The 52888-nt window shown below is 32.9% G+C and carries 48 protein-coding genes, 3 tRNA genes and 2 pseudogenes; 30 read left to right on the forward strand and 23 right to left on the reverse strand.

Translation table 11 applies throughout. From position 1 onward, the window contains the following. Positions 1-523 precede the first annotated feature (523 nt). The 4 genes from IR213_RS10890 (at position 524) to IR213_RS10905 (ending at position 5438) form a co-directional block, all read left to right on the forward strand. The gene (locus IR213_RS10890) at positions 524-1705 is read left to right on the forward strand and encodes an MFS transporter (RefSeq protein ID WP_194312349.1); all 1182 of its coding nucleotides are present in this window, start codon (positions 524-526) and stop codon (positions 1703-1705) included. 839 nt (positions 1706-2544) lie between these two features. Beyond that, entirely contained in the window at positions 2545-3306 is a 762-nt protein-coding gene (locus tag IR213_RS10895; protein WP_228479170.1) for a hypothetical protein, read from the forward strand. Positions 3307-3507: 201 nt separating this feature from the next. Beyond that, positions 3508-4395: a carbon-nitrogen hydrolase gene (locus tag IR213_RS10900; RefSeq protein ID WP_194312351.1), complete on the forward strand. Its 888-nt coding sequence runs from the start codon at positions 3508-3510 to the stop codon at positions 4393-4395. A gap of 2 nt (positions 4396-4397) precedes the next feature. Continuing rightward, a complete protein-coding gene (locus IR213_RS10905) occupies positions 4398-5438 on the forward strand; it encodes an agmatine deiminase family protein (protein ID WP_194312352.1) in 1041 nt (346 codons plus the stop codon). A gap of 76 nt (positions 5439-5514) precedes the next feature. Here IR213_RS10905 and IR213_RS10910 read toward each other — a convergent pair whose 3' ends face one another. Then, positions 5515-7779: a M1 family metallopeptidase gene (locus IR213_RS10910; RefSeq protein WP_194312353.1), complete on the reverse strand. Its 2265-nt coding sequence runs from the start codon at positions 7777-7779 to the stop codon at positions 5515-5517. A gap of 173 nt (positions 7780-7952) precedes the next feature. On the opposite strand from IR213_RS10910, the gene IR213_RS10915 reads away from it, so the two are divergent. The 3 genes from IR213_RS10915 to IR213_RS10925 all read left to right on the forward strand — a co-directional run bounded on the left by IR213_RS10915 (position 7953) and on the right by IR213_RS10925 (position 10000). Then, on the forward strand, positions 7953-8804 hold the full coding sequence (locus IR213_RS10915) for an aldose 1-epimerase family protein (RefSeq protein ID WP_194312354.1): 852 nt from the start codon (positions 7953-7955) through the stop codon (positions 8802-8804). 2 nt (positions 8805-8806) lie between these two features. Next, positions 8807-9358 (forward strand): GNAT family N-acetyltransferase, encoded by a 552-nt coding sequence (locus IR213_RS10920; protein ID WP_194312355.1) that lies wholly within the window; start codon positions 8807-8809, stop codon positions 9356-9358. A gap of 87 nt (positions 9359-9445) precedes the next feature. After that, a complete protein-coding gene (locus tag IR213_RS10925) occupies positions 9446-10000 on the forward strand; it encodes a DUF3575 domain-containing protein (RefSeq protein WP_194312356.1) in 555 nt (184 codons plus the stop codon). Here IR213_RS10925 and IR213_RS10930 read toward each other — a convergent pair. Further along, positions 9997-10233, reverse strand: coding sequence for a VF530 family protein (locus IR213_RS10930; RefSeq protein ID WP_194312357.1), 237 nt, complete (start codon positions 10231-10233; stop codon positions 9997-9999). The genes IR213_RS10925 and IR213_RS10930 overlap by 4 nt on opposite strands. Positions 10234-10303: 70 nt before the next feature. Here IR213_RS10930 and smpB point away from each other — a divergent pair, with 70 nt between their 5' ends. Next, positions 10304-10756: an SsrA-binding protein SmpB gene (gene smpB / locus IR213_RS10935; protein ID WP_194312358.1), complete on the forward strand. Its 453-nt coding sequence runs from the start codon at positions 10304-10306 to the stop codon at positions 10754-10756. A gap of 133 nt (positions 10757-10889) precedes the next feature. Here smpB and IR213_RS10940 read toward each other — a convergent pair whose 3' ends face one another. After that, complete coding sequence (locus IR213_RS10940) at positions 10890-11531, reverse strand: protein-L-isoaspartate(D-aspartate) O-methyltransferase (RefSeq protein ID WP_194312359.1); 642 nt, start codon at positions 11529-11531, stop codon at positions 10890-10892. Between the two features lie 130 nt (positions 11532-11661). On the opposite strand from IR213_RS10940, the gene IR213_RS10945 reads away from it, so the two are divergent. From IR213_RS10945 to IR213_RS10970, 6 genes are read left to right on the forward strand one after another with little or no spacing between them, the layout of a single operon-like run. Next, complete coding sequence (locus IR213_RS10945) at positions 11662-12627, forward strand: Gfo/Idh/MocA family protein (protein WP_194312360.1); 966 nt, start codon at positions 11662-11664, stop codon at positions 12625-12627. A 58-nt stretch (positions 12628-12685) separates the two neighbouring features. After that, complete coding sequence (locus IR213_RS10950; RefSeq protein WP_194312361.1) at positions 12686-13573, forward strand: 3-hydroxyacyl-CoA dehydrogenase family protein; 888 nt, start codon at positions 12686-12688, stop codon at positions 13571-13573. A gap of 1 nt (position 13574) precedes the next feature. After that, complete coding sequence (locus IR213_RS10955) at positions 13575-14240, forward strand: YggS family pyridoxal phosphate-dependent enzyme (protein WP_194312362.1); 666 nt, start codon at positions 13575-13577, stop codon at positions 14238-14240. Positions 14241-14288: 48 nt separating this feature from the next. Continuing rightward, a complete protein-coding gene (locus tag IR213_RS10960) occupies positions 14289-15650 on the forward strand; it encodes an exonuclease domain-containing protein (RefSeq protein ID WP_194312363.1) in 1362 nt (453 codons plus the stop codon). 2 nt (positions 15651-15652) lie between these two features. Next, on the forward strand, positions 15653-16564 hold the full coding sequence (miaA, locus tag IR213_RS10965; protein WP_194312364.1) for a tRNA (adenosine(37)-N6)-dimethylallyltransferase MiaA: 912 nt from the start codon (positions 15653-15655) through the stop codon (positions 16562-16564). An 8-nt stretch (positions 16565-16572) separates the two neighbouring features. Continuing rightward, positions 16573-17313, forward strand: coding sequence for an acyl-[acyl-carrier-protein] thioesterase (locus tag IR213_RS10970; RefSeq protein WP_194312365.1), 741 nt, complete (start codon positions 16573-16575; stop codon positions 17311-17313). A 63-nt stretch (positions 17314-17376) separates the two neighbouring features. Here IR213_RS10970 and IR213_RS10975 read toward each other — a convergent pair whose 3' ends face one another. The 12 genes from IR213_RS10975 to IR213_RS11030 form a co-directional block, all read right to left on the reverse strand. After that, the gene (locus IR213_RS10975; RefSeq protein ID WP_194312366.1) at positions 17377-18081 is read right to left on the reverse strand and encodes a response regulator transcription factor; all 705 of its coding nucleotides are present in this window, start codon (positions 18079-18081) and stop codon (positions 17377-17379) included. A gap of 3 nt (positions 18082-18084) precedes the next feature. Continuing rightward, positions 18085-19668, reverse strand: a complete 1584-nt coding sequence (locus tag IR213_RS10980; protein WP_194312367.1) for a sensor histidine kinase — start codon at positions 19666-19668, stop codon at positions 18085-18087. Between the two features lie 74 nt (positions 19669-19742). Continuing rightward, positions 19743-20324, reverse strand: a complete 582-nt coding sequence (gene coaE, locus IR213_RS10985) for a dephospho-CoA kinase (RefSeq protein ID WP_194312368.1) — start codon at positions 20322-20324, stop codon at positions 19743-19745. Position 20325: 1 nt separating this feature from the next. After that, a complete protein-coding gene (locus IR213_RS10990; RefSeq protein ID WP_194312369.1) occupies positions 20326-21324 on the reverse strand; it encodes a glycosyltransferase in 999 nt (332 codons plus the stop codon). A gap of 127 nt (positions 21325-21451) precedes the next feature. Next, entirely contained in the window at positions 21452-22642 is a 1191-nt protein-coding gene (fabV, locus tag IR213_RS10995) for an enoyl-ACP reductase FabV (RefSeq protein ID WP_194312370.1), read from the reverse strand. Positions 22643-22701: 59 nt separating this feature from the next. Continuing rightward, complete coding sequence (recN, locus tag IR213_RS11000; protein ID WP_194312371.1) at positions 22702-24354, reverse strand: DNA repair protein RecN; 1653 nt, start codon at positions 24352-24354, stop codon at positions 22702-22704. A gap of 51 nt (positions 24355-24405) precedes the next feature. Continuing rightward, positions 24406-25290 carry a type IX secretion system protein PorD gene (gene porD / locus IR213_RS11005; RefSeq protein ID WP_194312372.1) on the reverse strand — a complete coding sequence of 295 codons (885 nt, stop codon included), beginning with the start codon at positions 25288-25290 and terminating at the stop codon, positions 24406-24408. Beyond that, complete coding sequence (gene coaBC / locus IR213_RS11010; protein WP_194312373.1) at positions 25287-26495, reverse strand: bifunctional phosphopantothenoylcysteine decarboxylase/phosphopantothenate--cysteine ligase CoaBC; 1209 nt, start codon at positions 26493-26495, stop codon at positions 25287-25289. The genes porD and coaBC overlap by 4 nt, the downstream gene beginning before the upstream one ends. A 9-nt stretch (positions 26496-26504) precedes the next feature. Continuing rightward, positions 26505-26822, reverse strand: coding sequence for a DNA-directed RNA polymerase subunit omega (locus tag IR213_RS11015; protein WP_194312374.1), 318 nt, complete (start codon positions 26820-26822; stop codon positions 26505-26507). 8 nt (positions 26823-26830) lie between these two features. After that, positions 26831-27625 (reverse strand): outer membrane protein assembly factor BamD, encoded by a 795-nt coding sequence (locus tag IR213_RS11020; protein WP_194312375.1) that lies wholly within the window; start codon positions 27623-27625, stop codon positions 26831-26833. A 134-nt stretch (positions 27626-27759) separates the two neighbouring features. Beyond that, entirely contained in the window at positions 27760-28647 is an 888-nt protein-coding gene (gene dapA, locus IR213_RS11025) for a 4-hydroxy-tetrahydrodipicolinate synthase (RefSeq protein ID WP_194312376.1), read from the reverse strand. A 9-nt stretch (positions 28648-28656) separates the two neighbouring features. Next, the gene (locus IR213_RS11030) at positions 28657-29175 is read right to left on the reverse strand and encodes a DUF6913 domain-containing protein (RefSeq protein WP_194312377.1); all 519 of its coding nucleotides are present in this window, start codon (positions 29173-29175) and stop codon (positions 28657-28659) included. 329 nt (positions 29176-29504) lie between these two features. Here IR213_RS11030 and IR213_RS11035 point away from each other — a divergent pair, with 329 nt between their 5' ends. The 11 genes and pseudogenes from IR213_RS11035 (at position 29505) to IR213_RS11085 (ending at position 36775) form a co-directional block, all read left to right on the forward strand. Beyond that, positions 29505-29651 (forward strand): hypothetical protein, encoded by a 147-nt coding sequence (locus IR213_RS11035; protein WP_194312378.1) that lies wholly within the window; start codon positions 29505-29507, stop codon positions 29649-29651. A gap of 27 nt (positions 29652-29678) precedes the next feature. Continuing rightward, positions 29679-30227 carry a hypothetical protein gene (locus IR213_RS11040; RefSeq protein ID WP_194312379.1) on the forward strand — a complete coding sequence of 183 codons (549 nt, stop codon included), beginning with the start codon at positions 29679-29681 and terminating at the stop codon, positions 30225-30227. Between the two features lie 2 nt (positions 30228-30229). After that, positions 30230-30607 carry a hypothetical protein gene (locus IR213_RS11045; protein WP_194312380.1) on the forward strand — a complete coding sequence of 126 codons (378 nt, stop codon included), beginning with the start codon at positions 30230-30232 and terminating at the stop codon, positions 30605-30607. A gap of 139 nt (positions 30608-30746) precedes the next feature. Continuing rightward, a pseudogene (locus IR213_RS11050) lies at positions 30747-31400 on the forward strand (IS256 family transposase); the annotation flags it as partial. A 379-nt stretch (positions 31401-31779) separates the two neighbouring features. Next, positions 31780-32166, forward strand: coding sequence for a DUF6010 family protein (locus IR213_RS11055; protein ID WP_194312381.1), 387 nt, complete (start codon positions 31780-31782; stop codon positions 32164-32166). Positions 32167-32199: 33 nt separating this feature from the next. Then, a complete protein-coding gene (locus IR213_RS11060) occupies positions 32200-32775 on the forward strand; it encodes a helix-turn-helix domain-containing protein (protein WP_194312382.1) in 576 nt (191 codons plus the stop codon). Positions 32776-33586: 811 nt separating this feature from the next. Then, the gene (locus IR213_RS11065; protein WP_194312383.1) at positions 33587-33952 is read left to right on the forward strand and encodes a helix-turn-helix domain-containing protein; all 366 of its coding nucleotides are present in this window, start codon (positions 33587-33589) and stop codon (positions 33950-33952) included. 382 nt (positions 33953-34334) lie between these two features. Further along, positions 34335-35159 (forward strand): alpha/beta hydrolase, encoded by an 825-nt coding sequence (locus IR213_RS11070; RefSeq protein ID WP_194312384.1) that lies wholly within the window; start codon positions 34335-34337, stop codon positions 35157-35159. 47 nt (positions 35160-35206) lie between these two features. Next, the gene (locus IR213_RS11075; RefSeq protein WP_194312385.1) at positions 35207-35821 is read left to right on the forward strand and encodes a hypothetical protein; all 615 of its coding nucleotides are present in this window, start codon (positions 35207-35209) and stop codon (positions 35819-35821) included. A gap of 223 nt (positions 35822-36044) precedes the next feature. Beyond that, on the forward strand, positions 36045-36446 hold the full coding sequence (locus tag IR213_RS11080) for a response regulator (protein ID WP_194312386.1): 402 nt from the start codon (positions 36045-36047) through the stop codon (positions 36444-36446). Between the two features lie 116 nt (positions 36447-36562). After that, the gene (locus tag IR213_RS11085) at positions 36563-36775 is read left to right on the forward strand and encodes a hypothetical protein (RefSeq protein WP_194312387.1); all 213 of its coding nucleotides are present in this window, start codon (positions 36563-36565) and stop codon (positions 36773-36775) included. A gap of 68 nt (positions 36776-36843) precedes the next feature. Here IR213_RS11085 and IR213_RS11090 read toward each other — a convergent pair. The 3 genes from IR213_RS11090 to IR213_RS11100 form a co-directional block, all read right to left on the reverse strand. Then, positions 36844-36917 (reverse strand) — tRNA-Arg (locus tag IR213_RS11090). A gap of 44 nt (positions 36918-36961) precedes the next feature. Then, positions 36962-37036: transfer RNA gene (locus IR213_RS11095), tRNA-Pro, on the reverse strand. Between the two features lie 14 nt (positions 37037-37050). Next, positions 37051-37137: transfer RNA gene (locus IR213_RS11100), tRNA-Ser, on the reverse strand. 304 nt (positions 37138-37441) lie between these two features. On the opposite strand from IR213_RS11100, the gene IR213_RS11105 reads away from it, so the two are divergent. Next, the gene (locus tag IR213_RS11105) at positions 37442-38620 is read left to right on the forward strand and encodes an acetyl-CoA C-acyltransferase (RefSeq protein WP_194312388.1); all 1179 of its coding nucleotides are present in this window, start codon (positions 37442-37444) and stop codon (positions 38618-38620) included. A 31-nt stretch (positions 38621-38651) separates the two neighbouring features. Then, positions 38652-39413 carry a C40 family peptidase gene (locus tag IR213_RS11110; RefSeq protein WP_194312389.1) on the forward strand — a complete coding sequence of 254 codons (762 nt, stop codon included), beginning with the start codon at positions 38652-38654 and terminating at the stop codon, positions 39411-39413. A 52-nt stretch (positions 39414-39465) separates the two neighbouring features. Here the strand turns inward: IR213_RS11110 and IR213_RS11115 are convergent, their stop codons facing one another. Together IR213_RS11115 and gyrA are read right to left on the reverse strand one after the other, a co-directional pair. Next, positions 39466-40752 carry a tetratricopeptide repeat protein gene (locus tag IR213_RS11115; RefSeq protein ID WP_194312390.1) on the reverse strand — a complete coding sequence of 429 codons (1287 nt, stop codon included), beginning with the start codon at positions 40750-40752 and terminating at the stop codon, positions 39466-39468. Positions 40753-40807: 55 nt separating this feature from the next. Beyond that, positions 40808-43456, reverse strand: coding sequence for a DNA gyrase subunit A (gyrA, locus tag IR213_RS11120; protein WP_194312391.1), 2649 nt, complete (start codon positions 43454-43456; stop codon positions 40808-40810). A gap of 261 nt (positions 43457-43717) precedes the next feature. Between gyrA and IR213_RS11125 the strand changes: the two genes are divergently transcribed. From IR213_RS11125 to IR213_RS11135, 3 genes are all read left to right on the forward strand, one after another. Further along, positions 43718-46261 carry an ATP-dependent Clp protease ATP-binding subunit gene (locus IR213_RS11125; RefSeq protein ID WP_194312392.1) on the forward strand — a complete coding sequence of 848 codons (2544 nt, stop codon included), beginning with the start codon at positions 43718-43720 and terminating at the stop codon, positions 46259-46261. Positions 46262-46372: 111 nt separating this feature from the next. Continuing rightward, the gene (gene rimK / locus IR213_RS11130; protein WP_194312393.1) at positions 46373-47743 is read left to right on the forward strand and encodes a 30S ribosomal protein S6--L-glutamate ligase; all 1371 of its coding nucleotides are present in this window, start codon (positions 46373-46375) and stop codon (positions 47741-47743) included. Positions 47744-47812: 69 nt separating this feature from the next. Then, on the forward strand, positions 47813-48322 hold the full coding sequence (locus IR213_RS11135) for a DUF421 domain-containing protein (protein WP_194312394.1): 510 nt from the start codon (positions 47813-47815) through the stop codon (positions 48320-48322). Positions 48323-48403: 81 nt separating this feature from the next. On the opposite strand, the gene IR213_RS11140 is transcribed toward IR213_RS11135, so the two are convergent. The 3 genes and pseudogenes from IR213_RS11140 to IR213_RS16350 all read right to left on the reverse strand — a co-directional run. Then, entirely contained in the window at positions 48404-49546 is a 1143-nt protein-coding gene (locus tag IR213_RS11140; protein ID WP_194312395.1) for a T9SS type A sorting domain-containing protein, read from the reverse strand. Positions 49547-50008: 462 nt separating this feature from the next. Continuing rightward, entirely contained in the window at positions 50009-52513 is a 2505-nt protein-coding gene (locus IR213_RS11145; protein WP_194312396.1) for a heavy metal translocating P-type ATPase, read from the reverse strand. Positions 52514-52779: 266 nt separating this feature from the next. Beyond that, a pseudogene (locus tag IR213_RS16350) lies at positions 52780-52888 on the reverse strand (IS5 family transposase); the annotation flags it as partial.

Raw genomic sequence — 52888 nt, forward strand, 5'->3', positions numbered from 1 at the left:
TAAGCGATAAATACTTGCTTAAAGATAAAGAAAACTAAGGAGTTATCCAAATATTTTGAACGATTTTTAATACAAAAGAATAAACATTGGAAAGGAAGGTTTTTAGACAGTTTGACGCCTTGTAATGAAAATTATTTCTAAAAAAGAGAGGGGCGCAACTGATACTTCACAGGATTATGAATACACAAACTGGGATGAAGTGATAAAATTCATTAAGGACTTTGTAAATGAATTACCTCAAAAACCATGATTAAAATGAGTCAAACAAAAACCCACATCAAATGTCCGAAAAGAAGAGTTTTAGTTCCAGAGATACGATTTACTTTGTCTATTAGCTAGCTCTTGGGATTCATTCATCGAAATAACAAAACAACCACAAATGCAAAACATAAGTTTCTATCCATTTTAAAATTCATTGGAATTGTTATTTTTAATGGTATTTTTGTCCAGCTGAGAATACACGTTTTCAAAACTAGCCAGTAGTTATAAATCTAAGAATGTTATGCATAATAAAAAAAACTATATGAGATTTGTATTACCAGTTATTGTTGTTTCTCAATTTTTTTGTACTTCGCTTTGGTTCGCAGGGAACTCAATAATAGCTGACATAGCGAAAGATCTTAACCTCGATCAACATTTTTTGGCTCACCTTACAAGTGTTATACAATTTGGATTTATTTTAGGGACTTTGGTATTCGCTGTTTTTACTATTTCAGACCGTTTTTCGCCTTCATTGGTGTTTTGTAGTAGTGCAATTTTAGCTGGTTTCTTTAATCTTGGAATTAGCATTAATAGCATTGGCTCAACCGAAATACTTTTGTTTAGATTTTTAACCGGTTTTTTTCTCGCAGGAATTTATCCTGTTGGTATGAAAATAGCTTCCGATTATTATCAAAAAGGTTTAGGAAAATCATTGGGCTTTTTAATTGGTGCTTTAGTTATTGGGACGGCATTCCCTCATTTATTGAAAAACATAATTATAGGCTATCCATGGGAATACATTGTATATATCACTACCGTTTTGTCAATTATTGGCGGACTTGCCATTCTACTTTTCGTACCTGATGGACCCTATCGCAAGCCAGTCCAAAAAATAAAACTTACCCAATTTATGAAAGGATTCAAGAATCATAATTTCCGGTCTGTTTCTATTGGATATTTCGGACATATGTGGGAACTTTATACCTTTTGGGCGTTTGTTCCAGTAATGGTGTCATCGTACAATACTCGTTACCCTGAAATAAATCTTAATGTTTCATTACTATCATTTTTTATAATTGCATCCGGAGCAATCGCTTGCGTTTTTAGTGGAATCCTTTCACAATATTTTGGCGAAAAAAAAATAGCCTCATTATCCCTGTTTCTATCTTGCTTGTGCTGCATTGTTTCCCCCTTTTTTTTGTTTTCTAGTTCAATTGCTCAATTCATTATTTTCCTATTCATATGGAGTCTAGTTGTTATTGCTGACTCTCCTTTGTTCTCAACTCTAGTTGTTCAAAATGCTCCAGAAGAATCAAAAGGAACTTCCCTAGTAATTGTAAATTGTATTGGTTTTGCAATTACAATTATTAGTATTCAATTTATTAATTTGTTTTCAGACAAAATAAACGAACAATATATTTATATGTTACTTGCCATTGGTCCCATACTTGGGCTTATTGCATTATTGCAAAATAAAACAATCCCAATTGCTCGAGTATCTTAGCCGTGCTGATGCCTATAGAAATGGCAGGCACAATTGCATTTAGTGCCTAAAAGCGGAAATAAAAAAATGAATATATAAAACATGTGACAAGTTTTAAAATGATAATTGGAACGAATTTGGATAAAAACAAAGCGAATTAATCCTTGCCTAAAACAACTTAGAAGGAAAAATCTTAATTATGATTGATACTAATATAATTTTGTATGGTAAAGTGTGATATTAAAGATTGTTATTACTAGCAATTTAGAGACTGAAAAAATAAAAGAGTAAACTTTTTTATTCCATATTTTGGCAATGACTAGTAAATGTTTGGGACAAAATGTTGAACCTATAAACCCTAACAGATACTAATACTAAACAATAAAAACGAAAGTTACAAAATATCTTGCTTAGAAAAAGTCAATTAAAATTACTGATAAAGATCCAAAATGGAACAAAAGCGACATTCATTTTAAAACATCTGGAAGAAGATCTAAATGTATCAGATTAAACCTTGTTGATGGACAAGGAAATATTGGCGGTGAGGTCGAAGAAAACAATTTTTACAGCATTGGCGGAGATGACCATAATGATTTAGTAGAAGAATGGTAAACAAAATAGTCAGAATTTGAAAGGGAAATTTTTCAAAATGATTACTGTTAAATTCTAAAATTATTATTCAAATCCCAAATTTTAAATTAATACATCAGTTTAATTAATTATTTTTATTTCAAAATATGCCTTATATACTTAATAACAAAAATCTAGAAATACATATTGACTCTCCATTAGAAAATTACAATTTTTCGCGATTTGACTGGACTGGAAAAATTGTGAAAATTATGTTTAAAAAAACCTTAATGACAAGTATTGAAAACAATGATAGTCAAGATGAGCATTGTATTGGAAAAGGATTTTACAATGAATTCGGAATAAATTCTGCGTTAGGTTTTGATGATACCCATAAAGGAGGTTGGTTTCATAAGATAGGCATAGGTCTATTAAAAAAAGAGGACTCTACTTACCTATTCAGTAAAAAATACGCGATTAAACCTGCCAAATTTGAAGTCATTACAGAACCTGATAAAATTGTATTTATTTGTAAATCAGAAGACATCAATGGCTATTCATATCTTTTAAAAAAAGAGATTGAATTACATAATAATAGTTTTATAATTAAATATTATTTAGAAAACACAGGTGAAAAAGATATTATTACAAATGAATATGTCCATAATTTTACAGCAATAAATAAAGATTCAATAGGGAGCAATTATGTATTAAAATTTCCATTTCAATTAAAACCTGAACTATTTGGGGAAACAGTTAATCCAGAACAAAAAGTCGAAATCGGACTAAATGAAATCAAATTTAACGGTTCGCCTAAAAATCAATTCTTTTTTAGCAACCTTTCAGGAAGTGAAAATGTAAATGCAGCTTGGGAATTAACAAACCTTAAAAGCAATATTAAAATAAGCGAAACTGCAAGTTTTCAAACAAATCAGGTAAATCTTTGGGGATGGGAACACGTAATAAGTCCAGAATTATTTGTTAATATATTTATTAAACCTGGTCAATCGACTGAATGGTCAAGAATTTATAATTTCTATAATGTAAATTAAAACTACTACAAAATTGTGCATAAATAATAAGAATCCTAATCTATAAACTGAAATGTGCCGTCTTATATGTTCGCCCATTTTTCTGAATAGCTACAAAAGTGTTCTCCAAAGATTACTAATCTAAACCAATATGTTTTTTTCTAATTAGACTGTTTTTTACTCCTTATAAAATTACTATTTTTGCTGTCTAAATTTTACCATATGCCAAAGAAAAAATACAAAATAGCGGTTATTCAGTTGAATCTGAATGATGTTGCCGAAAACAACCTTAAAAAATGTTTATCTTGGGTTCGAGATGCTGCCAGTCAAGGTGCTGAAGTCATTTCGTTACCGGAATTATATAGCAGTCATTATTTTTGCCAAAGTGAAGATGTTGATAATTTTGCCTTGGCAGAACCACTTTACAGTACTACTTTTAGTGCTTTTAGTGCTTTGGCAAAAGAATTAGGTGTGGTGATTATCGTTCCATTTTTCGAAAAAAGAATGGCCGGAATCTATCACAACAGTGCTTATATTATTGACACAGATGGATCAGAAGCGGGATTGTACCGAAAAATGCACATTCCGGATGACCCTCATTTTTATGAAAAATTCTATTTTACTCCCGGAGATTTAGGTTTCAAAACTTTCCCTACCAAAAAGGGAAAAATAGGAACACTAATTTGTTGGGATCAATGGTATCCGGAAGCAGCTCGTTTGACGGCTTTACAAGGTGCCGAAGTTTTGTTTTACCCAACTGCAATAGGATGGCATCCATCCGAAAAAGAACAATATGGCGAAAACCAACATAACGCCTGGATGACCGTTATGAAAGGCCACGCTGTAGCCAATGGCGTTTATGTTGCCGCCGCAAATAGGATCGGTTTGGAACAATATTTACCAAACACGGATGGAGTATTATTTTGGGGATCTTCATTTATTGCCGGCCCACAAGGTGAAATTTTAGCGCAAGCTTCAAACGATAAAGAGGAAATTATTATGGCGGATGTAGACTTGGATCTACAAGAAAATGTGCGCCAAAATTGGCCGTTTTTTAGAGACCGAAGAATTGATGCTTTTGGTGATATTACAAAAAGAGCGATTGACTAATTATGGCTACAAACACAAGACGATTCCCAGCCGAATGGGAAAAACAAGAAGGAATTTTGCTCTGTTTTCCGCATAATGGGAAAGATTGGCCTGGAAAATACGAGTCCATTCAATGGGCGTTCGTTGAATTCATAAAAAAAGTGGCCACTTATGAGAAAGTCTTTTTAGTAGTTGCTGATGAAAATCTAAAAGAAAAAGTCATTGAAAAGCTAGAAAAAGCAACAGTTCAAATGACAAATGTTTCTTTCATAATTTATAAAACCAACCGTAGTTGGATGCGCGATTCGGGTTCGATTATTGTAAAAAATGGAATCAAAAGAGAAGCATTAAATTTCAATTTTAATGGCTGGGCAAAATATAAAAACATCAATTTAGACAAACAGGTTCCTGCAAAAGTGGGTGAATTTCTAAATGTTCCAGTGACACAAGTTTTATACAATGGAAAACCGGTGATTGTTGAAGGTGGAGCCATTGATACTAATGGGAAAGGAACTTTATTGACTTCGGAAGAATGTTTGTTACATCCTAATATACAGGTTCGGAATCCTAATTTTTCTAAAGAGGATTATGAAATCGTTTTTAAAGAATATCTGGGAATTACTAATGTGATTTGGTTAGGTAACGGAATTGAAGGTGATGATACTCACGGCCACATTGACGATTTGTGCCGATTTGTTAATGAAGACACAATAATTACCATCGTGGAATCAGACCCTTTAGACAACAATTACAAACCCTTGCAAGACAACTTAAACCGATTGCAAGACGCAAAATTAGAAAATGGAAAATCTCCAAAAATCATAACTTTGCCAATGCCAAAGCGTATCGATTTTGATGGTGTTCGATTGCCAGCCAGTTATGCAAATTTTTTGATTTTGAATAAATGTGTTTTGGTTCCAACTTTTAACGATTCGAATGATAGAATGGCATTAAACACAATTGCAGATTGTTTTCCTGATAGAGAAATTATCGGGATTAGTGCGATAGATTTAATTTGGGGTTTTGGAACTTTGCATTGTTTGAGTCAACAAATTCCGGAATAATTTCATTCTTTCTAAAATTAAAAAGCACCAACATTTTTGTTAAATGTTGGTGCTTTTTTACAAACTAAAAAAGTTGCTACTCTCTTTTAAATGGGATTTTTTGTCCATCATCCAAAACCATATTTAATCCGGCCTTACTTTCATCAAATTCAAATTTAAGTCCAGCTTCTTTAGATTGTAAAGTATTATTATCTATAAATTCTACAGGGAATTTTGGATAATCTGTTATTTCAACATTTATGACTCCTCGTTTTTTTGTAAAAATTATTTTTATCGGAGCATTTTTATTGGAAAAAGCACCTAAATATCCATCCAAGTTCACATCTTTTTCAATAATTCCGGTTGCCGAAGTCCAACTATTATTGCTTTCATTGCTATCCGGCAATACGTGCTCTGAATCAATAACGATACTTTCAATTTCTTCAGTTGAATTATATTTAAAAGTCCAATCTTTATTTTTCTGCCATATTTCTACGGGTAATTTTACATGGCTGACATTACCACTTTTTGTTTTAATGTCCAAAGTTACCGGCATTACCATTTTTTCAAAGTTTTCAATTGTGATGTAAACCCCTAATTTTGGATTATTATCAACATATTTTATGGAATTAACACCTTGGTCTAAACGCCAATTATTTATAAACCATCCTCTCCAAAACCAACTTAAATCTTCTCCGGAAACATTTTCGATAGTTCTAAAAAAGTCATCTGGTGTTGGATGTTTGAATGCCCAACGATCAACGTAAGTACGAAAAGCTAAATCAAAACGTTCTGGTCCTAAAATTTGTTCACGCAAAATAACCAAGCCTGCACTAGGTTTTGAATAACATAAAGTCCCAATATTTGCTTCCTTCATATTATCTGGAGAACTCATTATCGTCTCTAAATTTGGTTTTGTATACTTTTCTGAATCTTTATGCAAATCAGAAACCTTCTCCTTATACTCCCCTTTATTAAAATCAACAGAACTTAATGAATTGATAAAAGTATTAAAACCTTCGTCCATCCAACCAAATAGACGTTCGTTTGAACCAACAATCATTGGAAACCAAATATGTCCAAATTCATGATCAGTAACACCCCATAAATCATCATTTTTATCCTTATAATCACAAAAAACTATCCCAGGATATTCCATTCCACCAACAATTCCTGCCACATTTGTAGCAGTTGGATAAGGATATTCAAACCATCTTTTCGAATAATTTTCAATAGATGCTTTGGTATATTCTGTTGAACGCCCCCAAGCTTCGTTCCCATCACTTTCTATCGGATATGCAGAAATAGCCATCGATTTTTTCCCGCTTGGCAAATTAATTCTCGCAGCATCTAAAATAAATGCAGCCGAAGATGCCCAGGAAGCATCACGGGCATTTTTTATTTTAAAATGCCAAGTTTTATAAGACTTTAAATTTGTATTGGCTGCAGCCAAAACTTCATTTCCAGAACGAATTATAACCGTTTTATCACTTTGTGAAGCATTGGAAAAACGTTTTTGTTGCTCTGCAGAATAAACCTCTGATGAATTTACCAATTCTCCTGAACAAACCACAAAATGATTGGAAGGTACGGTTATGTTGACGTCAAAATCACCATATTCTAAATAAAATTCAGATGCTCCTAAATAGGGATTTGTGTTCCATCCTCTTATGTCATCATAAACGCACATCCTTGGATACCATTGGGCTATTGTAAATATTTTACCGTTTTTAGTTTGCAATACTCCCATTCTATCAGAACCTTCGTCAGGAGAAATGAAAGAAAAATCAATTTTGATTTTTACATTTCCTCCTTTAGATTTCAATTCTTGAGGAAGAAAAATCTGCATTCTGGTATCAGTAATTAAATATTTAACCTCTTTTTCGATAGATTTCCCATTAGAAATAGAAACAATTTTTACCGATTTTATCTTGAAACCTCCATCAAAAATTTGACCTTGTGCACCATTTCTACTTCCGGTTATAGGAATAATGGCATTACCACGAGAATCTGATTTGAATAAATTTTGGTCTAAATACATCCACAGAAAAGACATTTTGTCTGGGCTATTGTTTGTATAAGTTATAATTCCAGTTCCTGAAATTTCATTGTTTGCTTCATTTAATTTTGCAGACAATTGATAATCTGCTCTGTTTTGCCAATATTCAGAACCGGGCTGACCGCTTGCAGAACGTGTGTTAGTTCCATCCTTTGTATAAAAAAAAGATGCAAAAGCGTCGTGATAATCATACTTCGAAATTGTTTTGGATGCAGCAGAAGCTGGAATTTGTTGTGACCATAAAGATGATATCACTAATAATAAAGTCAACTGTAGAAGGACTTTTAAACGATTTTTTCTCATTATATAAATTTTCAACAGCAAATTAATGAAAAATAAACATCACACTCAAATTAAATGTGACGTTTTGACAAAACTTTATCAATTATACAATTTATTTGATTTTATTCTACAATTTTAAATTTATGAAATATATTTACATCATCAAGATTATAAAAACATAACAAACAACTCTTTTGACAACAACAATTTCAAATTCAAATCTAACTGCTCAAATAAATCACTTTGGTGCTGAATTATTTTCTTTAAGAAACAACAAAAATAAAGAATACATTTGGGAAGGAAGTCCAGCATTTTGGGGTAAACATTCTCCTATTCTGTTTCCAATTATTGGTACTCTCAAAAACAATTCATATTTCTATAATGGAATCGAATATCATTTGCCTAGACATGGTTTTGCAAGAGAAATGGAATTCAAATTGATTAAAAAGACGGAAAAAAGTGCGACTTTTTCTTTAATTTCATCAGTGGAAACAATAAAAGTCTATCCTTTCGTTTTTGAATTGCAAATTTGTTATTCATTGGATGAAAACAAGTTAAACATTGATTACAAAGTCATTAATAAAAATGATTTTATAATGCCATTTTCAATTGGAGCACATCCAGCATTTGCAATGAATGGAAATTTTGAAAATTATAGTCTTGAATTTCAACAACACGAAATTCTAAAATATCATCTTCTTGAGGATGGCTTAATTTCAAATAACACAAATGAAATTCAGTTGGACAATCGCCAACTTGGTTTAAATTATCCGCTTTTTGAAAATGATGCATTAGTTTTTAAAACATTAAAATCTAAAACGATAACCATCATACAAAATACGGTTCCATTATTGAAAGTAAATTTTACAGATTTTCCAAATTTAGGAATTTGGACTATTAAAAACGGACCATTTTTGTGTATTGAGCCTTGGTTTGGATATTCAGATACGTTAGAAGAATATGATACTATTTCTAAAAAAGAAGGAATTCAGCTTTTGGAAGAAAATGAAAATTTTAAATCAAATTTTAGTATTGAAATTTTATAAAAATGATAGATATAAATTTTACTCCATTTCCGAATCTTGAAACCGAACGGTTGCGCTTAAGACGAGTTGTGAATGATGATGCTAACGAAATATTTGCTATTCGATCTGATAAGGAAACGATGAAATACATTCCCAGACCATTAGTAAAAAACATAAAAGAGGCTCTGGAACACATTGCCCTTATAGATTCCAAAATCGAGAATAATGAGGGAATAAATTGGGCATTTACTTTAAAAAATAATCCAAAGCTAATAGGTATTATAGGGCTTTACAGAATAAAACCGGAACATTATCGAGCGGAAATTGGATATATGTTACTTCCGGAATATCACGGTAAAGGCTTTATTACAGAGGCTATAAAAGAAGTAGTGAAATATGGTTTTGAAACAATGAAGCTACACTCTATTGAGGCTATCATAGATCCTGAAAATTTTATTTCTGAAAAAGTCCTGCAAAAAAATGGCTTTGTTAAAGAAGCTCATTTGAAAGAGAATGAGTTTTATGAAGGCCGATTTTTGGACACTGTAATTTATTCTGTTTTGAATAAACACTAAGTTAACTTCATTCTTAACAATAATCTTTATATTTGTCCAAAAACTAGTTAAAAAAAATTTAATTATTGACTAGTAAAACTTAGTTTTATGAAAAAAATATTCATTTTTATTTTTATTCTGTCTTCAATTTATTCCCAATCTCAAACTTATATCAAAGTAAATGCCATAACAGCTTTAGTCCTAGTTCCTAATGTTGGAATTGAGACTAGTATCGGAAAAAAATTTACTTTTGAGGCTGACGTTATGACTTCCTTTTGGAAATCGTTTAAAGGTCAAAAATTGGAATTTTATACTTTAACGGCTGAAGTACGCTATCATTTTAACGAAAAATACAAAGGCTTTTATGTTGGAGGAAATACTGGCGTAGACCGATATAAAGTTCAAAAATGGAACTATTGGAATACCAACTTATACGAAGATGGATTTGGATATAGATTTGGGGCAACAATTGGTTATGACATAAAATTAAACAACAAATTTATGCTAGATTTATTTGTTGGAGGTGGTTGGCATCAAGGTTTTTATCATGGATATTATAAAGACGGTACCCCAGATAGGTATGACAAAGCAAAAAATTGGAATAAAAGTGGCGAATGGTTGCCCTATCGGGGTGGCGTTATGATATCGTATCGTCTAAATTAGATAGTCGTTTTAAACTTTGTGGAGGTATTAATATATAATTCTTCCACTTTTTTCCTCGCCCAATCCGTTTTTCGCAAGAAAGTCAAACTCGATTTTACACTTGAATTATCCGTAAAACATTTAATTTTAATCAATTCGCCCAGAGTATCAAATCCATAATAAGTAACGAGTCGTTCCAAAATTATTTGAAGAGTAATTCCGTGTAACGGGTCTTTTGATTGTCGCTTTTCCATATTGCAAATTTATGGCATTTTTATATATTTCTTTGGTGTTTCAGACATTTGTATCTACATTTGCCATCCAATGCTAAAAACAATCAACATACTTAATAAAAGAGCCCGTTTCGATTATGAAATAATCGAAAAATTTACGGCTGGAATCGTTTTAGCTGGAACCGAAATAAAATCTATTAGGTTAGGAAAAGCCAATATAACAGAGAGTTTTTGCGAATTTAGTGGGACTGAACTTTTCGCAATCAATACCTATATTGAAGAATATGCTTTTGGCAACCAATTCAATCACAAAGCAAGAAGCGAGCGCAAACTTTTACTGAACAAACGAGAATTAAAAGGTTTGTCAAGAAGCGTGCAAGCCAAAGGTTTAACTATCGTTCCTTTAAAATTGTTTACCAATGAAAAAGGAATGGCAAAACTGGAAATTGGACTTTGCAAAGGAAAAAAAACCTACGATAAGCGCGAATCGTTAAAAGAACAAGATACGAAGCGTGATCTTGACAGAATAAAAAAATCATTTTAATCATCATTTGAAGTTGAGACAGTTGTGTTTATTGCTTCGATTTATGATTAAACCCGTCAAGAATTTGAAAATCAAATAATTCAATTTGCACCTTAAATTTTTCATCCCGTGTGAGGAAGAGTTGGAATGACCTTTAATTTTTATTTTCCAATAAAGGAACAAATTTAAAATCACCAAATTCATGTTTTTCAAACTGAGTCTCATTCTTTCTTATTAACAAGGTCATAATTTGGTTTTCTTCTCCAAGCGGAATAACTAGCCTTCCTCCTATTTTTAACTGTGCCATCAAGGCTTGCGGAATTATTGGCGCACCAGCCGTAACTATAATACTGTCAAATGGAGCGTGATTTTGCAATCCTTTATATCCATCACCAAAAGAAAGATGTTTCGGTCTAATGCCTAATTTTGGTAATAAAACCGATGTTTGTTTGAATAACTCATTTTGTCTTTCAACACTATATACCTTGGCTCCCATTAAACACAAAACGGCAGTTTGATAACCGGAACCGGTGCCAATTTCGAGGATTTTATGTTCTTTTTTTACTTCTAATAATTGACTTTGAAAAGCCACAGTATAAGGTTGCGAAATAGTTTGTCCAGCTCCAATAGGAAAAGCTTTATCCTGATAAGCATAATCGGCAAAACTGGAATTCAAAAAAAGATGCCTTGGAATTTTTTTGATAGCCTCCAAAACACTCTTGTCTGTAATTCCTTTTTCTTTCAAAAGGGTTACTAATTGATTACGAAGTCCTTGATGTTTGGCAGTGTCTTTCAAAATTTTGGTAATTTATTTTGGTAAAAATAAACTTTAAAATTCCAATAATCAAATAACAAATTCCAAAACTTTAAACGTCAAACTTTAGACAATAAACAAATAAATTATACATTTGTTAAAAATCATTTATATGTTAAAAGTTGGCGTTTTAGGTGCTGGACATCTCGGAAAAATTCATTTACGGTTATTACAACAATCCGAAAAATACGAATTAGTTGGTTTTTATGATGAAAATCAAGAGAACGCCGATAGAGTTGCCAAAGAATTTGGTTATAAAAACTTCTCAACGATTGCAACTTTAATTCATGCTGTCGACGTTATTGACATCGTGACGCCAACACTTTCCCATTATAAATGTGCCAAGGTTTCCATCAAATCCGGGAAACACGTTTTTATAGAAAAACCCATTTCGAATACCGTTGCCGAAGCCGAAGAAATTATTGCCTTGGCAAAAGAATATAATGTAAAAGGTCAAGTTGGTCACGTCGAAAGATTCAATCCTGCATTCAAAGCAACAAAGGATATGATCGAAAATCCAATGTTTATCGAAACACATCGTTTAGCCGAATTCAATCCTCGTGGCACCGATGTTCCCGTGGTTCTTGACTTGATGATTCACGATATTGATGCTATTTTGAGTGTGGTGAATTCAAAAGTAAAAGATATCAACGCCAGCGGAGTTTCAGTAATTAGTGACACTCCAGATATTGCCAATGCTCGAATTGAGTTCGAAAATGGTTGCGTTGCCAATTTAACGGCCAGCCGAATTTCATTGAAAAATATGCGCAAATCCCGCTTTTTCCAGAAAGATGCTTATATTTCGGTTGACTTTTTGGAAAAGAAATGCGAAGTTGTAAAAATGAAAGACGCTCCCGAAATTCCTGGAGATTTTGATATAATTCTACAAAATGCCGAAGGCGTAAAAAAACAAATCTACTTTTCGAATCCTGATGTGGAGCAAAACAACGCCATCTTGGATGAATTGGAATCTTTTGCCGATGCCATAAATAATAACACTACTCCTGTTGTAACATTAGAACAAGCGACAGAAGCATTGCGTGTGGCTTATCAAATTATTGATTGTTTTAAGAAGTAATTTTCAATTAAACCCAATCTTTAAATCATTGAATTTTTTAATTTTTCAATAAAGAATTATGAAAATAATTGCCGTAATCGGAGCAGGAACAATGGGCAACGGGATTGCTCATACTTTTGCACAAAGTGGTTTTGCCGTAAAATTGATCGATGTTTCCGAAAAGTCTTTGGACAAAGGAATGTCCACTATTTTTTCTAATTTAGATCGAATGGTTGCCAAAGGAACCATTACCGAGGAGGATAAATTCAAAACCATAAGCAATATCATCACTTATACCGACATCAAAGACGGCGTTGTTGGTGTTGATTTAGTCGTTGAAGCAGCCACAGAAAACGTAGAATTAAAGCTTAATATTTTCAAACAACTGAATGAAGCTTGCCCGCACAATACCATTTTGGCAACAAATACTTCTTCTATTTCTATTACACAAATTGGGGCAGTTGTGGCTCATCCTGAACGTGTTATCGGGATGCACTTTATGAATCCTGTACCGATTATGAAATTGGTTGAAATCATTCGGGGTTACAACACAAGTGATGAAGTGACAAAAATCATTATGACTTTATCCGAAAAACTTGCAAAAACTCCTGTTGAAGTAAACGATTATCCGGGTTTTGTTGCCAACAGAATTTTGATGCCAATGATTAACGAAGCCATTGAAACACTTTACAACAAAGTCGCTGGTGTTTATGAAATTGACACCGTGATGAAACTTGGAATGGGTCACCCAATGGGACCATTACAATTAGCTGATTTTATTGGGCTTGACGTTTGTTTGGCAATTTTAAATGTTATGTATGATGGATTTAAAAATTCAAAATATGCTCCATGTCCATTATTAGTAAATATGGTTCGAGCTGGAAAATTGGGCGTGAAATCTGGTGAAGGTTTTTATGATTATAGCGAAAGTAAAAAAGCCGAAAAAATCTCGAAACAATTTATATAAAATGTCAATCGCACAAAACCTTCTCAAAATAAAATCATCATTACCTTCAACCGTAACGCTTGTTGCTGTTTCAAAAACGAAACCCATTCCTGATTTGATGGAAGCTTATAATGCAGATCAACGCATTTTTGGTGAAAATAAAATTCAGGAAATGTCCGAGAAATGGGAAGTGATGCCAAAAGATATCGAGTGGCACATGATTGGGCACGTACAGACGAACAAAGTCAAATTTATGGCACAATTTGTGAGCCTAATTCACGGCGTAGATAGTTTAAAACTATTGCAAGAAATTAACAAACAAGCGCAAAAGAACAATAGAATCATTGATTGCTTGCTTCAAATACATATAGCCGAAGAAGAATCCAAGTTTGGTCTTGACGAAAAAGAGCTCAATGAAATTCTGGCTTCCAAGACATTTCAAGAAATGAAAAACATTCGAATTGTGGGATTAATGGGAATGGCAACTTTTACGGATAATCGAGAACAAATCAAGAAAGAGTTCAAACATTTGAAAACTATTTTTGATTTTTTAGTTGCACAACCCAAAAACCAAAACCTAGAACCCAAAACCCTTTCGATGGGAATGTCTGGCGATTATCAACTCGCAATTGAATGTGGAAGCACGATGGTTCGAATTGGAAGTAGTATCTTTGGAGGAAGACAATAGTACGTTTGAAGTTCAACAACTTTAAACTTTAAACTTTAAACAAAAAAATTGTACGCAATACTTGACATAGAAACCACTGGAGGACAATTCAACGAAGAAGGAATTACAGAGATTGCCATTTATAAATTTGACGGTCACGAAATCGTGGATCAGTTTATCAGTTTAGTCAATCCAGAAATTCCCATTCAGCCTTTTGTCGTAAAACTTACAGGCATCAATAACGCAATGTTGCGCTCAGCGCCAAAGTTTTTTGAAGTAGCAAAACGTATCATCGAAATGACAAATGATTGTGTTCTCGTAGCCCATAATGCTACGTTTGATTACCGAATTTTACGCACTGAATTTCGTCGTTTGGGTTATGATTTTAACATAAAAACGCTTTGCACAGTAGAATTATCCAAAAAATTATTACCAGAACAACCCTCACACAGTTTAGGGAAATTAGTTCGGGCACTAGGAATCCCAATGGCTGACAGACATCGTGCCAGTGGCGATGCAATGGCAACGGTGAAACTATTTAAAATGTTATTGGACAAAGATTTGAATAAAGAAATCGTCAAAGAGCTTATCAAATTTGAAATACAAAAAGGAATTGCGCCCAAATTGATGGATATTGTTGAAAGTTTACCTTCAAAAACTGGGGTTTATTACATTCATCGAGAAGACGGCAGCCTGATTTTTATTGGCAAAAGCCGTAACATTAAAAAGCGAGTCAATCAGCATTTTACAGGAATTACAAAAAGTGCCAAGAAAATCCAAAATGAAGTTTTCACCGTAACCTATGAAGAAACTGGAAGCGAGTTGATTGCGCTTTTGAAAGAATCTGAAGAAATAAAAAGTAACAGACCCATATATAATAGAATGTCTCCAAAAAGCAACTTTTCTTGGGCAATTTATCCTGAAAAAGATGCTAATGGTTATCTAAATTTGAAATTACAAAAAGCAGACGGCAGGAAAAAAGAAATAAAATCATACGTTTCTATGCAGGAAGGAAAAGACGCCTTGTATCGAATTACTTCTCATTATCAATTATGTCAGAAATTGACAGGTTTATACGAAACTAAAACACATTGTTTTCAACACACCATTAACGAATGCGATGGTGCTTGCATTGGAAAAATTTCAACTCATGAGTACAATGAGCGTGTTCAGAGTTTTATTGACAAGAATTTGTTTGACAATAAGACTTTGGCAATTTTAGACAAAGGGCGTACCATTACTGAGCGCAGTGTAATTTTTGTTGAAAATGGCGTTTACAAAGGATATGCTTTCTATGATTTAAACTACCAAATCAATAACATTGAAATTTTAAGAAATATCATAATCCCGATGCAAAGCAATCGAGATACTCGGAATAATATCCAAAGTTATTTGCGAAAAAGTAAAACAATGAAAGTCATAAATTTTTAATTATGGCTAAATATCTTATTACAATTGTTGGACCAACAGCCATTGGAAAAACATCCTTAAGCATCGCTTTGGCACAACATTTCAATTGCGAAATAATTTCTTGTGACAGCCGACAATTTTTTAAAGAAATGCAAATTGGGACAGCAGTTCCTTCTTCTGAAGAATTGGCTGCTGCCAAACATCATTTCATCCAAAATAAATCGATTTTTGAGAATTATACCGTTGGCGATTTCGAAAAAGAAGCCATTGCTAAACTAGACGAATTGTTTTTAAATAACGATTATGTAGTAATGGTGGGCGGTTCTGGCTTATATGTAGATGCCGTTTTAAAAGGATTTGACGATTTCCCAGAGATAAATTCTTCCGTTAGAGATGAAGTAAAACTGAATTACGAAAAATCAGGAATTGAGTATCTACAAACGGAATTAGAAAAATTAGATCCAAAATATTTTGAAGTGGTTGCAAAAGAAAATCCACAACGGATGATGCGTGCCTTGGAAGTTTGTATCGGTTCTGGAAAACCATATTCTTCTTTTTTAAACCAAAAGAAAAACACTCGAAACTTCACTCCTATAATCATTGGTTTGGAAGCCGAAAGAAGTAAAATTTACGACAGAATAAACCAACGTGTGGATACTATGATCAATGAAGGTTTATTGGCTGAAGCCAAAGATTTATTTCCTCACAAAGACCTTAACGCAATGCAAACTGTGGGTTATAGAGAATTGTTTAGTTATTTTGAAGGCGAAATTTCATTGGAGTTTGCCATTGAAGAAATCAAGAAAAACACCAGACGATTTGCAAAAAGGCAGCTCACTTGGTTCAAAAGAAATGAAGAAACAAAGTGGTTTGATTATCTTAATAATCGACAAGAAATCATAAATTATATAACCGGACTAATTCATTATTCATAATTATTTATATGCCAATAGCCGACAATTTCACGTCCATATTCAGCAAAGATTGGGAAATTAATTTTACGCAATGTTTGCCAAATGGTTTTTTAAAATATACGGATTTGTGCAATATTTTGCAATTGACCGCCGCGGCACATTCCGAAGTGGGTGGAATTAGTTTCTCAGATATGCAGGAATTTAATCAAGCTTGGGTTTTGAGCAGAATGCGTGTCGAAATTTTGGAATTACCTAAATGGAAAGACGTCGTAACAGTAAAAACATGGATTAATACACTTGAAAATTCTCGTTCCGTGCGTGCTTTAGAAATGTATGTCAACGGAAATAAAATAGTGGGTTGCGAGACTTTTTGGGCCGTTTTTAATACTGAAATAAGACGACCTGAAGCCTTGTCTTTGCCGTTCAAACATTTTGAATTGTATCCAGAACACAAAGCAACCCAAAAAACCTTTTCTAAAATTAACCTCAATAACGAAACCGAAATGGTCTTTGAGAAAACAGTTGCTCTTTCGGATTTAGACATCGTGAATCACGTTAATAATGTTAAATACCTTGAATGGTGCTTGGATTTTGTGGATGTAGAATTTATTCTAAATCAAAAAATTAAAAGTTTTGAAATGAATTTCTTAAAGGAATTATCTCTGAAAGACAAAGTTATCATCCACGAAAATTTGAATTCAGAATCACTGATTTTTAGTATTACCAAAGAAAATAAAACTTGTTTTGCTTTACAGTTAAATTTGAAATAAATTTCTTTATGAACAAAAAAGACCTCAATTTTAAACTGAAGCCTTTTTATATAGTCTAATAATTTATTTTTTTACTACTAATCTAAATCCTTCACCGTGAATGTTAAGAATTTCAACATTTGGATCTAGTTTAAGGTATTTCCTTAATTTGGCAATGTAAACGTCCATACTTCTTGATGTGAAATAGTTATCATCTCTCCAAATTTTTGTCAAAGCCAATTCTCTCGGCATCAAGTCATTTTCGTGAAGAATTAACATTTTCAACAATTCGTTTTCTTTTGGAGACAATTTAACAGGCTCATCATTGTTAAAAGTTAAGAAACGAAGTTTTGAATTTAAATGAAATTTACCTACGTTAAATTCAAATTGAACTGGCTCAGCTTTTGTAGCAGAAGATTTTCTTTGAATTATGGCTCTTATTTTCATCAATAAAACCTCTGAATCGAAGGGTTTGTTCAAATAATCGTCAGCACCGGCTTTATATCCTTTCAACACATCCTCTTTCATTGATTTTGCTGTCAAAAATATAATTGGCACTTCTAGGTTTTTTTCTCTAATTTCTTTTGCCAATGTATATCCATCTTTGTAAGGCATCATCACGTCCAAAATACATAAATCGTAAATATCCTTTTTGAATTTTTCGAATCCTTCCATTCCATTTTTGGCCAAAGTGACATCAAAGTCATTAAGCATTAAATAATCTTTAAGTACTGCCCCAAAATTGAGATCATCTTCAACTAAAAGGATTCTTTTATTTACATTTTCCATATCTTAATTTATTAATGGTATTTTTATTATGAAGGTACTTCCTTTTCCCTTTTCACTTTCTACATAAATTTGACCGTTATGGTCGTCAATAATTTTTTTCACATAGGCTAAACCTAGTCCGTGACCTTTAACATCATGTAAATCTCCGGTATGTTCTCGATAGAACTTTTCAAAAACTCTTTTCTGAGCCACCTTGCTCATTCCTACTCCATTATCTTTAACCTTAATAATCACAAAATCTTTTACATTTTCTGTATAGACATCAATTTTTGGAATATAAGGTGAATATTTAATGGCATTCTCCAAGATATTCACAATTACATTTATAAAATGAACTTCATTTATTAAAACACTTGTTCTGACTGCATCAAAATGTTTTGTTATTGTTCCTTGTCTATCTTCTAATATTAAGTTAACATGCTCAATAGCATCGTCTATAACCTCCTGAATATTAATAGATTCTTTTATAATATTTAATTCTTTTTTTTCTAATTTAGATATTCTCAACACATTTTCAACTTGTGCGTGCATCCTCTTATTTTCGTCCTTAATCATCTGAAGATACTTGAGCACCTTTTCTTGATCGCCAATAATTTTCGGGTTTTTAATAGCATCCAAAGCCAAATTTATTGTGGCAATTGGCGTTTTAAACTCATGAGTCATATTGTTAATAAAATCAGATTTAATCTCAGATATGTTACGTTGACGAATCAATTGGTTTAATGCACTCGAATAAGCAATAATAATTATCAATGTAAAAATAATTGACAGTAAGGTTATACCAGTAAGATCTGTAAGCAGAAATTTCTTTTTATGAGGGAATGAAACTAATAATTGATATTTACTATTTCCTTCATTATCAGTAAATATCGGAATGGAATACGTATTATTTTTATCATATCGAAACCCATCCGATTTTACTTTGGTGGCCAATCCGCTGCTATAAATCCCAAACTCAAATCGTGTGTTCACACCATATTCTTCCAATTCTTTTTTTAACAACTTCTGAATAGTCTCTTTTGAAACTCTTTCCTGTAAAGGCATTGCCGAAGCGATTTCTTTGTAATTTATTTCTAATGCAACATTATCTAAAGCATCTAAATTACCGGATTTTTCGATCTTCACATCCGGAGTCAAATTGCTTTGTATCTTTGAATCGTCAAATCTATTGTTGTCATAAACTTCTGTAACTCTTTTAGAATTGAAGCTTTGGAATTTTACACTATCTAATTTTTTATCAAAGAACGTTGAAGGCAAATCGTAATTTTCAGATGTTATACTATTAGAAAATACAATTGTTGTATTGTTTTTGTGATTTTTCTGAACGTAATAAAACTCTAATAAATCATTGGTTTGAGGAATTTTTCCTGTACTGTCTTTATATCGATTAAATTTCTCGTAATAAGCATATTCTTCTTGTTTTTGAAGTTTATTGGCAACATTTCCAATAACTTGTTTAACATGAAACTTAAATTGCTCGTCATTATTTTTAAACGAGGTATTGAACCAATATACTTGGACTAAAATTATCCCGATTAAGGATAAACTCATCAGTAAAACAAGTATTCTAAAAAATAATTTATTCATCGATACAAAATTAGGTTTTTAACAGTATAATTAATAATAAATTAACCAAAGATTAACAGCAAAGAATTTAATTATTAAATCTTTAAAATTTTAAGAATTTTATCAACTTCTAATTTTGCACTATCAGGATTAACATTTTCAATTATAAAATCGCTTTTAGTGATGCGTTGTTCATCGCTCCATTGCATATTTATTCTTTTTAAAACTTTCTCACGCGTTGTTTTATCTCTTTGAATTACTCTCTGAATCCTTGATTCTATTGGGGCGGTAACCGTAATTATCAAATCGCAATTTTTATAACTCCCACTTTCAAATAAAATGGCTGCCTCATAAATAATAAACGGAGAATTTTTATGATTCAAAATCCATTCGTTAAAATGTTTTTTTACGACAGGATGGATAATTGCATTGAGTTGTTTTAATTTTTCAGGATTATTAAATACAATTTCGGATAGTTTTTCTCGATTTAAAATGTCATTTTCAAAAATGGCGCTACCAAATGTTTTTTTTATTTCTTCAATAATTGCTGAAGATTGCATAATTTTTCTTGCTTCATTATCAGCAATATAAACAGGAATGCCAGCTGCCATAAAATAATTGGCAATTGTAGTTTTTCCACTTCCAATACCTCCTGTTAATCCTATTATTTTTGTCATATTATTTTTTAAAAAACAACTCAGGAAAAGCCTCTTGAGGTTTTTGTTTCAAAATTATAATCTTAAAAAATGATTCCATAAAACCTGTTCCGTAACCATAAAATTGTTTCCAAACCGCTTTTATCGATAAGAAACCTATTTTAAAGCTTTTATTTTGATATGTTGACACCAAAAACAATACCAAAAAGTAAACAAAATACAACTGAAGCAATAAGTCATGATTAAAAACCAAAAAAACCAGTGCAACAATAAATCCAATTAAGAAAACAGATGGAAAGAAAAAAGTAAGTTTGTTATATTGAGGATACCAACTATTCAAAATCGGCCTTGCTTTACCAAATTTATTGACCTGAACCGAAAACTTTTCCCAGTCAATTCTTCTTTTGTGATAAACGAAAGCTTTTGGAAAAAGCCTAGTTTCAAAACCTAATTCCCATAATCGAATTGATAAATCAGGATCTTCTCCTGGATGAATGTTCCCAAAACCATTGGAAGCTTCAAAAGCTTTTCGAGACAATCCCATATTAAAACTTCTAGGCTGAAACTTATCGATTTTCTCCGAGCCACCTCTAATTCCTCCGGTGGTAAGAAAAGAAGTCATTGCAAAATTTATTGCTTTTTGAATATCAGAAAAACTATCCAAAGCTTTATCAGGTCCACCAAAACAATCTACATAATCTTGTTTCAACGCATTGGAAACTTCTGTCAAATACGTTTTTGGAATAATACAATCTGAATCAAAAATGATAAAATAATCACCTTTTGCCTTTTGCATTCCGTAATTCCTTGAATTCCCCGGACCTGAATTTTCTTTGAAATAATAGGAAATATTTAATTTCCCTCCATAATTTCGAACAACATCTTCACACTTTATAGCAGAACCATCCTCAACGATTACAATTTCGAAATCTTCTTTATAATCTAATTTAGACAAACTCTCTAAAAGTTCATCGACTTCGTCAGGACGATTGTAAACTGGGATGATTAAAGAAAACAACATAATCTTGAATTAAGGTTTAAATTTTTTGCTTTTTAATTTTAACAAAGATAATCTTTATCCATAAAAAAACCACCACGTTTTTCGTGATGGTTATAACATTTAAACATTTTAAATATCTAATATTTCTTTAAACTATACTCGAAACACTTACCATTTCTTCAGCATCTGCTCTGTAATCTACTCCTTCGAATTCAAAACCAAAAAGGTTCAGAAAATCTTTTCTATATCCTTCTAAATCTCCAATTTCAGGCAAACTTTCTGTAGTGGCTTGTTTCCACAAAGTAGCAATTTTTTCCTGAACATCGTCACGCATTTCCCAATCATCTATTCTGATTCTTCCTTTATCATCCGTTGGAATTGGTTTACCCGTAAACAATCTATCTTGATATAAACGTTGGATTTGCTCAATGCAACCTTCGTGAATTCCTTCAGCTTTCATTATTTTATACAACAACGAAATATACAAAGGAATAACCGGAATGGCTGAACTCGCTTGTGTAACCAACGCTTTATTCACGGAAACAAATGCTTTTCCTTCGATAGATTTTAAACTGTCTGTAATAGCAAAAGCCGTAGCTTCAAGATGATCTTTTGCACGACCAATAGTTCCTTTTCTGTAAACAGCTTCGGTTAATGATGGTCCAATATAGGAATATGCAACAGTAGTTGCGCCTTTAGCCAAAAGATTTTCCGCTTTCAAAGCATCAATCCACATTGCCCAATCCTCTCCGCCCATTACAGCAACTGTATTCGCAATATCATCACCTTGACAAGGTTCGATGCTTATTTCAGAAACTATTCCTGTATGAAAATCAACGGTTTTATTAGTATAAGTTGTTCCAATTGGTTTCAAAACCGATCGATGCAAAACTCCGGTAACCGGATGCACACGAACTGGGGAAGCCAAACTATAAATTATCAAATCAATTTGACCTAAATCAGCTTTAATCAAGTCTAAAGTTTGTCTCTTAACTTCATTCGAAAAAGCATCTCCATTAATACTTTTTGCATATAATCCGGCTTTATGCGCTTCGTTTTCAAAAGCTGCCGAATTATACCATCCTGGTGAACCTGGTCTTCCTTCAACGGGAGGTTTTTCAAAAAATATACCAATCGTTGCAGCATCAGAGCCAAAAGCACTAGTAATTCTTGAAGCTAAACCAAATCCGGTTGAAGCTCCTATTACTAAAACTTTTTTAGCGCCTTCGATGTGCCCTTTTGATTTTACATATTTGATTTGATTTTTTACGTTTTGTTCGCATCCTTTTGGGTGTGATGTCAAACAAATAAATCCTCGCATTCTAGGTTCTATAATCATATGTGTATAGGTTATTCAGTTATTCGGTAATTTTAAGGTGACAAATATAAGGCATTTCTTTAGTTCAGCAAGGCTTTTGCGTGGTTTAATGCTGAATCAGAAACAAGAGTTCCAGACAACATTTGCGCTATTTCGACAATGCGCTCCTCGCTCGATAATAATTTTAATTCAGATTGTGTATCCTCACCAATAGTAGATTTTGAAACTTTGAAATGCGCTGTTCCTTTTGCCGCTATTTGAGGTAAATGTGTAATAGCAAAAATTTGCATTGTCTGACTCATTTCCTTCATAATTTCACCCATTTTATTGGCAATTTCACCTGAAACTCCGGAGTCAATTTCATCAAAAATCAGCGTTGGCAATTTTGAATATTGTGCCAAAATTGCTTTCACTGTAAGCATAATCCTAGACATTTCACCTCCAGAAGCTACTTTTTTTAATAATCCAAAGTCGGTTCCTTTATTAGCCGAAAATAAAAATTGAAGTTCATCCTTTCCATTTTCGAAATAAGTTGAAGTAGAATTGATGTCAATTTTAAAACGAACATTTGGCATTCCCAAAGTTTCTAAAATTGAAATTAACTTTCCTGATAAAATCGGAATGGAATCTATTCTCTTCTTGTGAATTGCATTTGATAAAGTATCTAATGTTGTTGTTTTCTGTTGAATTGAATTGGTAAAAGCTAAAATTTCAGATTCTAAATTTCCAATTTCTAAAAGAGAGTCATCCAATTTATTTTGAATTTCCAATAACTCGTCAACCGTTGAAACTTGATGTTTTTTTTGCAAACTGTAAATCATTTGCAACTTTTGGCTGATTAAATCCAGCTGTTCCGGATCATTGATGAGTTTCTCTGAACATCGATTTAATTCATCCGAAATATCATCAAATTCAATCGTTAAACTTGAAATTCTTTCTAATAAAGAATGATATTCTGACGAAAAGGAAGCTATTTTTTGCAAGGAAACTTTGATTTCCTTCAAATTGTGTATTACTCCAATTTGCTCTTCATTGGCTATAGCCAAAGACTTATCAAGAGATTCTTTAATAATTTCGACATTATTGAGTTTTTCAAAATCCGCCTCAAGAGATTCTTGTTCGCCAGATTTCAAATTTGCTGCAATTAATTCGTCTAATAAAAATGTATTGTATTCCTGCTCCTTGATAGATTCAGCCTGTTTTTTAAGAAGCGAATTCAATTTGGATTTATCCGATTTATAGCTTTTCAAAAGCACTTGATAATCCAAAATATTGTCTTGATTATTTGCAATTGCGTCAATAATTTCGAATTGAACTTTTTCTTCAGAAAGTTCCTGTGTTTGATGTTGGGAATGAATATCAATCAAGAATAAACTCAGTTCCTGCAATTCCTGAAGATTTACTGGACTGTCATTGATAAAAGCCCTTGATTTTCCTGAAGGAAGAATTTCTCGACGAATGATCGTTTCATTTTCAAAATCTAAATCATTGGCTTCAAAAAAAGAAAGTAAATTATATTTTGAGATGTCAAAATGAGCTTCTATGATGCATTTTTCTTCTTTGTTTTTTAAGGAAGTCAAATCCGCTCTTTTTCCTAAAACCAATCCTAAAGCTCCGAGTATAATTGATTTTCCCGCGCCTGTTTCTCCTGTAATAATCGAAAAACCTTTTGAAAAATCGATAGCCAATTTTTCAATTAAAGCATAGTTTTTTATCGACAGCGAAGTTATCATTTATATAATTTTATGAGAAAAAAAGAAATTGTGTAAAAAACCAGAAACTAATTAATACTTAATCAGTGCCCATTTACTGGAGTTTAAGGGAGAAGTTTTATTCAAACTTTCCACTAAATCTGTGATGGGAATACTTGGTCCACCCGAAAAAATAGAAACTATTTCATCTGATTTGGCATCAAAAAACACTCGTGTCACAAATGCATTTGGTTTTACCGCATTTAGCTTTCCTAAATTAAGCAAGGAATTTTTAATTTTGTCTTTTGCTGATTTCAAATCCTGACTCATTATATCCAATCCTGAGTGATAGGCAAATGAGGTTTGACGAACTTCATTAAGTGCAGGTGCTAATAAATCATTCACTAAATAGTATCTGCTTTGATTTCCATCAGTTTGGCTCCAACCTTTATAACCGCTTTGTTGAGCAACATTAGAAATATTTTGAGCGATTTCAAAGTATGAATTTCCAGCTAATGGCACAAAACTATCAGCGTCCATACCTAAGATGATATAGCTGTAAAAAGAAACTACAGAAACCAAATTTGATTCAAATTCGGCAGGATTAAAAATTAGGCTTTCAAATTCTGTATATCTAAAACTAAAATCTTTATCATTAAAATTTAATACTGGCGATGCATAAGAAGAATTATAGATAAGTCTTGAAGACTGCACCTGAATAGTCGCAGTAAATTGATCAGATTCATTCGATGAAATGGTGATATACATCGAACAATTAATTTTTTCGTTTTGTTTATAGGTTAGTGCTGTCCAATGTGTTTGATTAACAAACTCACTTAATGATGTTTCTAAAGTTTTGAAAACTTGTTGGTTTGCATTATTAAGTTTTTGTGCATTTACCGTTACGGTACAGTTTAACTCTTGAGAATGAGTAAACCCAAATGTGAGTAACAAGAAAAAAGTAATTATTCTGGTCATAAAAAATGTGCTATTACTTTGTTTAAAATATCATCAGCAACTGCTTCTTTCGATTTTAATTCCATAGGTTGTACTTCGAAATTTTTATCTATAAAAGTAATTTTATTAGTTGGTTTTCCAAAACCTGCACCTTTATCCTGTAAAGAATTAAGAACTATCAAATCTAGGTTTTTTTTCTGAATTTTCAACTTTGCATTCTCAATTTCATTTTCAGTTTCTAAAGCAAAGCCGATTAAAAACTGATTTTTCTTAATTTCTCCCAATGAAGCCAAGATATCTTTTGTTTTTTCGAGTTCAATAGTAAAATCATCGGCAGTCTTTTTAATTTTTTGAAGCGCAATAATCTTTGGCTTATAATCTGCAACTGCTGCTGCTGCAATTGCCACATCAACATCAGCAAAATATTGATGGCAAGCATCATACATTTCCTGTGCCGAAACAACACGAATTACTTTTACTAAATTATTCTCGATTTTTAAATGGGAAGGTCCAGAAACTAAAATTACCGAAGCTCCTAGATTTGCTGCACTTTGTGCAATATCAAAACCCATTTTTCCGGAAGAATGATTTCCTATAAAACGCACAGGATCTATTGCTTCGTATGTAGGACCAGCAGTAATTAGTATTTTTTTTCCTTTAAGAGGCAATCTACTTTCTAAGTCGGCTTCCAAGAATGCAACAATATTTTCCGGTTCAGACATTCTTCCTTCTCCTGATAGACCACTTGCTAATTCTCCACTTTCGGCAGGAATCATTGTATTGCCAAACTGTTCTAATTTCTTAAAACTAGCAATTGTAGATGGATGAATATACATATCCAAATCCATTGCAGGAGCAAAATAAACGGGGCATTTTGCTGATAAATAAGTAGCTAATAAAAGATTGTCACAAGTTCCATTTGCCATTTTTGACAATGTATTTGCGGTTGCGGGAGCAATAACCATCAAATCTGCCCAAAGACCTAATTCTACATGGTTATTCCATTTTTCATTATCTTCATCTTGGTCGTAAAAACTAGAATAAACTGGATTTTTAGATAAAGTCGATAACGTAAGTGGCGTTATAAAATCCTTAGAAGCAGGTGTCATTATCACTTGGACATGCGCACCTGCTTTTATGAAAAGTCTAACTAAAGTAGCTGTTTTATAAGCTGCAATTCCACCAGAAATTCCCAGTAAAATTTTTTTTCCGCTTAAAACTGACATTTATAGATATTATTTGGTTCCTTCTCTGTGGTAGATTTTGCCATCTAACCATTCTTGAACTGCCAAAGCGTGTGGTTTAGGCAATTTTTCGTAAAACTTTGAAACCTCTATTTGCTCCTTGTTTTCAAAAACTTCTTCAAGACTGTCATTGTAAGTAGCAAATTCTTCTAGTTTTTCGGTCAATTCTTTTTTGATTTCAGAATTGATTTGATTTGCTCTTTTAGCCATAATTGTTATAGCTTCATACACATTTCCTGTAGGTTCTTCAATAATATTTTTATTGTAAGTTATTGTGTTTACCGGAGCATTCGTCTTTCTTAAATCCATGACTTTATTTATTTAGTGAAATTTTTTAAATCTGTTTCAATCGTTGCAAACATTTGGTCTGCAATCTTTTTATATTTTGTATCCGGTTTAAATTTAATTAAACTGTTATAGGCTGTTTTAGCTACATTTAATCGTTCTGCCATTTTTGAAGGGATACTATTTATTCCCAATTGATAAGCTGAATCATATTTATAAAAAAGAGCATCCTCTTTATATGGTGTTCCAGGATAATCAGCGATAAAGTTATCAAGAGCTACCATAGCTGATTTATAATCTAAAATAGTGTTGTATTGCTTTGCATTTTCATATACTTTTTTTTCTATTTTTTCATTTAAAACTCTTAGTGTCTTATTGGCTTCCGGCAAATAGGTCGAATTTGGATACAAATCTATAAAACCCTGTAACTTGTCAATTGCTTTAAAAGTATCTGTTTGGTCTAAACTATATAAAGGCGAAAGCATCGAAAAACATTTAGCACCTAAATAAGCTGATTCTTCTGCCTTTTCGCTTTTTGGATAACCCGAAACAAAACTTTCAAATTGGTATGCTGCTAAATAATATTGTTTTGTTTTATAATAAGATTGAGAAAACATATAAAACAATTTCTCAGCTTGAGGTTTTCCTCTATATGCAGGAGCAATTTGCTCAATAAGTCTAATGGCGTCATTATATTTTCCGGCATCGTATAACTTAGTGGCCGTTTCAAACTTTACAGCAACATCTTCGGTTTTTAATGCTTTTTGATATTCACTGCAAGAACCAAAAATGACAACAAGAAGCAATAGAGATAATAATTTTTTCATTTTTTTTATTTACTTTTTTTATGATTTAGAGGAAAGTCAAACTTTCAAATACCACACCCAAGTTTAGCTGGCAAATTTAGGTATTAATTTAGCCACTACAAAATATATTTTTTTATTAAAAAAGAAAGATTTTTTTAAGTCAGTTTATTTATTTTTTTGACAAATTGATCAATTCGATTGGCAAGTGATTCATCAACTTTTACTAATGGCAAACGAACTGTATTATCCGCTATTCCCAATGAATCAAACACTTGTTTAATTCCTGCGGGATTTCCTTGTTCAAAAATCATATCAATACAATCAGAAAAAAGGTATTGTAATTTAAAGGCGTCATCAACTTTTCTATTTAATCCTAAACGCATCATTTCGGAAAATTCTTTTGGAAAACCCTGAGCAATTACAGATATAACGCCAGAACCTCCGGCTAAAACCATTGGCAAAGCAATCATATCATCGCCAGAAAGCACAAGGAAATCTTTGGGTTTATTTTTAAGCAATTGCATAGCTTGAATAATATCACCGGCTGCTTCTTTGATGGCTACAATATTTTTGAAATCATTTGCTAATTTCATTACTGTTGAAGGTAACACATTGCTTCCTGTTCTACTGGGAACATTATACAAAATTACAGGAATTGGAGAAGCTTCGGCAACTGCTTTAAAATGTTGATAGATTCCTTCTTGAGTTGGCTTATTATAATAGGGAGAAATAGAAAGTATTGCTACAAATTGCGACAAATCTCTATTTTTAAGTTCCTCGACAACTTCCATCGTATTGTTTCCTCCTACTCCAAGTACCATTGGCAATCTTCCATTGTTAGTTTCGACGATGGTCTTAATCACAAATTCTTTTTCATCCTGCGACATAGTAGCATTTTCGGCTGTTGTGCCAAGTACTACAAGGTATTCAACTCCCCCATCTATAGAGAAATTTACTATTCTTATTAATGCTTCGGTATCAATTGAAAAATCTTTTCTAAAAGGAGTTGCAAGGGCAACACCTGTTCCTATTAATGATTGCATAATTTGTTTTTATATTTTATTTAATATTTTTAAATACCTAAATAATTCGTGAACAAAAACGGTATAATTTTCGGCATTGGTATTAATCATCAAATGGTTTAATCTCTTATCTACTGATGAAAATCCAACTTTAAACTTAGCTTTAGAACTGTGGGTAATTTTTATTAAAAATGATTTCTCAACATCATAATAACTTATTAATAAATCGAATTGTTCATTTATGAAATCATTAACCGCCGGATTAGTGATTTGCGTATTCCAATTTATATGTTTTGTTCCAAATGTCTGTTTAAAATACGGTTCGTTTTTTTTCCATTTATCTCTGTAAACAATAACTTTTATATTGCTTTCTAGAATTCCATTTGCAATTAATTCATTTATTAGAGTTTCTTTTTCAAAAAAATAACTTTCATCTACAAGCAAACCAATTGTTTGAACAGAAACATTTGATGTACTTGCTTTGACATTATGTAAATTATTTTTTAAAATTTTTAATAAAAAATAATTCTTTATATAATTTAAAAACATACCACTTTTTACCTGATTACAAAATTAATTAAATTTAGTCGCATTACAGATGGTAAATCTAAAAAAGTATAATGGTGTTTCGAAACTTTTTGTTATATTCTTAACACTTATTTTATTATTATTTAGAAAAATAAAAAAACGGGCTAATTACCAATTAACTCGTTTTTCAAATCTTCTTTTTTATTAAACCTTATTATAATTTTTATTTTACTGTTTAAACAAGGAGAAATTAAAGTTCATACGGTAATCAATGCCGATGAAAAAGTACCAAGTTTAGCCTGGTTTAGTCCAGCAACAACACACGACCATAACTTTCTAAAAAAGTTAAAATGCTTAATGAACCAGAAGCTATTTATAGCGAAGAAAAAAATATTATTGAAAATCTAAAATCAGAAATAAAATTAAAGGATAAAATAATCCAGCTTCAAGAAGAAAAAATTGAATTAATTTTAAAATCAGAAAAGAAAGATTCTTAAAAAAGTATTACCTTTAAATAAAAAATTATGAAAAAAATTGTACTCTTTTTATTGATTGGATTTTCAAGTTTTGCGCAAATAAAACTTCCAGAAACTAATTTCTTTTTAGAAAATGGTAAAGTATATTGGCAACACGTTTATGAAGTACAAGGAAAAAATACTGAAGATTTAATTAAGTATTTTCAAAAAGAAGTAATGACCAGTATGAAACAAGATAATTTTCAAATTATCGATAATACTATAAGTTTTACCATAAATGATGATCAAATAAATTATAAAAAATATGGTGGAACCTCAATGGGTGTAGTTATGTTTGTTAGAGATTATTATAAATACTTAGTAGTTATTGATTTTAAAGATGAAAAATATAGAGTTACCGTAAAAGAAATTTTCATTGATAATAAATTATATAACGCTGGTCAATCATCAGGCTTTCTTGAAGAATATATTACGAAGAAAAAAAATACTTTATTTTCTACAAATAATTTAGTTACTGTAGGAATGGGATATAATGACAAATATTTTTTAGAAAAATTTCTAATAAATACAACAGAATCTATTAAAAAAGACTGGTAATTATGAAAAAAATTGTACTATTATTATTGATTGGATTTTCAAGTTTTGCACAAAAAGCTGTTTATAATAAAACTAATATAGAAGGTAAATTTAAGGAATATCAAACTAAATCAGGTAATATTATAAAATTAGGAGATACTATTACAATTAGCCTTCCAAGAGGCGAAAATTTTACTTTTATAACTCAAGGAAATGTTTCTGTAGCTGCTTTTATGTCAAATAAAAAAGTTATAATTTCAAAAATAAGAAGTGTTGGGACTAGTAAAAGAGGTTTTAAAACTTATCTGCTTTTTGGAGGATATGGTTTTTCAGGATATATTGATTATGAATCTGCATTAGAAACTGGCGAAATAAAAGATCCGTTTACTTCATACAAATAAAGCTACTTACAATCTCAAAAAGCGCATTATCCCTGATTTCTTCGGGATATTTATCTTTGTAATAATTATCGACATCATCTCGTTCGTGGCCCATAAGCTCACGAATTCCTTTGAAAAACAATAAAATAACAATGAGTAAAACTCAAAAATAATCAATAAAACCATCTATTTAGCCGTAGGACTCAACAGAGAAGGAAAGAAATAAGTTCTCGGAATGTGACTAGCAAAGAATGAAAGTACCAGTTTTTGGCTTGGAGTTCTAACCGATTTAAAAGCCAGAAGTGTTGAAGATATACTAATTACTGCTACTGACAACCTAAATGGTTTTACCCAAACCATAAAAATGTATTCCCCGAATCACGAACCCAAATCTGTGTCGTACAACAAATCAGGAACTCGGCTAGGTATGTGGTTTGGAAAGATAAAAAGGAATTTTCGGCAGATATGAAGCTTATATACAACGCTCCAACTAAAGAAGCGGCAAAAGCATCATTAGAAGACTTTTCTAAAAAATGGAATCATAAATATCCATACGCTATAAAATTCTGGGAAGAAAATTGGGAAGAACTTACCGTGTTTTTTTTGACTTCCCAGTGGAAATCAGAAAAATAATTTACACCACAAATTTAATCGAAAATCTCAATGGAAAAATTAGAAAATATAACAAAAAAAACTATCATTGCTTCGCCAGTTCGCTATCGCTCTTGCCCCAACGGATGAAGCTATTTTAAGATCTGTATATTTGGCTTTAAAAGAAGCAACCAAAAAATGGTCGATGCCAATCCAAAATTAGGGATTAATCCTCAACCAGTTCTTAACCATTTTTTGAAAAAAGGGTTCAACTTTAATTGAAAAGTCAAACCCCTATATTTTCTAACTTACACGCTTTTTAGGATAGCGTCACGTTAACTTATAAAATAATTTATGCAAAATATTATTTTAAAATTGAGGCGTTTGCGAATTTAATTTTATACATTTAGGAATCTAAAAACTAATGACCTTGTTGCATTAAGGACTTATTCGGAATAATTTCAACAATAAGCTACATACATACAACCATTGGTATAGGCGGAATCTGTATCTACTATTTATTGTTAGATTAAAAATAAAAATATTTTTTTGGCCCCTTCTAAAATAATTAAGGCTAACCCATTGAAACTAAAATAAAATTTATGACACAAATTATTATAGGAATATCAACAGCTCTTTTACAAATCTTAATTTTTGAATATTTTAAACAATTTGACAAAAAAATTATTTACGGTCTAACACTTGCTGTAATTGGTTTTTTGTATGTTGGGTTTACATGGACAAATATTCAAGCCTTACTAATAGCAGCTATTCAAGCCATTGCTTTTTTAATGATTTCATACTACGGAATTACTAAAAGCACTTATATATTAGCTATTGGATATTTTATGCACGGCTTCTGGGACATTGCATATAACCTATGGCAGGATGCCAGTTTAATTCCCCCACATTATGACTGGTTTTGTCTTTCGGTTGACTTTACAGTTGGAATTTATCTCCTTATTCTAAAGCAGAAAACCAAAGTATAAATTTTCATGTAATCCTAAAAAAATCTTTACACTATGAAACCAACAACAGTACTAATAAAAAACATGGTTTGTCACCGATGTGTAATGGCGGTTGAAAATATTTTACAAACCGAATCGATACCCTTTCATAAAGTCATTTTTGGAGAAATACATTTGTGTGATGAATTATCCAATGATCAAAAATCACGTTTGTTGTATCATCTAGATAAAATAGGTTTTGAAATGATTGACAATCAAACAAGCGGACTTATTGAAAAAATTAAGCAACTGGTAATTAAAAGAGCTCGAAATGAAATGGATAGCGAAACAAATAAAATTAAACTTTCTATATACATTTCAGATATTGTTCATCATGAGTATACCTATTTAAGCAGTTTATTTTCATCCGTCGAAGGGAGAACTATTGAAAACTATTTTATTGAACAACGCATCGAAAAAGCAAAAGAACTTCTAATATATGATCAACTTACTTTGTCCCAAATTGCCTTTGAACTTGAATATAGTAGTGTTGCACATCTTTCTACTCAATTTAAAAAAATTACGGGACTAACACCAACCTATTTTAAAGAAATTGGTGCTGGGAAACGAAAAGCTTTGGACACAGTCTAAACCCAAAATTATGCAACCCAATCCCAAAGTAATATAATATTGAAGTTGGATTACCAATATATCTTTGCATCATTAAATAACTTAAAAAAATAATTATGAAATTATCAGTGTTAATGAGCCAAAGTGCTACAGAATCAAAAAATGGAAAATGTGCTAACCCTAACTGTACTTGCGTAGATTGCAATTGCGGTTCAAATTGTACCTGTGCTTCTTGTAAATAGAAGCCTGTTCCAAAAAAATTCAACAAAGCCATTCCAATAAAGAATGGCTTTTTTTATTATCAGTTTTTGAATATACATTGGCTATGTTTTCTGGGCAAAATAGATACCCAAAATTATGCAACCCAATCCCAAAGTAATATAATATTGAAGTTGGATTACCAATATATCTTTGCATCATTAAATAACTTAAAATTAAATAATTATGAAATTATCAGTGTTAATGAGCCAAAGTGCTACAGAATCAAAAAATGGAAAATGTGCTAACCCTAACTGTACTTGCGTAGATTGCAATTGCGGTTCAAATTGTACCTGTGCCTCTTGCAAATAAATTAGGTTGCTTTATTTTGATTCGAGTAAGCCGTCCAGTTAAAGGACGGCTTACTTATTATAATCTGGAAACCATATCTCGTTTTCTTGATTTTTTTAATACTTTTATAATAATTTATTTTGATTTATTTTAGGAAAACATACTTGTTGCCAATTCCTTAGATTAATCATTTCCCATTTTTTTGTCATATAAAGACGTACTATTGTCCTTTGTCAACTTATGAAGCTAACTAATTTTACAACATAATATTAAATTGTATTTTATGAGAAAAATAGCTTTTATTATCCCACCCTCGGTAAAAATCTTGGATCTTGCTGGCCCTTTACAAGTATTCACGGAAGTAAAATTTTATGATTTTGAGTTAGAACTTGAATTTTATTCCTATACAGAGGAAACTGTGTGCAATTCTGGACTTGTCTTTGGGAAAATAGCACATTATTCAGAAGCTAATTTAAAGGAGGGAGATTATATTTTATGGCGGGTGGTAAAACAACAAAATGTTATTACAAATTGGACTAATAAATGGGAGACTCGAAGAATCACTTTTAGTGCTACTTATGACTTTAGAAGTGGTAAAAAGAAATCTGTAAAAGCAACAGATCTTCAAGACGAGAAAAACAGATTGTAATCTTCTAATTTATAATAAAAAAATTAGAACATCATTTAGTGCATTTTTAATAAGTCCAATTCATACTGACAATTTACAACCAGTCAAAAAATTGGTAACGTTTAAAAAAAATTGCAGAAACAAAATAACAGTTCTCGCTGCCTTCTGGCAAACTAAATATAAATCTTTTAAAAACCCATCAACATTTCGATAAAAAGGATGTTGATGGGCTTTTTTTATATAAAAAAACAAATCAGAAGTTATGAATTCCTTAAGTGATTGTATTTTCTGCCCTGCGTTTCAGATATATACCCAAAATACTGTAAAGCATTCCCAAAATAGTATAACGACCACTATTCTTTCCTCCAATACTTTTGCCCTGTAAAAAATAAACAAAATGAAAATGAAAAATAATACAAAATTGATTAAAAAATTTTATACCACTGCTAGCGCTATAATCCTGGTATTTATGTTGGGTTCATGTACAAAAGAAGAATTTAATCCCGCTTCAATGGAAGAATTCTCTTTATATTCTCTCGCTGATGGAACATCTTACTTCATAAAAGTGGCCATACCTGAAAATTACAATCCAATAAACGAAAAATATGCAACAATCTATGCTTTGGATGGAGAAGAAAATTTTGATTTCGTAGCCAATAAGTGCAAAGAAATTTCAAATAAACTTGCTGTTTCAAATGTTTTGGTGGTAAGCATTGGGTATGGTAAAGATCGCAGCATCGATTATACTCCAACAAAAGTCAGTTCAAAAACTGGTGGAGGCCCACAATTTTTAAACTTTATTGAAACACAGCTTATCCCTAAAATGGAACAGGATTATAGTGCAAACACGACAAGGAAAAGCCGTGTGATTTTAGGCCATTCTTATGGAGGATTATTTGGAGCTTATGCTTTTAGCGTCAAGAATGAAATATTTGGCAACTATATCCTACTCAGCCCTTCCCTATGGTTTGACAACCTTGTTACCTTTCAAATGGAAAAGGGCAATCGCGAAAATAATAAGAGCAGAAAACAATTAGTTTTTATGGGAATTGGCGAGGGAGAAAACAGTGGTCGGATGCAAGCGCCATTCGAGGCATTTTATCAAACCCTTCGTGATAATTATCCTGATATCAAATTAGATAAAAACAGAGTGAAAAATCTGGATCATTTGGGTTCAAAAAATCCAAACATCGTAAAAGGTCTAAATTACTATTTTCAAAACAGGTAATTCTATTACATTTTAAATTTATTAAAAACCATATAAATACATTAGACATGAAACTTAAAAAAATAACATTCCTCTTTCTTTCTTTTATGGCTTATACCAATAGTTTTGCCCAAAATAATACTTCTAAAATAGCAGAAAAAAAATCTACAGTTCGGCAATTAACAATTGAGCCTGGCATTGGTATCCATACTAATTTTGGAACAGACCTAATCCTCTCCAATCAAATCCAGTGGAATCCTAATAGATATCTTAGCCTTGCTTCTTACACCTCCTTTAATATAAATAATCCATTTCAGCGAGATTTTAATGGTATAAAAACAAACTACGACTATTCAATAAATCAAAAAATAGGTATTGGAACTACTTTTTACGCAAAAAAAAGCTCTCATACTTTCCTGCTTATGGCTGGTGTCAAGTATTCTAGTTTTAAGGAAACAATTGATGACCCAAATTTCAACAAAGTAAGTGCTTCTATTAATTCTTTTAGTCCGGATTATGGATTGATGTATAGTCTAAAGAAAGGACTGGGCAAGTATTTTTTTACCTATCGAATGTATGTTCCTCTATATCCATGGCCTATAAAAGGTTCCGATAGCAACTATTTAGACGGCAATTTAAATAATATAACCCTAGAGGTTGGAATTGGAATAAATATTAAATAAAATCAAGCCTGGTTTAGTTGTTGGATTCTCCTTGTCTTTCACCATTCGCCTGTTTAATTGTTTGTAGACTAATTCGTTCGCTGATTCCATCAAGGGTTATTACTGCAGTTTATTTGAAAACTGGCACAAAAAATTTATAAACTAGATTTTACCACTACATGGCCATTATATAATGCCTCTTCAATGGTAAAGTTGGTAGTTCAAAAACTGTCAAAACAAATTAATGAAAAAAAATATCAAAACATTTATTGTTGAGGATGATAGAATAGCTGCTTCAATAATAAAAAAAATATTGAAATCAAATAAAAGTATAAACCAGTTTGAATTTTTTACAAACGGATTACTTGCTCTTGAAAAACCAAAAACACTTGATGGCATAAATGAAAAACTTCCCGATTTTATCGTGTTGGATTTCAATATGCCACTTATGAATGGATTAGAATTCCTTCAGAATATCAAATATATAAAAGTCATCAATCAAATTCCTATATTTATGAACTCCGCGTCAAATAAACTTGATGAATATAAAAATTGCTTAAATTATGAAAATGTCAAAGGGTATTTTTCAAAACCTTTTTCTAAACAAACATTAAATAGCATTTTGGAGTATGTTGAAAGCAATTAAAAACCTGATTTATTTAAAACGGTTGAAAAAAATTTCAATATATAATAGTTTTCAAAAAAATAATATATACTGAATTACAGAAAAAAATAATAATGCAAATAAGATCAAAACAACAAATGAAAAAATCAACAATAGAAGAAATTAAAGAACGATTTGATATTGAGGTTGAACGATTTTCAAACATAGAAACCGAACAACTTCCTACAATTAACGCCAAAATCTCATTGGAAATTATCACTGAAGCTTCTAAAAAAATTACTCCTTATGCTGAAAACCTTTTAGACATTGGTTGTGGGGGAGGAATTTTTTCCCAAATATTATGCAAATGATATTTTTCTAAAGAAAACAAAATGCCCTAAAACAAAAATAACCCACTGATTTACAGTGAGTTATTAAGTGAACGCAGAAGGATTCGAACCTTCGACCGCCTGCTTAGAAGGCAGGTGCTCTATCCAGCTGAGCTATGCGTCCATTAATCAATAAGTTAACTAATTAAAAGAAAACTTAATAATTAGTCGGGGTGGCAGGATTCGAACCTGCGGCCTCCTGCTCCCAAAGCAGGCGCGATAACCGAGCTACGCTACACCCCGAAATGCAAAAAAAGCGGAGAGTAAGGGATTCGAACCCTTGGTACAGTTTCCCATACGCATGTTTAGCAAACATGTCCTTTCGGCCACTCAGGCAACTCTCCAATATAAGAACTTATATTCCTTTTAAGCGGTTGCAAATGTAGCTTTCTATTCTATATTTTACAAATAATTACCCCCTTTTTTTAAATGTTTTTTTATTGCCAAATTAAATACATTAACAATCAAATGTATAGCGATTTAAAAACCTTAGTTTATCCGTTTTCCTAATGATTGTTACTAAAAAACAATCAAAATAAATAATAATTCAAAATTCACGAACTCAAAGACATAATATTATTAAAATTGTAATTTGGTATTTACTCAAAATGATTAAATTCGCAACTTAAACAAAGATACAAACAGATTATGATCAAAAAAGTCGTTATCGTTTCCGCTGTCAGAACACCAATCGGAAGTTTTATGGGAGGATTATCTACCGTTGCTGCTCCAAGATTAGGAGCAGTTGCCATAAAAGGAGCTTTAGACCGAATTAAACTAGATGTAAATTTAGTCGATGAAGTTTTTATGGGCAATGTCGTTCAGGCTGGCCTAGGTCAGGCTCCTGCCAGACAAGCAGCTATTTATGCGGGTTTACCAAATTCTGTAGCTTGTACTACGGTTAATAAAGTTTGTGCTTCTGGAATGAAATCAGTGATGTTGGGCGCACAAGCAATCCAATGCGGTGATGCCGAAATTGTAGTTGCCGGCGGAATGGAAAATATGAGTCTGATACCGCATTACATGCATCTAAGAAACGGCTATAAATTTGGCCCTGCCACCATGGTTGACGGAATGCAAAAAGATGGTCTTACAGATGCATACGACAATAATGCTATGGGCGTTTGTGCCGACTTATGTGCAGCCGAATATAATTTAACCCGTGAAGATCAGGATAACTTCGCAATTCAATCTTATGAGCGTTCTGCGAAAGCTTGGGAAGCCGGAAAATTTGATAATGAAATAGTTCCCGTAGCGGTTCCTCAAAGAAAAGGAGATCCTATAATAGTGTCTAAAGACGAAGAATTTACGAATGTGAAATTAGACCGAATCCCTTCATTGAATGCTGTTTTTACAAAAGACGGAACGGTAACTGCTGCAAATGCTTCTACAATAAATGATGGTGCTGCCGCTGTGGTATTAATGAGTGAAGAAAAAGCATTATCTATGGGGTTAAAACCTTTGGCATACATACGAAGTTATGCCGATGCGGCCCAAGAACCAAAATGGTTCACCACAAGTCCTGCAAAAGCAATTCCAAAAGCGTTGGCTAAAGCCGGATTGACAATAAAAGACGTAGATTATTTCGAATTTAATGAAGCCTTTGCTGTAGTAGGTTTAGCCAATGCAAAAATTCTAGGCTTAGATAACAATAAAATAAATGTGAATGGTGGAGCCGTATCTTTAGGTCATCCGCTAGGATGTTCAGGTGTTAGAATTATAGTTACATTGCTGAACGTTTTAGAACAAAACAACGCTAAAATAGGCGCAGCAGCAATCTGTAATGGCGGTGGAGGAGCATCGTCAATTGTTATCGAAAGAATTTAAATCTATCATTCAAAATTTAAAATAGCACTAAATGTTCGGAATTTGTAATCTAGCCATAATCCCACTTCGAATTGAACCCAGTGATAGAAGCGAAATCGTTTCCCAAGTTTTATTTGGAGAACATTTTGAAATCCTGGAACAATTCAAACAATGGGCTAAAATAAAATTGCAATTCGACGATTATGAAGGTTGGGTAGATTCAAAACAGTACCAAATAATTTCCGAATCAGAATTTAATCAACTATCAGAAAATGCAATAGTATTAAATGCAGATTTACTGGAATACATGACAGGGCCGAATAATTTATTACTACCAATTCCGCTAGGTTCTTCTTTATCTTTCCTGAATCATAGCGACATTAATACTTCAAATTTTAATTTTGAGGGAACAAAAATTAGTGGCTTAAAACCAAAGAATGGCATACTGAGTACTGCATTTATGTATTTGAACGCCCCTTATCTTTGGGGAGGGAAAACTCCATTTGGAGTTGATTGCTCGGGTTTTACTCAAATGGTTTATAAACTCAATGGATATAAATTACTGCGGGATGCTTCACAACAGTCAAAACAAGGAGAAGCATTGAGTTTTATTGAAGAAAGCGAGCCCGGTGATTTGGCTTTTTTCGATAATGACGAAGGAAACATTATTCATGTAGGCATTATTATGGAAGACAATTACATTATTCACGCCAGCGGAAAAGTGAGAATTGACAGATTGGATCATCTTGGAATTTATAATGCCGAAGCCAATAAACACACACACAAACTTCGAGTTATTAAAAAAATTATATAAAAAAAATCCCGCCTATAGTAGACGGGATTTAATATTTATTCTGTATTTCCTTTTATTTCCCTTCTTGTTCTTTTATTTTTTCTTTCAAAGCATTTTTCTCTGGAGCCATTTCTAACGCACCATAAACATTTAAAAGTGTTTTTGCAACGTCAATATTTTTCGGATCTATTTCAACTGCTTTTTTAAGAAATGGAATAGTGCTTTTGAATAAGTTTAGTCTCTTAGTTTTTAACTCTTCATAACGTTTCATATCCTTTGCAGAGGTTCCTAATTTATTCATTTCGTCAATAATTACTTTCTCATCTTCAAGCATTAAAGCAGCTAAGTTGATATAAGCATTGACATAATTAGGATCAATTTCCATTACTCGTTTATAATATTTTGTAGCTTCTTCAGGATTTTTTGCATTAGCGCTAATTACACCTAAATTAAAAACTAAATCAGCATCGTTTGGATTTTTTTCTAAAGCCTCAGATACCAATTTTTTATAGGTTTCGAAATCTTTAGTTTCTAGATATAAATTGGCCTCAGTCAAAATTAATGAAACATCTTCTGGATTTGCTTTTCTGGCATCTGTAACAGCTTTTTTAGCTTCTTCCGTTTTTCCATCCTGAACTAAGATCAAAGTAATGTTTTTGTAGATTTCACCTCTTTTTGAAGGAATAGGCTCAGTTTTAGGCTTCTCATGTGTTCCAATTTTTACAGCGAAATCTCTTTCTTTAGCAGTGTTAAACACATCTTCCTGAGCAGTTAATTTATTCATTGCTAAATAACTGACACCTTTACCGGAATAATTAAGTGCTTTCAGCTCGTAATATAATTTAAGAGCAGTTGCATAATCTTTACCATTTACAAAAGTAGAAGCTGCATAATACAAATTGATAGTGTCTTTTTTATCTAATAAATAGGCATCATATAACTTTTGAGCTCCTTCTAAATGTTTGTCTGCTTTAGTATCAGCAACAGCACTATTCAATAATTTATATTTAATATCCAGAATTGAAGTAGTGGCCTGAGAAGAATATTTATCTTTTCCGGAAGCTTTTTCAACGGCTAATAAATCTTGATAAGCTTTGGCAGCCAAAGAAAGATTTTTACCCTCATCAACTTTTTTATTGGCTAATTCTAAATAAGCATTTCCTTTCACAAAGAAATACTGGGCTTTTTCAGAGTCTGGAGCCGTTGCTGATGCAGCTTCCGCTCCTTGCAAAATAGTTACCGCTTCCTGCGCATTTCCAGCTTTTAAAGATTTTTCAGCTGCTTTAATTTGATCTTTTTGAGCAAAAGTAGCTACTGATATCAATAATGCTGACGCTAGTATTACATATTTACTTTTCATAATATTCTTTTTTTTTGTTTTAAATATATTCTTGTTATCTGTATTCTCTAATTTATTATGCTTCATCTTCTGAATCGTCCTCATCCACTTCTTCTTCTGAATCGTCAATTTCTTCCTCGTCATCATCCTCATCATCAGTTGTATCTTCATCTTCAAGAACTTCAAGAACTGGTTTTACTCTTTCGATTGTTTCCGCTTCTATGATATTTCCCTCTTCATCAACAACAACTTCAACAACATCGTCTTTCATAACTTTTGTCACCGCTGCGATAGAATCATTTCCTTTTAGATTAATCAATTTAACACCTTGAGTAGCACGCCCCATAACTCTCAAATCTTCAACAGCCATTCTGATGGTTAATCCGGATTTGTTGATAATCATCAAATCGTCTGCGTCTGTTACATTACTAATCGAAATTAGTTTTCCAGTTTTTTCGGTGATATTCAAAGTTTTTACCCCTTTTCCACCACGATTCGTTATTCTATAAACATCTTCGCCATCTTCGTCAACTAATTTGGTTCGTTTTCCGTATCCATTTTCAGTAACTACTAAAATCTGGGTATCGTTGATATTATCTTTATCTACAGTAACCATACCAATTACTTCATCAACATCATCTTTTAAAGTAATTCCACGAACACCTGAAGCAGTTCTTCCCATCGGACGCGTTTTAGTTTCTTCAAAACGAACTAGTTTTCCGGATTTAACAGCCAATATAATTTGACTTTCACCATTAGTTAATTTGGCTTCCAATAATTCATCGCCTTCCTTAATCGTAATTGCAGCAACACCATTGACACGAGGTTTAGAATATTTCTCCAAAGATGTTTTCTTAACCTGACCTTTTTTAGTTACCATAATAAGGTTGTGACTATTGATGTATTCCTTATCTTTTAAATCTTGGGTACAGATAAAAGCTTTAACTTTATCATCACTCTCGATATTAATAAGGTTTTGCAAAGCTCTACCTTTGGCGGTTTTGCTTCCTTCAGGAATTTCATAAACACGCATCCAGAAACATTTTCCTTTTTGGGTAAAAAACATCATATATTGATGATTGGTAGCCACAAACATATTTTCAAGAAAATCCTGATCTCTTGTTCCGGCGCTTTTTTGTCCAACTCCACCTCTATTTTGAGTTTTGTATTCTGATAAATTAGTACGTTTGATGTAACCGGCGTGCGAAATAGTGATAACCACATTTTCATCGGCAATTAAATCTTCGATACTTACATCACCACCTGAATATTCAATTAAGGAACGACGTTCATCACCATATTTATCACGAATTTCTATAAGTTCTTCTTTAATAAGAGCAATTCTTAAATTAATATCTTCCAATAAAGCTCTTAAGTGCTCTATTAATTTCATTATTTCTTCGTATTCTGCTCTTAATTTATCTTGCTCTAATCCGGTCAATTGACGCAAACGCATTTCTACAATGGCACGAGACTGAATGTCAGACAAATTGAATCTTTCGATTAATTTTTCTCTTGCTTCTTCCGTATTTTTCGAAGCTTTGATTAAAGCAATTACTTCATCAATATTATCTGAAGCGATAATTAATCCTTCAAGAATATGCGCTCTTTCTTCTGCCTTACGCAATTCAAATCTGGTTCTGCGAACAACTACATCGTGACGGTGTTCTACAAAATAGTGAATCATATCTTTCAGATTCAACATTTGTGGACGACCTTTTACCAATGCAATATTATTTACAGAAAAGGATGATTGCAATTGAGTATACTTGTAAAGGGTATTCAAAACCACGTTTGGCGTAGCATCACGTTTCAAGATATAAACGATGCGCATACCATTTCTATCTGATTCATCACGGATATTGGCAATTCCTTCTATTTTTTTCTCATTAACCAAATCAGCAGTACGCTTAATCATATCGGCCTTGTTGACTTGATATGGGATTTCGGTAACGATGATACATTCTCTGCCATCTACTTCTTCAAAACCAACTTTAGCACGTATCACAACACGTCCTCTACCTGTTTTAAATGCTTCGCGAACACCTTCGTAACCATATATAGTTCCACCAGTTGGAAAATCCGGTGCTTTAATATGAGTCATCAATTCATCAATTTCAATTTCGTTATTATCAATAAAAGCTAATGTTCCGTTGATAACTTCAGTAAGATTGTGAGGAGGCATATTAGTTGCCATACCAACAGCAATTCCAGTTGCTCCATTAATCAATAAAGTAGGAACTCTGGTTGGCATTACTTTTGGTTCATATAAAGTATCGTCAAAATTCAGTTGAAAGTCAACGGTTTCTTTTTCGATATCAGCCATTATTTCTTCCGAAATTTTACGCATTCTTGCTTCAGTATAACGCATTGCAGCCGGACTATCTCCATCAACAGAACCAAAGTTACCCTGACCGTCAACTAATAAATAGCGCAAACTCCATTCTTGAGCCATACGAACCATGGCATCATAAACTGAAGTATCTCCATGCGGGTGATACTTTCCTAAAACTTCTCCAACAATTCTAGCAGATTTTTTATGGGCGGATTTTGAAGTTACTCCTAGATCATACATTCCGTAAAGTACTCTTCGATGTACTGGTTTCAAGCCATCTCTAACATCAGGAAGAGCTCGTGATACAATTACTGACATCGAATAATCGATGTAAGCTGACTTCATTTCATCTTCAATGTTAATGGGAATTAACTTTTCTCCTTCAGACATAAGTTGTAATATTTAATAAATTTATTTTAGTTTCAAAACGTGCTAATATACGTCATTATGATTTTTTTAAACAAACTATTCATTACTTATTTCAATGATTTATTAACAAAATAAACTTGTTTTTTAGTTAATAAATTAAGTAAGTTTTAACGTTTATTTGTTGATTTTTTTGTCAATTAGCTGACATAACCTCTTAAGAGGTATGATTTTTGTTTTTCAAACACTAATTCACTAAATTTACATTAGCAATACAATAATAATATGGATGATAATTTTTCACCAAGAGTAAAAGATGTAATAACTTACAGCAAAGAAGAAGCCTTACGTTTGGGACACGATTTCATTGGCACAGAGCACCTTATGCTTGGTATTTTAAGAGACGGTAATGGGAAGGCTATTAACATTTTAAATAATTTATCGGTAGATTTAGATCTTTTACGCAGGAAAGTAGAGATTCTAAGTCCAGCAAGTCCCAATATGGATACCAACATTGAAAAGAAAAATCTACACCTTACAAGACAAGCAGAGCGTGCATTGAAAACTACTTTTCTTGAAGCAAAAGTATTTCACAGCACATCAATCAGTACAGCACATCTATTATTGTGCATCTTAAGAAATGAGAATGATCCAACAACCAAGCTATTGAATAAACTAAATATTGATTATGATATAGCCAAAGAACAATATCTAAATATGACACCATCCGAAGAAAATTTTATGGAAAACTTGCCAAAAAACGATGCCTACAATGAGGATTCAGGACAAGATGACAGTCTAAAAGAAGGCACTTTTAACAATCCGGCCAATAAATCCAACAAAAAATCCAAAACACCTGTTTTGGATAATTTTGGGAGAGATTTAACAGAAATGGCCGAAGAAGGAAAATTAGACCCTGTTGTGGGACGTGAAAAAGAAATAGAACGGGTTTCTCAAATTTTAAGCCGACGCAAAAAGAACAATCCACTTCTTATAGGAGAGCCTGGTGTGGGAAAATCTGCCATCGCCGAAGGTTTAGCGTTGCGCATTATTCAAAAGAAAGTCTCCAGAATACTATTCAATAAACGAGTCGTAACACTTGATTTAGCAAGTCTTGTTGCAGGCACAAAATACCGTGGTCAGTTTGAGGAAAGAATGAAAGCTGTGATGAACGAATTAGAAAAAAATGACGATATCATTCTTTTCATTGATGAAATTCATACAATCGTTGGTGCTGGCGGTGCTACTGGTTCACTTGACGCTTCAAATATGTTTAAACCCGCTTTGTCAAGAGGTGAAATTCAATGTATTGGTGCCACAACATTGGACGAATACCGTCAATATATAGAAAAAGACGGCGCTCTCGAAAGACGTTTTCAAAAGGTAATTATCGAACCAACTTCGGTTGATGAAACTATTATGATCCTGAACAATATTAAAGACAAATATGAAGAGCATCACAATGTAACTTATACTCCGGAAGCTATTGAAGCTTGCGTAAAGTTGACCAATAGATACATGTCTGAACGTTTTTTACCGGATAAAGCTATCGATGCTTTGGACGAAGCTGGATCTAGAGTTCACATCACAAACATTGATGTTCCGGAACAAATTTTAGAATTGGAAAAACAATTAGAAGATGTTCGTGAATTGAAAAATGCAGTTGTCAAAAAACAAAAATATGAAGAAGCGGCAAAACTTCGAGATGATGAAAAACGCATTGAAAAAGATTTGGCAATAGCCCAAGAAAAATGGGATGAAGATTCAAAAAATAACAGAATTGAAGTTACCGAAGACAATGTTGCCGATGTGGTATCAATGATGACAGGAATTCCCGTAAATCGTATTGCCCAAACAGAAAGTAATAAACTCGCTATATTACCTGAACTTATAGAAAATAAAGTGATTGGGCAGAAAGAAGCCATACTTAAAATTTCTCGTGCCATTCAAAGAAATCGTGCCGGATTGAAAGATCCTAATCGACCTATTGGTTCCTTCATTTTCTTGGGACAAACCGGTGTCGGTAAAACCCAATTGGCCAAAGTTTTAGCCAAAGAATTATTCGATTCTGAAGATGCATTGATACGAATCGATATGAGTGAATATATGGAAAAATTCGCTATTTCAAGATTAGTTGGAGCCCCTCCGGGATATGTGGGTTATGAAGAAGGCGGACAACTAACAGAGAAAGTACGTCGTAAACCATACTGTGTGGTACTTTTAGACGAAATCGAAAAAGCGCATCCTGATGTTTTCCATTTATTGCTTCAGGTCTTGGATGATGGTTATTTAACCGATAGTTTAGGGCGAAAAATCGATTTCAAGAATACAATTATCATAATGACATCGAATGTAGGTGCTCGACAATTGAAAGATTTTGGACAAGGAGTTGGTTTTGGAACTGCTGCTAAAGTAGCCCAAGCCGACGATAATTCAAAAAGCATTATCGAAAATGCCTTGAAGAAAACATTTGCACCTGAATTCCTGAATAGAATTGATGATGTGATTGTCTTCAATACCTTAGAAAAACACGATATTGATTTAATTATCGAAATCGAATTGAAAAAATTATACGTGCGAATAAAAGAATTGGGCTATCAATTAACTCTTTCAGATAAAGCGAAAGCGTTTATTGCTGAAAAAGGTTTTGACAGACAGTTTGGTGCAAGACCTCTAAAAAGAGCCATTCAAAAATATGTTGAAGATGCATTAGCCGAAGAAATTATCACTTCGAAAATTGCTTCCGGTGACGAAATTTTTATGGATCTCGACGACACTTCGCAAGAACTTATCGTTAAAGTGAACAAAGCAGAAAAACCTACTAATTAGTAGGTTTTTTTTTGCTCTTACTTACCCAATATTTAATGATAATTTAATATTCATAATCCTTTTTTTCAATATATATTTACACCTGAATTATTCATTCTTGAAAATTGATTTATGTTACAAACCAAAATTATACTGGGCAGTGAGGAATGGTGTTCCTTTCCTGAATTAGGAATTCCTGCTATCAAGGCAAGAGTTGATTCAGGAGCAAAAACATCTGCGCTTCACGCCAAAAATATTGCTCCATTTATTAAAGACGGACAAAATTGGGTCAAATTTGATATCAATCCAATCCAAAATAATGTCAAAACAATTATCCACTGTGAAGCACCATTGGTTGATAAAAGAGTGGTAAAAAGTTCTAGCGGTTTTCGAGAGGAACGTTATGTAATTCAGACCAATCTTGAAATTGGCAATACAAATTGGGGTATCGAAATGACTTTGACGAATCGGGATTCCATGGGTTTCCGGATGTTGTTGGGTCGCGAAGCCATGAGCGGCAGGGTTTTGGTCGATCCTGAACAACAATATCTTTTAGGGCAACCCACCACCGATAATTTAAGGGACGTATATAAAAATTCCGTTAAAATAAGTTCCGGTTTGCGCATCGGACTGTTGGCCAGCAATCCAGAGTTGTACAGCAATAAGCGTATTATGGAAGCCGGTGAGATGCGGGGACACGAAATGCACTTTTTGAATATCAAGGAATGTTATATGAAACTGGATGCCAAAACACCAGAAATTCATTATCGTGGTGGTATAATACTGAATAAATTTGACGCAATTATCCCAAGAATTCGCCCTAGCATTACCTTTTATGGTTGCGCTTTGACCAGACAGTTCGAAGCTTTAAATGTTTTTTGTTTGAATTCTTCAACAGCAATAACGCAATCACGGGACAAATTATTTTCGCTCCAATTGCTTTTGCAAAGCGGAATTGATATTCCTACAACGGGTTTTGCAAACTCGCCTTTGGACACCGACGACTTGATAAAAATGGTAGGAGGTCCGCCTTTAATCGTAAAACTACTCGAAGGAACCCAAGGAAAAGGAGTCGTTTTGGCCGAAACTAGAAAAGCGGCAGAAAGCGTTATAAACGCCTTCAAAAGCTTGAATGCCAATATTTTGGTTCAGGAATTTATAAAGGAAGCCAACGGAAAAGACCTTCGTTTGTTTGTGGTTGACGGAAAAGTCGTGGCTACCATTCAGCGCGAAGCCATGCCGGGCGAATTCCGCGCCAACATTCATCTTGGAGGGACAGCATCGGTTATAAAACCCACAGCCGAAGAGAAGAAAATTGCCATTCGTGCCGCCAAAGCCATGGATTTAAAAGTCGCAGGCGTTGATATTATCCGCTCTTCAAAAGGACCTTTATTGCTCGAGGTAAACTCTTCACCAGGATTAGAGGGAATAGAAGGCGCCACAAACAAAGATATTGCCGGTGAAATGATAGCCGCTATCGAAAAGAATTTTAAATTGAAATAACTCTTTTTTTGTAAAGAAAGTTGCTGTCTCCCTGAGCTTGTCGAAGGACTAAACTTTAAACAAATAATTATGAATGAATATTTTGATATTATAATTCGTAGCGCATCCGTTTATCTTTTTATGCTAGTGGCATTAAGGATTTTTGGCAAGAAAGAATTATCCCAACTCAATACCGCCGACGTAATTTTGATTTTGCTCATAAGCAACTCGGTTCAAAACGCAATGGTAGGAAATAACACCAGTCTTTGGGGTGGTTTGGCGGCTGCCATAGTACTTTTTGCCATCAATTTTGGATTAAAAAAACTTATGTATAAATCCAAAATATTTAGTGACTTTATGCAGGAAAAACCAGGGATTTTAATCCACGACGGTAATTTGGATTTCGAAATATTAAGCAAACTAAACATCACTTCCGATGAACTAAAAGAAGCCATAAGGGAACATGGAATAGAACATTTTTCGGATGTGAAATTGGCAATGATGGAAATTGACGGCAACATCAGCATCATTTCCGGCGAAAAAAACCTTCGGCAAACTCATTATAAAAGGTTAAAACGAAGTAAAAAAACTATGGGATAGCTTCCATTTTTTTACTACAAATAGCTATTGATTCCAAAAAAAGTATTTAAAGTCAAAACCGCTTACTTTTATTAATGCAATTTATTGCTTAACCATTTTAATGGTTTGGTTCTTATTTTGTCCCATTTGGATAAAATAAACACCACAGGCCAATTGGTTAATATCAATTACAGTCTCTGTATCATTGATGGTGCCATTCAATAATTGTCGGCCTGTCGAATCAGTGACCAAATATTTTAAACCCAGACTAATGTCATTGGTTTTAATCGTAATCCTGTCCTGAGCAGGATTTGGATAGATAGCGAAACTTTTTTCAAAAACAGGCTCTTTAACTGACAATGTACCATAAGTAAAGGTCATCTTGGAATCATTTATCCAAACGGTATTGATATCATCCCAATTTTGGGAAAGAATCTCTATAGGATTTCCATCTCCATTATTGATAATATAGGATTGAGTGTCATTTTTCCAGCTAGCTGTTATCCAGTTTTGGGATAGCAAATGTGTCAAATAGCCACTGCCATCATAGTCATAGGCATCCTTAGAAACGTTTTCCCAAATAGTACCAGTCCATTTTTCAGAGACTGATACAATTGGTTTAGTACCATTATAAGTATAAGTTGTTCTATTGGCATCATTCCAAGCAGAAACATTCCAATTTTGTGTTACAACTTGGTTCACAGTTCCGTCAGGATTATTGGTATAAAAGGATTGGGATGAGTTTTTCCATGAAGAAATAAAATCCCAAGTTTGCAATAGACTATTGATCAAATATCCGCTGCCATCATAAGTATTGGTTTGTTTAAAAAAAGACATCCAAACGGGATCAAACCAGATTTCGGATTCTGAAGTGAGTACTTTTTTATCACCATTGTAAGTATAAGTGACTCTATGAAAATTATCCCATGTGCTGCTTCCTGCATTCCATGATTGAGAAATAGATTGATGTACAGTTCCATCAGGATTATTGGTATAGTCATTTTGAAGATAATCCTTCCAGGAAGTATCCCAATTTTGGGTCAAATCATGAATTAAATAATCGCTGTTATCATAGGTATACAGGGTCTGAATAACGTTTTCCCAAGATTCGTTTTTCCAAGTTTGCAAAAGGCTTGTCTGGATTTTTTGACTGTGTAAATTTAAACTGAATAGGAAACAAATAAAAAATTGTAGAACGGTTCCAAAATTGTTTTTGCTCCTCCCGAAAGTAAATTGTGCTTTCATTTTTGATTAATTTAAAGTTCTCAAGCTTTTTCTAATCTGTAGTATCTTTTTTTAAAAGGTAATGACATCCACATCTATTTTGTGGTTTCGATTCTGGAGCTTGAAACCGGACAATCTTTATACTGCCTGTTGCTTTTTGAAGTCCATTATTTTTGACACCATCGGGCAACAACAGCTATCCCATTATTTATAGCTTAAAATGATTAATTAGCCTATTCAAAGATAATAAATTATCGTCTCAATAACAATTATAAGTAACTGATTTTTAATTATTTAAAAATAAAATATTAATTTTATAATAACATAATAAATTTGTAAAGAAAGAAGATCAGACTATATCGAGCACATTATTATCAAAATTAATTATAAATTTGTCCAAACTTTTGGGTGCAGTCTAGAATCTGTGATAATCTGTGGCAAAAAAACCAAGCAGTGTGCTTCGAGAAATTAAAACTATAAAGATTAAAGTTTCAGCTTCCTTAGTCGCAATGAATTTACAATCACGGAAACCGAACTAAAACTCATTGCTGCAGCCGCAATCATTGGAGATAATAAAATTCCAAAAACGGGGTACAAAACTCCCGCTGCAACCGAAATCCCAAATACATTGTAAATAAAGGCAAAAAACAAATTCTGTTTGATGTTCCGCATCACGGCATGACTCAAGTTTCTGGCTTTCACAATACCTTGCAAATCTCCTTTTACCAAAGTAATTTTGGCACTTTTAATCGCCACATCTGTTCCCGTTCCCATGGCAATTCCTATGTTGGCTTGCGCCAAAGCTGGAGCATCGTTGATTCCGTCGCCAGCCATTGCCACAATTTTTCCTTCGGCTTGCAAGCGTTTGATTTCTCTGAGTTTATCTTCGGGTAAACAATTGGCAATAAAACCAGTTAAATGCAATTCGTCGGCGACCGCTTTTGCAGTATTTTCATTATCGCCTGTAATTATAATTACTTCAACACCTTGCCTCATTAATTCTTTGATAGCAGCAACACTCGTTGGTTTTATTTTATCAGAAATCGACACAAAACCAACAGCAATTCCATCGACTGCAATATAAGAAACTGTTTTTCCTAACTTTTGTTCAGCACTAATTTTAGTTTCTAAATCGTCCGAAACATTGACGTTTACTTGCTCCATCAGTTTCTCGTTTCCCAAAGCGACTTTTTTATTGGCTACTGTTCCAATAACGCCTTTACCTGAAATGGCTTCGAAATCCTTCACTTCTATTAAAGAAATAGTTGCGGATTTAGCATAATTGACCACGGCTTGCGCCAAAGGGTGTTCGCTATATTGGTTCAAAGAAGCGATGCTTTGCAACAAATTATCGACTTCACTATTCACGGAATATACTTTTTCTACCGAAGGTTTTCCTTCCGTAATGGTTCCGGTTTTGTCCGTTATCAGAACATTTACCTTGTTCATATTTTCCAAAGCTTCTGCATTTTTGATTAAAACTCCCGATTGTGCGCCCTTGCCTACTCCAACCATAACCGACATTGGTGTGGCCAATCCCAAAGCACACGGACAAGCAATAATCAAAACGGCAATCGCATTGATAAATCCATAAACAACGGCGGGTTCGGGGCCAAATTTAGACCAGATTATAAAGGTCAATGCAGAAATAATGACCACAGTGGGCACAAAAAATTTGGCAATACTGTCGGCTAGTTTCTGGATGGGTGCTCTCGAACGACTGGCATCATTGACCATTTGCATAATTTGCGAAAGCAAGGTTTCCGAACCTACTTTTTCGGCAATCATCACAAAGGATTTGTTGCCGTTAATCGTTCCCGCAATAACAGTATCTCCAATCGTTTTATCAACAGGAATAGGCTCTCCCGAAATCATAGCTTCGTCTATCGTACTTTCGCCATTAGTTATTTTTCCGTCCACCGGGATTTTCTCTCCGGGTTTCACGCGCAGTAAATTACCTTTCTTGATGTCGTTAATCGAGATGACTTTGTCTTTTCCGTCAATAATCAATGTAGCCTCGATAGGAGCAAGTTTTAACAATTCTTTTATGGCTTTATTTGTTTGTCCGTGAGCTTTGGCTTCCATCAATTGCCCCAATAAAACCAAGGTCAATATCACGACGGTAGCCTCAAAATAAAGTGAAACAGCTCCGTGATGCTTGAATTCATTTGGAAAATAATCAGGAAATAATAATCCCGCAATGCTGAATAAAAAAGCAATTCCGGTTCCAATTCCAATCAGCGTAAACATATTAAGATTCCAACTGATGATGGATTTCCAGGCACGCAGAAAAAACATCCAGCCGGCATAAAAAACCACGGGAAGTGACAAGATAAATTGAACCCAATTCCAATCATTTATTCCTAATAGCTTCAACAATGGATTGTTAGGAAACATTAAAGTCATTGAAATAATAAAAACGGGAATGGTGAAAACAAGCGCAATTTTCATTTTACGCATTAAGTCAGTATAAGCTGTGTTTTCTTCCTCGTCAACTGGTTTCATTGGAACCAAATCCATCCCGCAAATAGGACAATCTCCGTGTTGATCCTGGGCAATTTCGGGATGCATCAGACAAGTATAAGCTATTTTACTGGCATTTAAATCTGGTGCTTTGACTAAATCCATTCCGCAAACGGGACAATCTCCAGCTTTGTCATAGACTTTCTCTCCTTCGCAAAACATGGGGCAATAATATTTTCCCGAAGCGCTAGCGGGCAAAGCCATGGTATTCATATCGCTTGATATTGGAATACTATAAAGGGAATTCTCAAATGCAACATCGCTTTCACTGATAATATAGTTTCCTGCGGCGTATAAAGCTTTTTGGAGTTTAAAAATGGGAACTTTTTTATTGGTCGTAAGGGTTACAACTGGCGGTTCTAAAGAAACCGAGGCTTCCACTCCATCTATTTCGTTCAAGGCTTTTTCGACTTTGGTACGGCAGCCGTTGCAGGACATTCCGGTGATGATATAGGTGTGAGTCATTTTTTTGATATGAGGTTCAAATTTACGAAATTCTGTTGAGTGAAATTAGTGCTATTTCAATAACTTTAATAAGAGAACAGGAATACCATTCTTCAAATAAAAACAGATGCATCAGGTTAATAAAACAACTTGGTTAGGAAAATTTTTCAAATCATAATAGAATAAATTTAATTCCTATATATTTTTTAAACAAAAAATATATAGGAATAACATAAAAGATATATAGAAAAAAAATATAAAGGTATAATTTTTTTAATAGAAGTGATTTAAACTTTTATTTTATTGAATTTTTTTAGGGCAATTACGATGAACGCCAAATAATTAAAGCCCAGCCAACTTGCCACTGTTGTGTCGAATCTATTTAATAAAGATCTA

The organism is Flavobacterium soyangense, from assembly GCF_015277675.1.
In the GTDB taxonomy this organism is placed as follows: Bacteria; Bacteroidota; Bacteroidia; order Flavobacteriales; family Flavobacteriaceae; genus Flavobacterium; species Flavobacterium soyangense.

Bases quoted from the DNA above. Each gene is read 5' to 3' on its own strand.
- IR213_RS10890 (WP_194312349.1), top strand. From the start codon at position 524: ATGAGATTTGTATTACCAGTTATTGTTGTTTCTCAATTTTTTTGTACT.
- IR213_RS10895 (WP_228479170.1), top strand. From the start codon at position 2,545: ATGACAAGTATTGAAAACAATGATAGTCAAGATGAGCATTGTATTGGA.
- IR213_RS10900 (WP_194312351.1), top strand. From the start codon at position 3,508: ATGCCAAAGAAAAAATACAAAATAGCGGTTATTCAGTTGAATCTGAAT.
- IR213_RS10905 (WP_194312352.1), top strand. From the start codon at position 4,398: ATGGCTACAAACACAAGACGATTCCCAGCCGAATGGGAAAAACAAGAA.
- IR213_RS10910 (WP_194312353.1), bottom strand. From the start codon at position 7,779: ATGAGAAAAAATCGTTTAAAAGTCCTTCTACAGTTGACTTTATTATTA.
- IR213_RS10920 (WP_194312355.1), top strand. From the start codon at position 8,807: ATGATAGATATAAATTTTACTCCATTTCCGAATCTTGAAACCGAACGG.
- IR213_RS10925 (WP_194312356.1), top strand. From the start codon at position 9,446: ATGAAAAAAATATTCATTTTTATTTTTATTCTGTCTTCAATTTATTCC.
- IR213_RS10930 (WP_194312357.1), bottom strand. From the start codon at position 10,233: ATGGAAAAGCGACAATCAAAAGACCCGTTACACGGAATTACTCTTCAA.
- smpB (WP_194312358.1), top strand. From the start codon at position 10,304: ATGCTAAAAACAATCAACATACTTAATAAAAGAGCCCGTTTCGATTAT.
- IR213_RS10945 (WP_194312360.1), top strand. From the start codon at position 11,662: ATGTTAAAAGTTGGCGTTTTAGGTGCTGGACATCTCGGAAAAATTCAT.
- IR213_RS10950 (WP_194312361.1), top strand. From the start codon at position 12,686: ATGAAAATAATTGCCGTAATCGGAGCAGGAACAATGGGCAACGGGATT.
- IR213_RS10955 (WP_194312362.1), top strand. From the start codon at position 13,575: ATGTCAATCGCACAAAACCTTCTCAAAATAAAATCATCATTACCTTCA.
- miaA (WP_194312364.1), top strand. From the start codon at position 15,653: ATGGCTAAATATCTTATTACAATTGTTGGACCAACAGCCATTGGAAAA.
- IR213_RS10970 (WP_194312365.1), top strand. From the start codon at position 16,573: ATGCCAATAGCCGACAATTTCACGTCCATATTCAGCAAAGATTGGGAA.
- IR213_RS10975 (WP_194312366.1), bottom strand. From the start codon at position 18,081: ATGGAAAATGTAAATAAAAGAATCCTTTTAGTTGAAGATGATCTCAAT.
- IR213_RS10980 (WP_194312367.1), bottom strand. From the start codon at position 19,668: ATGAATAAATTATTTTTTAGAATACTTGTTTTACTGATGAGTTTATCC.
- coaE (WP_194312368.1), bottom strand. From the start codon at position 20,324: ATGACAAAAATAATAGGATTAACAGGAGGTATTGGAAGTGGAAAAACT.
- IR213_RS10990 (WP_194312369.1), bottom strand. From the start codon at position 21,324: ATGTTGTTTTCTTTAATCATCCCAGTTTACAATCGTCCTGACGAAGTC.
- fabV (WP_194312370.1), bottom strand. From the start codon at position 22,642: ATGATTATAGAACCTAGAATGCGAGGATTTATTTGTTTGACATCACAC.
- recN (WP_194312371.1), bottom strand. From the start codon at position 24,354: ATGATAACTTCGCTGTCGATAAAAAACTATGCTTTAATTGAAAAATTG.
- porD (WP_194312372.1), bottom strand. From the start codon at position 25,290: ATGACCAGAATAATTACTTTTTTCTTGTTACTCACATTTGGGTTTACT.
- coaBC (WP_194312373.1), bottom strand. From the start codon at position 26,495: ATGTCAGTTTTAAGCGGAAAAAAAATTTTACTGGGAATTTCTGGTGGA.
- IR213_RS11015 (WP_194312374.1), bottom strand. From the start codon at position 26,822: ATGGATTTAAGAAAGACGAATGCTCCGGTAAACACAATAACTTACAAT.
- IR213_RS11020 (WP_194312375.1), bottom strand. From the start codon at position 27,625: ATGAAAAAATTATTATCTCTATTGCTTCTTGTTGTCATTTTTGGTTCT.
- dapA (WP_194312376.1), bottom strand. From the start codon at position 28,647: ATGCAATCATTAATAGGAACAGGTGTTGCCCTTGCAACTCCTTTTAGA.
- IR213_RS11030 (WP_194312377.1), bottom strand. From the start codon at position 29,175: ATGTTTTTAAATTATATAAAGAATTATTTTTTATTAAAAATTTTAAAA.
- IR213_RS11035 (WP_194312378.1), top strand. From the start codon at position 29,505: ATGCTTAATGAACCAGAAGCTATTTATAGCGAAGAAAAAAATATTATT.
- IR213_RS11040 (WP_194312379.1), top strand. From the start codon at position 29,679: ATGAAAAAAATTGTACTCTTTTTATTGATTGGATTTTCAAGTTTTGCG.
- IR213_RS11045 (WP_194312380.1), top strand. From the start codon at position 30,230: ATGAAAAAAATTGTACTATTATTATTGATTGGATTTTCAAGTTTTGCA.
- IR213_RS11055 (WP_194312381.1), top strand. From the start codon at position 31,780: ATGACACAAATTATTATAGGAATATCAACAGCTCTTTTACAAATCTTA.
- IR213_RS11060 (WP_194312382.1), top strand. From the start codon at position 32,200: ATGAAACCAACAACAGTACTAATAAAAAACATGGTTTGTCACCGATGT.
- IR213_RS11065 (WP_194312383.1), top strand. From the start codon at position 33,587: ATGAGAAAAATAGCTTTTATTATCCCACCCTCGGTAAAAATCTTGGAT.
- IR213_RS11070 (WP_194312384.1), top strand. From the start codon at position 34,335: ATGAAAAATAATACAAAATTGATTAAAAAATTTTATACCACTGCTAGC.
- IR213_RS11075 (WP_194312385.1), top strand. From the start codon at position 35,207: ATGAAACTTAAAAAAATAACATTCCTCTTTCTTTCTTTTATGGCTTAT.
- IR213_RS11080 (WP_194312386.1), top strand. From the start codon at position 36,045: ATGAAAAAAAATATCAAAACATTTATTGTTGAGGATGATAGAATAGCT.
- IR213_RS11085 (WP_194312387.1), top strand. From the start codon at position 36,563: ATGAAAAAATCAACAATAGAAGAAATTAAAGAACGATTTGATATTGAG.
- IR213_RS11105 (WP_194312388.1), top strand. From the start codon at position 37,442: ATGATCAAAAAAGTCGTTATCGTTTCCGCTGTCAGAACACCAATCGGA.
- IR213_RS11110 (WP_194312389.1), top strand. From the start codon at position 38,652: ATGTTCGGAATTTGTAATCTAGCCATAATCCCACTTCGAATTGAACCC.
- IR213_RS11115 (WP_194312390.1), bottom strand. From the start codon at position 40,752: ATGAAAAGTAAATATGTAATACTAGCGTCAGCATTATTGATATCAGTA.
- gyrA (WP_194312391.1), bottom strand. From the start codon at position 43,456: ATGTCTGAAGGAGAAAAGTTAATTCCCATTAACATTGAAGATGAAATG.
- IR213_RS11125 (WP_194312392.1), top strand. From the start codon at position 43,718: ATGGATGATAATTTTTCACCAAGAGTAAAAGATGTAATAACTTACAGC.
- rimK (WP_194312393.1), top strand. From the start codon at position 46,373: ATGTTACAAACCAAAATTATACTGGGCAGTGAGGAATGGTGTTCCTTT.
- IR213_RS11135 (WP_194312394.1), top strand. From the start codon at position 47,813: ATGAATGAATATTTTGATATTATAATTCGTAGCGCATCCGTTTATCTT.
- IR213_RS11140 (WP_194312395.1), bottom strand. From the start codon at position 49,546: ATGAAAGCACAATTTACTTTCGGGAGGAGCAAAAACAATTTTGGAACC.
- IR213_RS11145 (WP_194312396.1), bottom strand. From the start codon at position 52,513: ATGACTCACACCTATATCATCACCGGAATGTCCTGCAACGGCTGCCGT.